The organism is Aquimarina mycalae, from assembly GCF_029906345.1.
Taxonomy (GTDB): domain Bacteria; phylum Bacteroidota; class Bacteroidia; order Flavobacteriales; family Flavobacteriaceae; genus Aquimarina.
Genome location: NZ_JARYGY010000002.1, coordinates 508587 through 566257 on the forward strand (window position 1 = coordinate 508587; position 57671 = coordinate 566257).

The window sequence follows — 57671 nt, forward strand, 5'->3', positions numbered from 1 at the left end:
AAAAAACATCGATGCTAACCCGTCACGAAGTCTTTTAAGTAATAGGGCTCAAAATAACTAACATCCTCGTAATCCCTATTCAAAAATTTATCATACCCCACAATTACCATCTCCATTGCAGATGGTAATTTTTTTGTAATAAACTCTGCGTTTGAGTGAGTACAAATTTCAGAAAATTTAGCAACACCGTTTCCTATAAAATATACTTTGTTCTGTTGCAAATACTCCTCGAAAGAAGTTTCTGATAGAATTTCTGCTTCTGTTGCTCTAATCTGTATATGATCATTAGAGAAAACTGCAGAATACACTTCCATTCTTCTGGCATCGATCATTGGTACTATATAACCATCCGTAGATCTTACCTGCAACGCTAGTGCATGTAAAGTAGGCACAGAAATTAACGGGATATCTAGACCATAACACAATCCCTTAGCTGCAGAAACGCCAATTCTTAATCCTGTATAAGAACCAGGGCCTTTACTTACAGCAATGGCACTAAGATCCTTAAAACTTATCCCTGCTTCATTGATAACATTATCTATAAACTGATGTAAACGTTCTGCGTGGGAGTATTTTGTATCATAATCTTCTTTGGATACAACGATCTGGTTATCCTTAGCCAATGCAACTGAACAATTGGTTGTTGAAGTTTCTATACAAAGAATATAGGCCATCCTTTAAAAAAATTTAGGCAAAGATAACCCAATTTAAGTAATTATTCTTCTGTCTTTTTTGGAGTTTTAGTAGTTATCTTATCTCCAGTTTTCAATGTTTTAGTAACAATATTATATGGCCCAGTAATTACCTCTTCACCCTCAGCCAAACCTTGAGTGATTTCGATATTACTATCGTCCTGAATTCCACTTTTAACCACTCTTAATCGAGCAACTCCTCCATCTTTAATATATACACATTCGAATTTCTCATCAGACTCCTTCAGTTTTTCTTTTGTGTACGATCTTTTAACAGTACTAGAAGTATCACTCTTAATCACAATAGCACTTATAGGGATTCCTACAACATCTACTCGTTTATTTGTAATAACATCAACCGTAGCCGTCATTCCTGGTCTAAAAGGAGAATAATTCTGCGGTTTATCTTTTACCAAGTCCTGATAAGACTCTTCAAGAATACGAACTTTAACTCTAAAATTTGTTACTTGATCTGCACTCAATGTATTTTCTGCAGAGTTCGCAATTTCGGTCACTAATCCTTTAAATTCTTTTTTAAGATATGCATCAACTTCAACAATTGTAGAATCTCCTAGAGATATTTTTACAATATCATTCTCATTGACATCAACTTCAACCTCCATATTGCTAAGATTAGCAACTCTCATAATCTCTGTCCCTGCCATCTGCTGGGTTCCCACTACTCTTTCTCCTAATTCTACCGATAGTTTAGAAATCGTACCGCTCATTGGAGCATAAATTGTAGTTCTATTGAGGTTATCTTTTGCTTCATTGACAGAAGCTTGTGCACTTCTTACATTATAAAAAGCCGATTGTTTAGAGGCTTCTGCTACTTCAAAAGCCGATACTGCTCTATCCCAATCTGCTTTAGAAATTACACCTTTATCAAACAACCCTTTGTTACGTTCATAGCTTAATTTTGCTTCTTTTAAACTTGCTTCTGCCTGTTGCAATCCAGCTCTTACATTTTCTAACGCAGCTTGTGACCTATTTAACCCTGATTGTATAATATCTGGATTAATACGAACTAAAAGATCTCCTTTATTTACCTGTTGCCCTTCTTTAACAGGAAGCTCTATGATTTCTCCAGATACTTCAGAAGAAAGCTTAACTTCTACTTCAGGTTGAATTTTTCCTGTGGCAGACACAGTTTCAATGATATCTATTTTTTCAATTTTAGATATTTCAACTTCTCTTATATTTCCATCTTTACCAAACCATCCTGCCTTCTTCCCGAAGACCAGTCCAATAACTAAAATAACAACAATGATTAAAATGATTAGTAAAGTTTTTCTACTCATGACTTATATAAAAAAATTAGTTCTATTGTATGAAATTACAATCTTTTTGCTTAGTAGCCTCAACAGAACGCTACTTATTTATAGTTTAATATCTGCTAGTTTTATACCAAAATAAAGTTCTAATACTTTTATTTTAAATATATAATCAAATTTTGCTTGCACCAAATTACTCTGCGCATTCTCTAATCTAAACTTGGATTGACTAAAATCAAATGCATTGGTTAATCCTACATCATATCTATCCTTTGCGTATTCATAAGCTCTCTCTTGGGCTTTCACTGCTACTTGAGAAGCTTCATAAGCTTCTGCAGAACCTTTGGCATCTACGTAAGCCTGATATACATTACTATCTAAATCTAGCTCTGCTTGTTCCAATTGAAAAGCAGTACGCTTTACATTGATTTTACTTCTTTTTACGTTATTTCTTGTTGCAAAACCATTAAAAATTGGCACTGAAAGCGATAAGCCGTAAGAAAGTGCATCATTATTATACAATTGCTCAATAAATGGTGTTGGTCCTGCTTCTTGTAAAAGCAAATTAGGTCTATTAGAAAACACGGTTGCTCCCGTACCATCCACAGTACCTATAGGATTAAATGGAGTAACAGGATCAATTCCTATTACTTCAAATGTATTTGTCCCAACTTCACTTGTATTATAACCAAAAGAACCACTTAATGTTGGATAATAAGCACCTCTTGCTATTTGTAAATCTTTTTCTGCAATTAATTTATTCTGTTCTGCAATTTGCACCTCATATCTCGATTCTCTTGCTGTAGATCTTATTTCTTCTATAGATTTGTTTAATATAGATGCAGATGGCACCAAATATTCCTGCTCTGCAATATCAAACTTTTCATAATCTTTAATCAATAATGTTTGTGCCAAACTAACACGTGCAATTAAAACTGCATTTTCTGCTTGTACAATACGAGTTAATTCATCTGCAGAAGTGGCTTCAATTTCAAAAATATCTCCTTCTGGCAATACTCCAGCTTCGACAAGGTCTCTGGTTCTTTTTAATTGCTCTAATGTAATATCATGTTGCTTTTCTATTACAGTGAGCGCCTCTTTATTTAATAAAACCTGTAAATAGCTATTGGCTACAAAAAGGGCAATATCATCTTTGGACTTACCAAGATTATACTGACTAAGTAATTTATTTAATTTTGCTCTTTGATATTGCTTCACGTTTCTTAAACCATCGAACAAAGTTATTCCAACACTTACATTATAAGAAGAACTTCTAAAAGTTTGTGTACTATTCGTATTTGTAATCGGATCCGTAGCTAGACCTGACCTCCAAAAATTTGAAGCTTGGGCATTCAATGAAGGTAGAAAATTACCTAATGCATCACTTTTATCAATTGCTGCATTATCTACATTAAGTGCTGATTGTTTGATCGCTATATTATTTTCTAAAGCATATTCTACACATTCTCTTAATGTCCACTTTTTTTCTTGTGCCTGAATAGCCAATATCCCAAAGAGGGCACAGCATATAATCGAAATTTTAATTTTCATCTGTTTTTCTCTATTTTTTTAAAAGGTCAGATGGAATTCACCAAAAAAAAGCCTTTGCAAATTATAGCAAACTGTTCTTGGTTCATTTCATAATACCTATATGTATATTATTGATTGATGTTGTTACACTTATTTTTAAAAAAAATTGTGATTTTATTAATATGCCTATGCTGAGGGCAAAAATAGACATTAAAATTTTAGTAGTTTATTTAGTTTTGATTTCCTTCAGGGTCCTTTTTAATTGGCTCCGTTTTATTCCACACTTTTATATCATCATTTTCAGTAACTCCTGATAATATCTCCACGTTAATCCCATCAGACAAACCAATTTCTACATCTTTTCTTTCAAACTCCTGATCTCCTGTTTTTATTTCTACATAAGGATCTTCGGTTTTTTTATCAAACTGTAATAATGCTTCTTTAATAGCCAGAATGTCTTCTTTAATATCTAGAACAATGGAAGCATTGGCACTATAACCCGCTCTCACAAAATACGCATCATCTAAAAATACTTCTCCTTCAATTTTAAATTGTACTGCTCCTTGTTCTTCATTTCCTTTAGGTGCAATAAACTTAAGTTTTGCATCAAACTCTTTATCTCTAATAGCTCCTAAGCTAACTTTAAGCGGCATATCGATTTTAAGTTTACTTACTTCTGCTTCATCCACTTTACCTTCAAAAATCATCTTATTAAGATCTGCAATAGTTGCAATTGAAGTTCCTGCATTGAAATTATTACTTTCGATAACCTGATCTCCTTCTTTTACTGGGATTTCAAGAATAGTACCTGATACTGTTGCTCTGATATTGGTATTTGCAGAAGAAGATCCTCCTGCAGACCCCAAACGTATTATTTGAAGATCGCTTTGCGCATTAGAAACGTCTTGCTTGGCTTGATTATATCGTAATTCTATCGCATTAAAATCCTGACTGGAGATCACACCTTTATCAAAAAGTGCTTTATTTCTATCATATTCTGTCTTAGAATTATTTAGTACTATTTGCGTGTTTTTAACGCGTCCTCTTGCACTATTTAAAGATTGTTCATTTGGCACTACCTTTACTTTGGCAATTAAATCTCCCGTTTTTATCGCGTCTCCTTCTTCCACGAATATTTTTTCAATAATTCCAGATATTTGTGGTTTAATTTCTACTTCATCTTCAGGGATTACTTTTCCAGTAGCTACTGTCTTTTCTTCAATGGATGTTTTAAAAGCTTTTTCGGTCGTAAACACTATAGGTGATTTACTATTTGAATCTATAAGATACTTACCTGAAAAACCTAGTAAGGCTATAAAAACTACGATTAATAAAATTTTAAAAAACTTCTTCATTTTGATTGATTAGATTATTTTGATTGTTATTTTATTCTTCTCTTAATGCTTCAATTGGTCTTATACTTACTGCTTTTTGAGCTGGAATTAACCCTATCAAAGTTCCTAAAAGAACAATAGAGAGTAGTGCTCCTAAAACCGCAAAGAAATCAACTGTAGGGTTTAATATTGGTATATCTTCATTATTTCCAATTGCACTATTTACTCCCCAAAGAACAAGAGTTCCAAACACAAAACCTATAAGACCAGCCATAAAAGTCAGCATAATAGATTCTAACATAATTTGTCCTCTTACTTCGGATGGAGTTGCTCCTAATGCTCTTCTTACTCCAATCTCTCGGGTACGTTCCTTTACAGTTATAAGTAGTACATTACCTATGGCAATTACTCCTGCAATAAGTGTTGCAATACCAACAATGTATGTGATTAATCTCATCCCCGATAAAAACCCATTTACTTTAGCTACTTCTTCTCCTAGATTAAAACTCCCAAATGCCTGATCATCATCAGGGTGTACATCATGCATTCTTTTAAGGGTAGTTTTTATAGTTGCTTCAGTATTTACTATATTCTTATCAGCTTTAGCTGTAATCACCATCCAGGAAATATTTCTTCCTTGATTAAAAATAGTTTGAAATGTAGTAAAAGGTAAAAAAATAGAATCATCCCCTTCAAAGCCCATTTGAGTTGGCTTATATACACCTATTACCTTAAAATAAATCCCGTTAATCTTAACAAAGTCACCAACTGCTTCTTCTCCTTTATCATAAAACTGCTTATAAATATCTTCTCCTATCACACAAACTTTACGCTCATATTTAATATCTTCTTCATTGATAAATCTACCTCCATCAAACATTTTTTTCTTAGACACTTTATCTATTGTAGGATAATCCCCAAAAACTTTAAAAGCTCCAGATTTAGAGCCTCTAACAAATTGACCTGGTGGTGTCCCCCATTGACCAGTAACATTACGAGGCGCTATATATTCGATATCACTTACTTGAGACTCCAATGCTTCTACATCATCCAATGTAAGTTGCATGCCTCTTCCTCTTTTAAATCCGTTATTAGGTATACTCGTCTGCTGTCCCCAAAGAAACATGGTGTTGGTAGCAAAATCATTAAATTGACTTCTGAAACTATTATCCAAACCTTTTGCCATTCCTAAAAGCACTACAAACAAAAATACACCCCAAGTTACACCAATAACTGTAATTATAGTTCTAATTTTATTCTTACGAATTGCTCCATATATTTCTTGCCAGGTATCTTTTTCGAATATAAATTTCATGTCAAGTTATTTTTATTTATTCGTCTCTAAGCGCAATGATCGGTTTGATTTTTGCAGCTCTTCTTGCTGGGATATATCCAGCTAACAATCCTGAAAGCACCAAAGTAATAGTAGCTATTACAATAACACCTGTTTCTACTCTTGGGTTAAGGATAAAAAAGTCTTCTAAATTATTACCTATTAATTTTAGAATTAGAATTCCTAATATCAAACCTATATATCCTGCTATAGCGGTAATCAAAACTGATTCTTGAAGTACCATAGCAATAATGGATCTAGGTGAAGCTCCTAAAGCTTTTCTAATACCCAATTCTTTTGTTCTTTCCTTTATACTAAAGGTCATAATATTACCAATACCAATTACTCCAGAAATTAATGTCCCGATCCCTACTACGAATATCAGTGCATAAATCCCTCCAAGAATTACCATGGTTTCCTTAATATCTTCTGCAAAACTTCGTACTCTTATTGCACTTTGATCATCTGGTGCTACTTTAAATTTTTTCTTGAAGTCTTCTTCTATTTTTTCAGAAAAAGCGATTGCTTGTTCTGTATCCATAGCCATATTATAGGATATATTTATTTGATCCAGATGCTCGTTATTTCCAAAAAGTAGTTGAACTGTTTTATAAGACATATAAAGTATTCGCTCTTCATTATCACCTCCACTATCTTGAAAAACCCCAACAACTTTATATGCTATACCATCTACATCTAATGTTTTTCCGATGGCATCTTCATCTTTAAAAAGATCTTTTTCTATTAGTCTTCCAATAACGATATTTTTAGTCCGTTCTTCAATATCTGCTTCATTAAGGTATCGACCTTTCATCATAATGGTTTTTTCGAGATACTGATGATCTGGATGAACTGCTCGTATACTATAACTACCAGATTCTTTTTTATACTTGGCTAATCCATTGCGATAAATTCTTGGTGTTGAATGTTCTACTTTACCTATATAGTTGGAATTAATAAACTCAAAATCTTCATTTTCAAATTGAATTCTTCTATTCTCCTGAAAACCTTTATAAGCTTTGGATGTTCTCCCTCCTCTAATAAATATTATATTCTGAGCATCATCCACAAAACTGCTAAGAAAACTATTCAATAAACCATTACCTAGTCCTAATAGAATTGTAAAAATTAGGATCCCTAAGGCAACGGTAAATCCAGATAGAAAAGTACGTAACTTGTTTTTCCCTATCGCTTCAAATATTTCTTGCCATCTATCTCTATCAAACATATTGTGATGCTCTTACTTGTTCTACAGGCTTATCTTCTACAATCACACCATCTTTAAGGTGCACGATCCGTTTACACATATTAGCAATATCCTCTTCGTGAGTTACTACTAATATTGTTTTTCCTTCATCATTAATTCCTTGGATTATATCCATTACCTCATAAGATGTTGTACTATCCAAAGCTCCAGTAGGTTCATCGGCTAATAACACCTTAGGGTCAGCTGCTAATGCTCGAGCAATAGCAACTCTTTGTTTTTGACCTCCAGAAAGTTCACTAGGCAAATGGGTTGCCCAATCAGCTAGTCCAACTTTTCCTAGATAACTCATAGCTTTCTCGGTTCTTTCTTTTCTACTCTTACGTTGATAGTATAGTGGTAACGCAACATTTTCTAATGCTGTCTTATAATTAATAAGATTGAAAGATTGAAATACGAAACCTAAAAACTTATTACGATACTGTGCCGCCTTTGTCTCATTCAAACCTCTAATCGGAACTTCATCAAGGAAATAGCTTCCGTTATCTGCTTCATCCAGCATACCTAAAATATTAAGTAAGGTAGATTTTCCAGAACCTGAAGATCCCATGATGGCCACCAATTCTCCTTCTTTCACATTAAAATTGATTCCTTTAAGTACGTGAAGCGAATTGCTTCCCATTTGGTAAGATTTATGTAAGTCTTTAATTTCAATCATAATACAAGGTTAAGATTCTTAAGGTATAATACATACCTATTCCCTTTTAATGAAGACTCACCGACTTTAAAGAATAATAGATTCTAGTAGATCAATATTATAGTTTTTCCCTCTAGACTTATTGATTGGTTAGTGTAGTCTTATTAGATAAGACTTATCTTACATTAATTTTGTTACAGTCTAGTGTGTTATCAAAATGTTAAAGATTTTTATCGAAGAAAAGTTATGAATCTGAAGCGGGAGTTTTTTTCTTATTTCTATAAATGAAATATCCCACAAGTCCAATAAGAACATATGGAATTATCATTAAGTATACTATCCCGTTATTAATTCCTTTTGCAGTCTTTTGACCTTCTTCACTTTCAAGTACTGCACGACACATAGCACACTGTGCTTCTACAGGAATCGTAAAGAGCATTAACAACAGCATGATATATACAATTCTTCTTTTCATATAATAGATTATGACTAAATCACAGCTCAGAAATTTAATAATATGGAGATATCATTAAATACACAATTACTCCAGATATTGCAACATACAACCAAATCGGAAATGTAATTCTGGCAATTTTTTTATGTCTATCAAATCGTTTTGCTAACGCTCTCACATAGGTAACTAACACAAATGGAATTACAACTATGGAAAGTATAATATGAGTAATTAAAATAAAATAATATACATAACGAATTGTTCCTTCGCCTCCAAATTTTGTAGAGTCGCTGGTCATATGATACGCAACATACATGATCAAAAACAATATTGAACATACAATGGCAGACTTCATCAAATTTTCATGAAGTTTAATTTTCTTATTCTTAATTGCTAGAAATGCTGCCACCAATAATATTACTGTCAATCCATTGATAGCGGCATAAATTGGCGGTAAAAAAGTAAGAGGTTTAACATCAAATCCCATTTTCCGCAGATTCACTCCAAATAATGCAGCTACTGCCAATGGAATAACAATTGATAAAATAACAATCCACTTGTTATATTTATGCTCTACATCTGATTTATTATCACTCATCTTTTTTCAATAATTTTTTAATATCCTCAAGTAAAATCGTGATTTGCTCTTCCTCTCCATTCTCATCCTTTCCTTCTTCCAATCCTATAGTACCTCTATAATATATTATCGGATTCCCAGATGCATCATAACGCGATCTAATATACCCTTCTTGGTCTATTAATGCGAAATAACCATTATGCTCAAATCCACCAGGAACTTCAGGGTTTTCTGCAGCATAAATATTAAATCCTGCGTTTGCCAAATCATATAAATCCTCTCTTTCTCCTGTTAGCAAATGCCAATCTGGATCAGTGATTTCATAATTCTCTGCATATTTCTTTAAGATTCTTGGAGTATCTCTTTTTGGATTAATAGTAAAAGATGCCACGCCAAAATCATCGTATTCTTTCAGTTCATTCTGTAAATACACCAAATTACGGTTCATTTTAGGGCATATGGTTGGACAACTTGTAAAGAAAAACTCTACAACATACACTTTGCCCTTATAATCATGATTAGTAATCAATAAACTATCTTGATTTAAAAATGCAAACTCTGGGACTCTTCTTGGTTTTCCATTAATCTTTATATACGATAGTTTTTCATTAGCCACTGGATTATCTGCACTCATTCTATCGTTTTTCACAATAGAAGTATCTTTTATCCTATTAATAATTTTAGGGATAAAAATGATCCCGAAAACTAATATAACAAATGATATACCTACATATGAATATTTCTTCATGGTCTATTTCTATTTTTCTTTACGATCTGCCTTATACTTCTTTAACGCCAAGCGGTACTCTGCAAGGATGACTTTTACATCATCTACCATTACGTTGGTTATATCAGCTACCAAACTAGCATTATATCCGTATACTTTTTCTTCATTTTTTTCAAGATCCTCGTCTCGACCTCTTAGATTTCTTTTTTTATCTACAATAAAAACATAATCTGTAGCCATCTTTTCATCCAAAGCAAACGGAGTCTTCAGGCTCTTAAAAAAAGACTGGATACTTTCTGGAGTTGCGAAAACAAAATTCCATCCTGAAACATCTGTTATGTTATCTAATTCATCTAAAAGCGCTCTTGCAGCATCTTCGCTTCCTAATGGTAAAACCATTACAAATTGAAAATCTCTAAACTCATAATTCTTTTTGTAAATCTTTTGATTAAGACTGAATACGTTTCCTTTTTTATTATAAGCACCTTCTCCTAAAAACCCTAGTATTGTAATTTTATCGTTTAGGGTAATTTGTTTCCCTGTTAAACTTTCGAAACTTTCTAAGTTACCAACAGACTCTTCTAGTATTGGTAGTTTAGAAAAATTATCAACTGCCGAAGCGAAAAACAAATACATCACTATAGGTAGTATAAACAGTATCCCAAGAACTAAAAATTTCTTCATCAAATAGTATGACTTTATTTTGTTTGCAAAAATAAAAAAGACGGTTGAAAACAACCGTCTTTTACTATCTTTTATTATGTTTTTAACTTAATCAAATATTGATTAAAAATCCCAGCTTTTATGTCCGGCTTTAAAAACTTCATAGATATAATCACCTTCTGTAAGTAATATAAACATCAAATAACATATCAGAAATATTGCTGTCCAAACTACTGATCTTCTTAATCCTTTGGTTTCTCCCTCCATATGCATAAAGGCCCAAGTGATATAATAAGCTTTATAGACAGTTAAAATAATAAAGATCCAGTTTAGCAGTTTCATACTAATTACTGTTGTCTCTATTAAAAAAGCAGGTTTTATAATACCTAAAATCACTTCTACTATTGTAACTACAGATAGTAAAATAAATACTTTCCAGATTCTTGCTGTATTTGATTCGTGATGTGCTGTATCGTGTGCCATATTATACTATATTCTTTATTATTAAACCAGGTAGAAGAATGTAAATACAAATACCCAAACTAAATCTACAAAGTGCCAGTAAAGTCCAACCTTTTCTACCATTTCATAGTTTTTTCTTCGCTCGTATGTTCCTAATATCACATTAAAAAATATGATGATATTAATCACAACTCCCGAGAATACGTGAAATCCGTGAAATCCAGTAATGAAGAAAAAGAAATTAGCAAATAGCGGAGTTCCATATTCATTATGAACGAGATTAGCTCCCTCTACAATACCAACAGCATCTGTATTTAGCCTTCGTAAAGACTCTTCTCTCGACAATATTGTCTTCTCTCCTTTTTCAGTAAGGATCTGAGTTCTAATTAAAAGATCACTTCGCTTTGCAAATCCAGCTCTAATTTCATCTACAGTATATGTAGGAAGTGTTCCTTCTTTATCATACCAGACTCCCAGTTTGCTTTCGTGCTGTAATCTATCTTTATGAGTATCTACAACAACGATATCATGCAAAGGTACTCTATGTCCTTCTGTATCCACAAATTGTAATATTTGACCTCCTTTTGTTTCTACAGCTCCATATTCTCCTTTAATAAAGTTTTTCCATTCCCAAGCTTGTGAACCAACGAATATCGCTCCTCCAATAATTGTAAGGAACATATAAATAATCACTTTATTCTTTTTCATATGATGTCCTGCATCTACTGCAAGTACCATAGTTACTGAAGAAAAAATCAAAATAAATGTCATCAATGCCACATAGTACATTGGTGCATCTACCCCATGAAGAAACGGAAAGTGATTAAACACTTCATCGGCAATCGGCCATGAATCAATAAACTTAAATCTTGAAAAACCGTAAGCAGCAAGAAAACCAGAGAATGTAAGCGCATCAGACAGGATAAAAAACCACATCATCATCTTACCATAACTCACCTTGAGCGGTTGATTGCCTCCTCCCCAAGTTTTACCTTCTGTACCTGTATTAGTAACAGTTGTTTCCATATAAAGAATTTGGTATTGTTAAATTTTCCACAAAAGTAATCAATTTTATTATCTAACGAAATATAAAAATAAAAAGAGATAAACCCACAAAACATCTACAAAATGCCAGTACATACCACCAAGTTCTAAACCAAGGGTTTGCCCTCTTTTATACTTTTGTTTAAAATGATTATAAATTACGACTAAAAGCACTATTAACCCTACAATTACGTGGACTATATGCAATACTACTATGATATATAAAAAAGTAGGAACAATATTAGCGGATGGCCCAGTGAAATAATATCCCTGTTTCATGATATCGGCAAAACCCTGAAATTGCATAAACACAAATAATACACCTAGACTAAATGTAGTTAAAAGCAAAAGAGTCGCTAAGCTCCTATTTTCATTTTCAATTGCTTTTTTAACAAAGTAAAAAGCAATACTACTTGCAATTATGATCAACACACTTGTAATAAACGAATCAGGAAAAACAAGATCTGTTAACCAATCTTCTCTGGACTTGCTAACAACATAAGCACTTGTAAGACCCGCAAAAGTCATAGTCATACTTATCATTGCAAACCACATCATGGTTTTTTTTGCTCTTTTTTGCTTTTCGCTTGTTGTACCTTGCGTTAAATCCATGCACGAATAAATTTATCTGCCACATAAATAATTTGTAGCAATGTAATATATGATACACTAGCCAACATGAGTTGTTTTGCCGTTTTAGCATCCCTAACCTTGTATAGCCTTATCGCATATCTTAATAAGAAGCCTCCTAGAATCAATATTAAAATTCCCGAAATCGGAGTAATATATAACCTACCTGTAACTCCAAAAATTGGTATTAGAGAAGTAACCACTGTCCAGATTGTATAAATTATAACTTGATTAGCGGTTCCTTTATCTCTTTTACCTGTAGGTAACATAAAGAAGCCTCCTTTTTTATAATCTTCAAAAAGAAACCATCCAATTGCCCAAAAATGTGGAAATTGCCAAAAAAACTGAATCATAAACAGTGTCCCTGGTTCAATACCGAAATCATTTGTGGCCGCAACCCATCCAAGCATAAAAGGAATTGCACCTGGAATTGCACCTACAAATACAGCCAAAGGAGTTTTGGTTTTTAAAGGTGTATATAAACTAACGTATATAAAAATTGAAATAGCCCCAAACATTGCGGTTTGAGGGTTAATAACATATAGAACAGAAATCCCTAAAATCGTAAATATCGCTGCAATAGCAAAAGCAGTATTTACCGACATCCTACCTGAAGGAATTGGTCTATTTTTAGTTCGATCCATTAACACATCAAGATCGCGTTCAATAATCTGATTAAAAGCATTAGACGCTCCAACCATAAAATATCCTCCTATAGACAATAGCACTAATGTGCTCCAGGAAACAGTTTCAACTCCTAATAAATAACCTGCAACAGAAGAGAACACAACACTCAATGCCAATCGCATTTTAGTAATCTCTTTAAAATCCTGAATTACAGAAACTTTAGCAGTATTAACTTGGGTTACACTCAAATTTTGCACTTTATCTAGATTGCTTTTTTTAAAAAGTGGTGCAAAGATATATCTTAAAAGCATTTTAGGCAACTTATAACTGCTTATAATTCACCTTTTAACAACTACACTAATTAAATGGAGGATTTTCCAGATATTATAAGGCAAGTTTTTAAATTACTAAACTAAAAACCCAGCTAGATTCGCTGGGTTTTATATTTTATTCGTGTATTTTAAATGTTATTGGCAAAATATACTTTACTCGTACAGCTTCATCTCCAATTTTTGCAGGTTGCATATCTGAGAACTTCCCCACTACTCTTCTAGTTTCCTTCTCTAATACAGGATGTGGCGCTCTTACTTTTACTTCTTTTATAACTCCATCTTTACCCACTTCAAACTGTACATCGATGCGTTGCAATCCTTTGAGACCATACTCTTCTCCTAAACTAGCATTAAATTTCTTAGAAACTAACCTTCTAATTTTACTTGAAAAACACGCTATTCTATCATCATTGTTATCATACCTCTCACAACCAGGATAAATCGGTGCTATAGCTACTTTATTAATTGGATACACTATATCTTCTGTGCCACCAACATCAATTATCGAATCAATTGAGATTGGTTCTGATCGAGTTTTTTGGTTTTCTCCACTTAATTCCTTTTTTAGGTTTTTCAAAGCAGTATTATCATCAACTACTTTCGGCTTCGTCCAATCTGGTTTTTTAATCTTTTTAGATTTAGCAGCTACTTCTTTTTTAGGCTCTATTTCAACCTTAAATGCATCCATTGTATATTCAGTATCATCTGCTTCTACAGATACTATTTCTGAAGGTTTAACCGAAGAAACAGCGGTATACATCTCGAACATCACATACGTGAATAAAAGGCTTGCAATAAGCCCAACCTGAAAGTTAACCAATGTACTTTTTCGTACATTAGCATCATGCTTGTTACTCATACTATTTAGTTTTAACGTTACAATTAAAATCTGAATCAACAAGCATACCAAAAAGGAATCCCGTTTACGATTAACGTAACGGGATTCTGATATTTTAAAAATGTTTTTTTACTAATCCTGAACTTTAAACACTATTGGTAATTGGTATTTTACGGTCACAGGTATCTTACGTTGTTTGCCTGGTGTCATTTTAGGAAACAAGCCTATAACTCTTTCTGCTTCTTTTTTAAGCTTTGGATGTGGTGCTCTAACTTGTATGTTCTGAATAGTACCATCTGCCGACACATCAAACAACGTATATATTCGTTGCACTCCATTTAGTCCATACTCACTTCCAATATCTGTATTAAACTTCCGAGAAATTATTTTACTAATCTTCTCAGAGAAGCAAGCTGCCCTTTCTTTGTTTGATTTTAATTTCTCACAACCAGGAAAGATCGGAACATCTTCTACTACAGAAAAAGGAACATTTTCAGGCACTTCTTCATCTTCTTTATCATGTATAGCATCAGGATTAAAAGGAGTAGATTCTACAGGTTCTTCACTTTTAAATTCATCTGTTACCTCATCAATCACGGCATCATCCTCAACCACATCAAATTCTTCAGGATCTGGAACTGGTTCTGGTTTTTTTTGTGCAATTACTTTTTGTTCTGGTTCTTGATAAACTTCGAACTCTCCATTCCAAATAAATGATTCATCTTCTACAACAAATGAATCTTCATCTGGTTTTTCTACAGGTTTTGAAGTATACACCTCAAACATCACATAGGTAAATAAAAGGCTAGCGATAAGCCCAATCTGAAAGTTGACCAATGTGCCTTTACGCACATTAGCCTCATGCTTGTTACTCATATCATTTAGTTTTAACGTTACAGTTAATTCTAGACACAACAAGCATACCAAAAAAAGAATCCCATCTACGAATATCGCAGATGGGATTCAAATATTATTTAAATTATTTTGCCTAGTCCTGTACTTGGAAAACAATTGGTAAAGAATACAGTACACCTACTGCTTTTCCTCTTTGTTTACCAGGTGTCATCTTAGGAAGAAGTTGTACTACACGCTTAGCTTCTTTTTCTAATCTTGGGTGTGGTCCTCTTGCTTGAACACCTACAATATTTCCGTTTCTATCAATTTTAAAACGAACATATATTCTATTCACCCCAGAAAGTCCTAGTTCACTTCCTAGTTCTGTATTAAACTTACGGTTAACAAATTTCTTAACCTTATCACTCATACATTTCTTTTTAGCTGCATTTCCAGACATTTTCTCACATCCTGGGAAAACTGGAACATTTTCGATTACAGCAAAAGGTACATCTGCAATCTCTTCTTCTTCTTCTACATCTTCTACTTCTTCTACTTCTACAATCTCCTCTTCTTGATTAGTTTCAGTAGATTCTATAATTGTTTCCTCTACTTCTTCCTCATCTTCAACAACATCAATAATTTCTGGTGCTGGTGGTGGAGGTGGAGGTGGTGGAGGTGTATTTAAATTCTGCGTAATAGGAACTTCTTCCTCTTCTAATTCATCAAGATTAACCTGACCAATATCTATATTACTACGATCATACGTTTTCCACTCAATAGCTTGCCATGTTACAAAAAGAACTAAAATAAGGCCAAGTTGTAAAAACAAGGCGCTTCTCTTACTTAAATCTGCTTTGGGATTTTTCTTCGGTTCCATATTACGATATTATTATAGGATTGCTAAAATAGCTAATTTCTTTTGTAATTTCCAATTAAAGATAAAAATGTAAAACAAAAAATACAATTTTTAACTTTTATAGTATCAATCTTTTTACATTTCAATTCAACTTATACTCATGCAAACATTAAAATTCACATTATGCTCTCTTGAATCTAACTAGTTTATTCTGAAGCATTTTCAAAACAATTGCAGCAAAAATAATGCCACTAGTGTTTGCAAGAACATCATACCATTCTGAACTACGATAGCTCGTCAATATTGCCTGAAAAAATTCCATTAATATTCCAAACAAAAAAGCTAATATTCCTGCCCACATCAAACTCTGAGCAAAACTCCTATTCTGTTTTTCAGAAAAAAAGAAAAACAAAAACCAGACAATTGTAAAAACAAAATACGCTAACAAATGCCCTACTTTATCAGAACCTTGAATACTAGAGTCTATTGGTATGTGAACTTTAGCCAATGATAACCAGCCAATCAAAGTGGTATAAGCCAATACTAGTACTAATAGATTTTTATGCGCCAATAAGCTCTTTATACCCATCTGCTGACAAAAGATCTTCTATTTCCGACGTATCTGTTATTTTAATTTTCACCATCCATCCTTCGCCATACGGATCACTATTTACCAATTCAGGATCGCTTTCTAGCGCTTCATTAAACTCTGAAATCTCTCCAGTTAATGGGAGAAACAAATCTGAAACAGTTTTCACTGCCTCAACTGTTCCAAAAACCTCTTCTCTCTCAAGGTCTTCTCCAACTGTTTCAACTTCTACATAAACGATATCACCTAATTCACTTTGTGCAAAATCAGTGATTCCAACGGTTGCGATGTCTCCATCTATTTTGATCCATTCGTGATCTTTTGTGTATTTTAATTCTGAAGGAATATTCATCCGAAAAAAGTATTTTTAAATTGTTACTATACTGATGACGAAAATAAATCTATTTTGTCAAATTATAGAAAAACAGTCATAAAAATTATCAAAAATTAACTACCATAGTCTTTTTTAAAAAAGAACTAATAGAATTTTATCCAAAGTCAATACTATTAATTCCCAAAATTATATCGCAATGTAAACCCACCACGAATTGTAGTCTGAGGAAAAGCGGTAGAAATTGAATATTTAGAAAATGTATGATCATAAAACAACAATGCTGTTAAGTTTTTACTTAATGCATAGTCTGTAGTAAACTTAATTCCATAAATATCTTGTCCAGCGGTTACTTGTGTATTTTCTATATCCAGATATCTAATAACAGTCTCATTTTGACGAAGTGATAGATCTGCTCTAAAATTAAGATCACTCTTAAGCGTAGTCTTTTTACCAGCTATTCTTGTTACAAATGTCAAATCTTGTACTCTATACCCAAGCCCTATGATATATTCATTCCCTCTTATTTCTGTAAGCAAATTATTATCAAAACTCAGTGATAACGCTCTATCTTTTTTCCATTCTGCAAGAATCTTAATGGAATTCTTCATTTCCATATCTAATCGTATCAATGGACTGAACTGTTCTGTAAGATTAATATTAGCATACAATTCAGGATTTTTAAAATTCCCTCCTTGATCTAATTCATCAGGATTATTAGCATTAAAATCAAGATTCGTTTGGAATTGATTGATTGTATAATTAGCTCGATATCCGTGAGCCATTGAGAATCGTTTAAATCGCTTTTTAAACCATTTTAGATTCATTAATCCCGTATATTTAATATCCCAGTTAGGCATCGGAACATCCCTAAAAGCACCTTTCTGCACACTTTCTGGATCAGCTCCAGTATATGCAGCAAGAAACGCTGGTAGCAGTACTGCTTGATTTGTTCCTCCTAAGCCATCAGGAAAACCATCACCATCTGAATCCAAATTGGGGTCAATTCCTCGCTCTAAAGCAAGTCTTCTTGCAATAACAAATCTGTTCTCTCTAAACTCCTCAAAAGTCTCTGAAGTAAATTCATCACTTTTCTTAAAGGCTGTCTTGATCAATAATGTCGAAATAGTATAGTTCCCAAAAGTATTTGGTGTCAACGATTGATATTCTAAATCACTATCTACTCTATAATTTTCAGTAAAAGTTTCAGAGTAATTTCTACTTGCACTAATATCAATTTTAAGATCTTTCAGTAAATCAACAGAGGCCTGTATATTAAGTTGTCTTCCTTCTACTTCTCTATATTGCTGGTTAAAATCTTGAAATAATGTTAGCCAACCATTTCTTGCTGCTATATCTCTTATTTCAGATTGGCTACCAAAAGTAAATCCAACTGTAGGTTTTAGTGTTCCTACAAATCCAGGTTCTCTCAAATATCCTGGCAAGAAAATACCATTATCCTGCTGGTAATTGACATTGACCTTTTTTATTGCAGTAACCAAACCAATTAATGTATTATACGCTTTATCACCAACAGTTAGTTTACTGGATCTCTTTTTTGTTCTTTTATTCGCAGCAACAGGTTTAGCAGTATCTTTTTCTTCTCCTTCTTTTGATGTTTTCTTTTTCTTAGTCTTTTTCCTTCCTGGTTTTTTCTTAGTAAGTCCAACATACTTATACAAGGTACCCATATCTAAGGAACCATTTACCGTATGTATGTTAGCATTCTGAACGGTATTACCTAAATCAACTATTCCTTCTACATTCCTAAGAGCTTCACTACTTTTGGTCCATTGAAAATCCGCAGAATAAGAGTACGTTGCTCTCATGAACTTAAACAAAGGAATCTTATTAAAAGGAATTTCGTAGTTTACTTGCAATTGTTGACTATGAAAATTAGGGTCTCCTACATCAAAAAGACCGCTCCATACACCAATGCTATCATCCACAATACCTTCCTCATCAATAAAATTCTTTACAATTCTATTGTTTGCTGATGCAAAACTAAAATTAAGAGATTTTGTTAGATTATAATTGATACCATATTGCCAATCAAATAAGAAGTTACGTTGCTTTAATGTAGGTGTTGGTATATCACCTACATTTCTAGTTATATCTCTAAATACCTGCTCATTATATTGTCTACTAATATTAGAGTTTACTGAAATACTTGTTGGTAATAGATTAAAATTAAAGTCTTTAATCAGATCAAAATATTTACTTTTTCCTAAGAATTTAATTTTTTTGAAAGGCTCAACTTCTTTAGGCTGAAAGCTAAAATCATAAGTCCCACCAACACGTACACTTTGATCCAGAGAATTTTCTATCTCAAAATCATGATGATCTGTTTGATTATAAGTCCCTGAAAAGGTAAAGTTTTCTACATCATAAGGCATAGGTTTAGCATCACCTGTTCTATCTTTTCGCAATCCAATAACATTAAAACTTTGTCTTTTTGTATAATTAACTGATTGTCTTCTAATTCTTTCTTTTTCCTCTGGATCAGTTTCATTATCCAATCTATCCTGTAATTCTAAATCTAAAAATTCTGGATCATATTGCGGAGTTATAAGTTCTTCTCCACGACTATAATTAAAAGGAACTTGCACTCCCCACTTCTTAGGTAGTAATTGACCTAGATTTACATTCGTTGTTAAATCATATTGCTTAAGGTCTTCATTACTTCTTTCGTTAGGTCCTTGCTCTATTCCTCCAAAACCGATGGTACTAATTCTACCTGAAGCACTTATTGTAGCAAAATCAGCAATGTTAGCATCTAAACTACCTACAGCTGCCCAACCTCCTTGATTCTTAAGATCGCTCAAACGCATTTCGTTAAACCAAACCGTCCCTGATTCTGTAGAACCGCTTGGATTTTTAACTCCAACCATCATTACACGTACATCTCCAAAATTAGGATTTCCTTTTATACCTACTCTCAGGTCATTTGGCCCATTAAAAAAGTTAAGTTCTGTGCTATTTAATGCACCATCACCTATAACAGTAGATTTTATTTCTTGAAGAAATTCCAGCGGAAGATTTAACCTATTTGCGGTCGGCCATACATCCTCTGGGTCTCTATCCGACAAATCAGAAACTTTTAACGGTAGCTCTATCTGATAAAAGTTATTTGTAAAATCGTTACCCATTCTAACAAAAGCAACTAACTCATCATCCAACAAACTATTTTGAGCAGGAAGGTTTTCTGCGTGCAAGAACATTTCTAAGTTCTCATATTGACGCATATCCACATTGAAATTCTTATATACACCACGCGAATCACCCGCTTGAAGTTCATTTACTGTTAAAGCCAAAGATCTTTCATCTTCTCTTATCGTGGTATTATTATTAATCAACTCTTCTCTTCTTACTCCTGGAGGTGTCACATAATTAAAAGTTTCTTCCTCACTAACAGAAGTAACGATTACCTCATTATCTCCAAAAATATTCAATCCACTGGTTGGATCATTTGTAGTATTACCAATCTGAATATATCTTCTATAATCTCCACGTACTAGATCAAGCGTTGCAAATCTTAATACTACTGGCTGATCAAAACCAGTAACTACCATCCTCATAAAACGAATGGATCTAAAATCACTAATGTTTCGGGCATTTGTTGGCTCATAGATAGGCACTTTAAATCGAATCCATCTTGTTGACCTGTTAACTCCATTCAAAATCGTAGTAGTTATCGGTTCAGGTGAATCAGAAATAAATCCCGTACCACCATCATTCCCTACAGACATTCCTGGAAAAATAGGGACTTCATATTCAAAATAACTATCTATAGTATTCATTGTATTATCACGGTTCACATCCTCTGCTGTAGGAAAAGTTGTGTTACCACGATCTTCATCAGACACACTTGTTGGAGAGTTTCCTTGCGTTCCGTTATAATCATTATATCGCTGTACAATACCTCCTTCTCCTTGAAGGAAATATGTATAATTATCATTTGCTGGATCTTCTGTCCCAAAATCAGGAGAAAAGACAGTAGCTTCCTGAGCGTCATTCAATCCATCATATCCAGCATCTTGGTTCACTCTAGCTTGCCCTTCAGAATCAAACGCATAAATTAATGACTGATTTACTGGAACTTGACCAATAGTTCCTGAAGTTGGCGTAAAACCGAGATCAATTTCAGTAGGAAGTCCATTTTCATATTGTTTTCTTCCATCTTTTAATACATCCTCACTAATATTTCCTAAATGAAAAACAATCGTTCCACTTGTAGCTTCTGTAAGCGGTTCTTGTCCATCACCTGGATCAAAAAACGGATCCATCAACCAAAACTCAATAAACTCTACATTAGATTGTTCAAAATTTGTAGATGTTAGTTGTCTGGTGATTCCTGCAAAATTCGTTGCTGGATCGGGTTCAGCCAATCCACTACCTGGAACATATGCTGGGTTGAAATTATAAGGACCACGTTCTGAGGGCCTATAACTTAAATCTAATGGAAATAATGACAGTGTTTGTCCTGGAGGCCTGTCTGTAACTGGAAAAATCTCATCAATAAAAACTCTTCTTGCAGGGTTAAAATTTATATCTTCATCACTGATTCCGCTTGGTCTGCTGCTACTATAGAAGATTGGATCCACTGTATACCATGATAAATCAGCTCTTCTGTATCCAGATTCTATTCCCGTAAGAACAGCATTAGGATCACGATCATCAAAACCAATAGGCACACTAGACAGTTCCCAAGACAAAGCTGAACTTACATCAATCTGTGTTTGCGCTCCTTCAAAATCATCAATATAGGTTGTAACTCTACCTCCAAAATCAGCTCCTTTTGGTGCACCAGCAATCAGATATGCCCCTTCTGTTCTTACAGAAACATTAGACGGAACATCTGTGTCAATATTTGGTAATTTATTCACCATTCTTGTTAAGAATGGAACTTCTGTAGAATAATTAAGATTAAAACCTAATAATGTATTATTAATTGGTTCAAAATTATAACTTGATTTTTGAGTAATGGGTCTTTCATTTAGATTTAAATAAGTACCACCGACAATAAAATTATCACTGAATTTATGTTCTATATTTAATCCTGTAAAACGTTTAGTTTGCTGACCGAACACCGCATTATTCTCTGTCGACACTTGAATTGGAGTGTTTGATGCTAATAAGGCTTCATCCAGAATATTTACTCTACCTAATGAATAATTCACCGTATAATCAACCCCTTCTTGCAGCGTTCTTCCTCCTGCAGTAACGGTAACAGATCCTTGTGGTACATTAAAAGCTCCTAAAGGAATTCCATCCTGACCAGAAGATTTATATCTTCCTTTCAACTGGAAATAATTTTTATTAGCTGCCTCTTGCTCAGCTACAATTTTTGTTTGTGTATATAATTCCCTGAATACATACTCTGTTTGATTTTCATTATAGTTTAGAGGGTTATTATAATCTGCAGGATTTGCGATTCCATCATTATCTAATTTATTAAAAAGATGTTGCCCAAATGGTTCTACAGTAGTAAAAATAATTCTTCCATTTTCTGGATCAATTGTCAATCCAGGCACATAATCAAAGAAACCATCACCTGAGCCATCTGCTCCTTGTACTGGGTCATTATTTGGATTCAAACGGTCCATATTGAAAACACTCAATAATCTTGTTTCGTTTACATCATCTGGTAATGGTGTTGCTGAGCCTTCTGCTGCTACAATATAATTAACTGGAGAAGGGTTTGAGTATACAATATTTAATCTAAAATCATTAGAATCCAATCTAAAAGCACCTGTGTTATAGATATTTTTCATCATAAGATCCCACATTGGTAGATCTACACTGGTAATTGGGCTCTTTAGCATTTTTACTACCAAACTCTGACTAGAACCTATCTCTACACCACTTCCAGAATTATCCCCAATTGTAGCATCTACACCATCATTGGCAAATTCTCCTACTTGATACACTTGTCCACCTACGGTATATTGAAACGCTACCGCTAGGACCTCATCATTATTTAATCGTTGGTTTAAAGAGATATATCCCAATTGGGTATTTAGCGTATACTCGTTGACATTTAATTGCCTGGCATTTTCTAACACCGCATAATCGAAGCCTTCATTAAACCCAGCGATAGGTCCTACAAAACCTTGTTGTACCGTTGATATTTGACGTACTGCATCTGTAACAGGTCCTGTGGGTCCAATATCAAAAGGATCCAGATCATTATTCCCATTATCAGGGAATGATCCAGCGGGAGAATTAAATAATGACGCAGGAATTGTAAAATTACCTGCAATAGGTGACTCTCCTAAATCCTGAATAGCAACTATGTTTCTAGCATCTGTTAATGTCTGAGCACTAGTAGCTCTGTTTGTTATCCATACTTCTATTCTTGTAATCTGTATGTTGTTATTAATAAAGGGATAATTTAATAAAGCTTCATCATAATTATCTCTAAAGTAATGTGCTAAAAAGTAGTGTCTGTTTTCGTCATATTTTGATGCATAAATCTCAAAGTCCTCTACCGTTCCTCCGCCTTCTACATTTACCGATCTGGTTTCTGATCTTTGTTCTGAATATACAGCGGTAACACTAGTTTTACCAAACTGCAATCCTAACTTAGCACCAAAAAGACTTTGTGATCCCTGAATTAAAGAATTATTAATCGGCATTGTTACATTACCAATCTCTATACTTCGAATAATATCATCTTCTGTTGGGGTATATTCTAATTTTATTTGGTTTTGAAAATCAAAAGTAGATTCTGTATCATAATTAGCTGTTATCTGAAGTCTTTTACCAACTTTCCCTAACAAACTTAAACTGATTCTTTGATCAAAATCAAAGGTAAAATTACTTCTGTTTCTAGGAGAAAATGCGGGGTTATCTTGTTTTGTATACAAGATCCCTAAATCCATTTCTACAGATCCTTGTGGGATTATTTCAATCGCATCCCCACCAAATATAGATTCGAAAAATTCAGAACGCACGTAAAAAATAGGAAGAAGATTTTTACGTTTTTCTTCGCTACCATCAGTTTTTCCGCTAAAAGCGCTAATTTTTTCTTTAAAATAATTTCTTCTTTGTTCTTCTTCAACCAGCGTTTCAAATTCTTCTGGAGTTAAAAAAAGAGGGTATCGCACATTAAACTGCCCTAACATTTCTCGATAAATATATCGATTCGTTACTGGGTCATATTCGTATTTTGAGACAATACTATTGGGATCTGGCAAGGAAATCTCACCCAGTGAAAATGTTGTACTCGTAGAATCTCTAACGGTTTCATTTTCCTGACCGAAAAGCACTCCACCATAAAGTGCGATTAAACAAACTATTCTTTTTAAAAATTTAGAATGTAACGGATGTAATGAGCTCAATGCTTTTATAAATTTTTTAGTGCTTGTTTAATAATATTTTCTACAGTTTCGGTGGGGCTATCTCTTAGAATTTTATCGACAACTTTTTCAGCTTGTTTTCTATTAAATCCAAGGGTTTCTAATGCAGATAACGCTTCATCTTTATTAGTATTGTTTTGGGATACAGAAAGTTCATCAATATTATAAACTTTAAGAATTTTATCTTTTAAATCAATAATTACTCTTTGTGCTGTTTTTGCACCAATTCCCTTAATCGATTGTATCGTTGCCACATCACTGGAAGCAATAGCATCTTTAACCTGATCTGGGTGCAAAGATGATAACATTGTTCTTGCAGTGCTTGCGCCGATTCCTGAAACAGAAATTAAAAGTCTAAAAATTTCTCGTTCTAATTTTTCAGCAAAACCAAATAAAGTATGAGAGTCCTCTTTTACTTGAAGGTGTGTATAAAGCTTTAAAACTTCTTGATCAGGAATAAGAGAAAAGGTATGTAATGAAATGTGTAAAAAATACCCAACTCCATTGCAATCTATTATTACATCAGTAGGATTTTTTTCTACCAGTCGCCCCTTGATTTGTGTAATCATCTGTTAATTGGATATTAAGCATCCAAAAGTAATAAAATTATACTACAATATGACTTAAAAAAATAAGCTTCAAAAACTGCTCATTTTTGAAGCTTATTATATCATTAATATTTGGATGTAAAATCCTATATTTCATCTCTATATCTCATTGGAAACCAACGAAAACATTTCTTTTTCTCTTTTTTCCTTTTCTTGCGCATCAATAACTGCAACTGCTGCAACGTTTACCATTTCTTCAACACTTGCACCTAATTGAAGAATATGAACTGGTTTTTTCATTCCCATCATAATTGGACCAATAGACTCAGAATTATTTAATTCTTTCAACATTTTATAGGTACTGTTTGCAGAATCCAAATTAGGAAAAACCAAGGTGTTTACTTTACGTCCATTTAGTTTAGAAAATGGAAACTTATCCTTACGCATTTCTCTATTTAATGCAAAATCCATCTGTAATTCTCCATCAACAATTAGATTCGGATAATAACGATGTAGATATGAAACTGCATCTTTTACTTTAGAAGCATTAGGATGCTTAGATGACCCAAAATTAGCATATGATATCATAGCAATTACTGGATCTACTCCAAACATTTCTACTGTTCTGGCTGTCATCTGTGCTATCTTTGCCAATTCTTTTGACGAAGGATCTATGTTAATAGAAGTATCACTAATAAACAAAGGTCCTTTATTAGTCATCATTACGTTCATAGTCGCAATACGAGTTGCTCCTTTTGCTAATCCAATAAGTTCAAATATTGGTTTCAACACTGTTGGATAACTACGTGAATATCCTGAAAGCAACGCGTCTGCATCTCCTTCATTAACCATCATCGCTGCAAAATAATTACGTTCGCGCATTAATCGTTGCGCGCCATACTTAGTTATTCCCTTTCTACTATTATCTTTCCAATATTTTTCTGCGTATCTATTTTTTCGTTCAATTTCTTCATCTGCTTTAGGGTCAATAATAGTAACACCTTTCGAGTCAAAATCAAGCTCTTTCATCAACTCAATTATAACATCTTTTCGCCCTAATAATACTGGAAAAGCAATCCCTTCTTCTTTAACAGTTTGTGCTGCTTTCAATACATCTAAATGATCTCCTTCGGCAAAAACAACCCTCTTAGGGCTTCGTTTTGCTCTATCCATCAATAGTCTTACCAACTTATTGTCATTACCCATTCTTTCGAGTAACTCATCTTCATACTTATCCCAATCTTCAATTGGCTCTGTAGCAATACCGCTTTCTATAGCTGCTTTTGCTACTGCAGGCGGCACTTTAGCAATTAGTCTTGGGTCAAAAGGTTTTGGTATAATATATTCTCTTCCAAAATTAAGTCTGGTTTCACCATACGCTATATTCACTTGTTCTGGAACTGGTTCTTTAGCTAAATCTGCCAATGCTTTTACAGCTGCCATTTTCATGGCTTCATTAATACCTGTTGCTCTAACATCCAAAGCTCCTCTAAAAATAAATGGAAATCCTAATACATTATTAACTTGATTAGGATGATCACTTCTTCCTGTAGCCATTATAATATCCTTTCTCGTTTTTATAGCGAGATCATATTTTATTTCGGGATCAGGATTTGCCATAGCAAATACAATTGGATCATCAGCCATGGTAAGCAGCATTTCTGGCTCTACCAAATTGGCCATAGACAAACCAATAAATACATCCGCATCTTTCATTGCATCTTCTAATGTATCCAGATCACGATCCGTTGCAAACTCAGCTTTTTCTTGAGTAAGGTTTTCTCTATCCTTTCGGATTACACCCTTACTATCTGTCATTACTATGTTTTCGGCTTTTGCTCCAAAGGCTTTATACAATCTTGTACAAGAAACCGCTGCTGCTCCTGCACCACTGACTACTATTTTTACTTTATCGATATCTTTTTTAGCTATTTCTAAAGCATTTAACAGAGCCGCCGCAGAAATAATAGCAGTTCCGTGTTGATCATCATGCATCACGGGAATATCTAATTCTTCTTTTAGACGTCTTTCGATTTCAAAGGCTTCTGGTGCTTTGATATCCTCAAGATTAATTCCTCCAAATGTTGGTGCTATATTCTTTACTGTTTCAATAAAGGCATCAACATCTTTAGTATCCACCTCAATATCGAATACATCTATATCAGCAAAAATTTTAAACAATAATCCTTTACCTTCCATTACAGGCTTGGATGCTTCTGGGCCGATATCACCTAATCCTAAAACCGCTGTACCATTAGATATTACAGCTACTAAGTTACCTTTGGCAGTATACTTATATGCATTTGAAATATCTTTTTCAATTTCTAAACAAGGTTCTGCTACTCCAGGAGAATATGCCAATGACAAATCTCTTTGTGTAGCATATTTTTTGGTAGGTACTACTTTGATTTTACCGGGAGTAGGTTTTGCGTGATAAATTAACGCTTCTCTTCGTTTGCTTTCGATACTCATACTAAATCAATAAATTGTGTGCAATACAAAGGTACAAGTCTGTTCGAGATGCAAAAGGCAAAACACAGTAATCTTCAAAAAAATTGAAACTTCAGAAAAGTTATTGTCTTTTTAAGAAATGTATTGTGAATTTATCAATTATTTCGTCTTTCTATTAAAAATATCATCAGGTTCTATAAGCTTATCGAGTTCATTCCTTAGTTTTTCGCTTAAAAAGCTTAATCCTAATTGATATGATGCATTCATCCACCCAAAACCTCCATCTGGAACATACTTGAAATCCGAGCCTACATTACCATATTCTACATCAATTTTATAGGATCCTTTGTCTACATCATATTTTTCGGGAATGACTCCATTAAAATCTACAGCATTTTTTGTAATCATCCATAACCAGCGATAAATCAGTTCTTGTGCTAAATCATCATATCCATAGTTTAATAACCCTTTCCAAATTAACATTTGATGCGGAGCCCATCCATAAGGATAATCCCACTGTCGTTTTGGGGCATCTTTAGGAACATTTCGTAATGAAAACTTAGAACTACCCGAAATCCCGTAGGAACACTTTATCACTGGTAATAAACTTTCTACTAGCTTCTCTGCCTGCTCCTTTGAACATAATTTAGCCCATAATGGATATAACGAAGTTGCAGAGTCAAAATCTATTTGTTTTTTATTTTTAATATCATAATCGAAATAGCTTCCTTTTTTTTCATCCCATAGATATGAATTCATTTTCACAACTCTTTCCTGAGCTTTGTTATCCCAATATTCAGAGTTGTATTTTCTTTTATTATATAAAAACTCATTCTTGAAGTATTTCTTTATACAATATGCTAAATCTTTTTCATATTTAAATAAAAGAGAGTTTAGATCTACAGATGTAATATTAGCACAGATTCCTTCTAATCTATAGGTTGTATCATGACCACTTTCACGTACGCTTCTATCATGCAAAAAGTATTCATCTAATTCTAAATTGATCGTTTCTCTATTAAGGTACTTTTTTCCATATTGATGTACGGATAGATTAGAATTCATTGCATATTCCTGAAGAATATAATCAAAATGCCCTTGTTCTGTCTCTGGAGGAATCCCTATTCCTTCTGCATAAAATCTATTCAAACCATTATTAGCTAACCTTTGTTCAGGTTGCATCCATACAGTTTCATATTCCTGAATAGCAATCTTCACACAATCCTTTAACCATGCTATAGGTGTTTCATCTTGATACTTTTCATAATACTCTAAAATCATCGAAGTATAAAACGGAGGTTGTGTTCTGGTTAAGAAATAACTTCTATTTGCATTGAGGATTTTACCATAGTGAGTAATCTGATAATTAAAATTATCTATCATCCCTTTTGCTAGGTCTTTTTTGCTATCTAATAACAAGCCTACGTTAATAAAATAGCTGTCCCAACCATACATTTCGTTAAACCTTCCTCCAGGCACCACAAAAGGTGCAGCTTCATTTTTTTTATTGTCGAATGATAATGCTAGTATTCCAGGTTTGTCATTAATAGATAATACATATTCTGGAGTAATCTTTTCAGGAAGTATTACTATTGAAATGTCTTTTCTGTTTTCACAAATTTTATTGTAGTATTTCTGAGCTTCAATATCTGCAAACGGAATATAGAGACGTTGCTCACTAACTATGGTCTTCTCATCTTTTATTATTTTTTCGAGCCCATTATTATCCAATCTTCTGGTAAGTTTATTCCAATAATGCGTACTAATCATTTTTGAAATCCTATCGCTTGGTTTTTTGTAAACATTGTTTAAATAGATATAAATTTCACCTTTATCATCAGGTTTTTCCAGAGCTATTTCCTGAAGTAAATTAGCCAGATAATATGTTCCTTCTACTATATGCTCTCTACCAGTAGTAGCAATAAGTTTAAATTTTCGTGGGCCTTGATCATCAATTGTAATCTTATTGTCGTGATCTGTATCTTCTTGAGTTAACAATAGATTTAAAACCGTTGCTTTATGAACTTTAATTCGCATGTGTAGTGGTTATTCTTTTTAAAACCCATAATGATATTGATAACAATACCATAGGAATTAATGTATAATAAAAAGCTTTTTGAGCACCTGTATTTTTAAACAACCAACCTATTAACGTTGATCCCGTAGTACCTCCTAATGCAGAAAAAATGACAATCAAACCAGTCATTGGGCTATGCATTTTTTTAGGTAACGAGCTTAATACAGCTGAGTTAAGTAATGGATATATTGGGGCAATAAATATCCCGATCATCGGAAACGCAAATCCTAATATAGGAATATCAAATATAGATTCTATAACACCTGTCTCTACATCAATGGTTTTAGGCAAAATAAAAATAACCATAAGCATAGCTATTAGTATGCAACTAATTAAAATATAAAACCAGGAAATGTATTTTGACAGCACACCTGCTCCTATTCTTCCTGCTGCCAATGATAAAGCAAAAATACTAGACATCATTATACTCACATTGGAAGGAAGCTCTAGAACTCTGTTATAAAAAGTAGGTAGCCAAGTCATAATCCCTTGTTCTACCATTACAAATAAAAACGCACTACAGACAAATACAATCACAGATAATTTAACACACAACATAATCATTTGCCTCACATCATCTTTTAGGTTTATTCCAGGTATTTCTTCACCTTCATCAAACTTCGTAACATACAAAAACAAAAAAGAAATTAATGCTAATCCAGAAAGCAACCAATAGACTCTTAACCAAGCATCAGGATCATTAGCGTCGTTAAATGCAGGAAACAGAAAATAGGCAAGAGCGATCCCAATCATAAAAACCCCTTCTATACTGCTCATAAGACTATTATGCTCCTTGGCAGAATTAGTGACCAAACCAATTACCGAATATACTGACACTTTAATGAGAGCAAAAGAAGCTCCAATAGCAGCAAACAAAAACTTTGCCGACCAAAACGAATTGCCATAGTACATTATTACACACGCTATCATAGAGATTAAAAGCCCTGTTAATATTGCCTTTTTATAACCAATTCTGGGAAGAAAAGATGCAATTATAAAAGAAACTAATGCTATAGGAAGATCTTTGAACCATTCTAAAGCACTTGCTTGTACCTCATCTACTTTGTAATTTTCCAAAGATTTTAAAATTACTATTCCTACACTATTGAGCAGTATCGCAAATATGAAATAGTTAAGAAATAAGGAGATTTTGATAGTAAGGTTTTTCATCATAAAAATATTTCAATTCTGTATCCTATCTTATGTAAACAGCATAAGTTAGTAAAATATATTGTAACAAGTTTTGACATATGTTTGGTCTATTTTGAACATGCTGGATCATAAAGGCTGCTACATGCTCAGAATGTAGCAGCCAAAAACTAATATGAAAACAAACAAAAAAACATCATTAAAAATCCAAGGCTACAGATAGCCTGAATGCTCTTCCCAGAATTGGTCTTGCTAAAAACACATCATCATTAGCACTTGTAGTACCTCTCGGATTACCTTCTGTTAATCCTATTTCATTGAATAAATTAGTACCATCTAAGGCAAATCTTAGGTTATCATATTTGTATGATAATCCTGCATTAAACACATTAAATGCTGGTAATTCTACTGTATTTGACTCATTCTGAAATTTCTTGCCAAAATAAGACCATTGTGTATACAACTCTAAATTCTTAACAATCTCTATTTGTGGTCTCAGTGTAAAATAGAACTTTGGTATCCTTCTGGCTGTGTTACCATCAAAATCAAAAGAAGTACCATCGGCATTAGAGCCTGTATAATTATTATATTTTGGGTTTTGAATTGTAGTGGTTGCTGCTAAGGAGAATATTCCAAATCTTGCATTTGCTTCTATCTCCAACCCTAAATTGTTGATATCTGCAAATCTATTCTCTGAACTTCCATCGGCTAAAATATCGGCAAATGCAATATTATCCATGCTCATATAAAATAAATTAGCGTATACTCCGATGTTAGAATTAGAATACTTAAACCCTAATTCTGTTTGGTCTATTTCTGTAATTTCTAAACCGCTAAGATCCGCGGCATTATTATAGTAAGATTCTTCAATTGGAGTTCTAAAGCCATGACTATATCTTGCATACATTGCCATTCTATCATTAAACTTGTAGTTCAATGCTGTCGTATAAGACAATTCTTTTACATCATAATTCCAGTATGTATATGGATTACCATCTACAACTGTGATAGCATCATCTGCAGTATTATTATCTAACAAACCTAAATCTGTAGAAAAGAAGCGCGCATTATCTCTATATCCAGCATACTTATCGTTATCGTGTCTCAATCCAAAATTGGCAGTCAATTTTTCGGTTAAATCAACTTCTGCATCTAGGTACAAAGCATTTAGTTTTCCTTTGGTTTGTGCATCTCTCTCTAACCAGGTAATTCGTTCTATTCCATTATAGGTTCTAGATATTCCTGTATTGGTATCTATTAAATTAACAAGCCTAGGGTTATCAGACACATCTACAAGATAGTTACTCCAATTCCAATATTGATTAGATTTCCAATTAGAATAATAATAGCCTAATGTGATATTTATCTTTTCGAAATCAAATGCAAAGGTGAGATTGTTTGCGAAATTTGACATATCCTTGTCAATCGCCCAATGATCTGCTCTCATCACCAAAGAATTAGGGTTTAGCAATTCACCGTTATCAACGTATGTGTATTCTGCATTAGCTGCATCATCTAGTGGAAATTGAGTTGTTTGTGTGGCAAAATCAGCCTGAGTATTGGGTCCTCCTGTACTAAAAATAGCATTATAATTAAGATCAATATCCGTATTCCTGAAGCTGTTTTTTAATGTCAAAAATTCTGTAATTCTATATTTAAATTCTCCTCCAATAGCATCAACATTTGGATTTACTCCATCCTCAAGGTCTCTTTCAAAAAAACCTCCTCCTACTTGCGGAACTCTTAATCTACTGAAGTTTCTTGATGTTAAAGTTCCATAATTAGCATCAAATCCTGTGAACTCTTCTGGATTTCCATCACTATCTCCTCGAAGTGGAATCGGTAATAAGAAAATATTACGATCATTGAGTTTTTTATAATGTATTCTAGCATACCCTTTTTCAAACTTATATGTTAAATTTAATTTCATTTGCCCTCCTTTGTTTGCTTCAAAACCAGGATCTCGAATTCCATCATCTACTCGATAAAAACCGCCAATATTGAAAAACAACTTGTCTTCTACTATAGAACCTCCAATGTTTAAATCTGTTCTAAACAGTCCATAATCTCCAACTGTCATTTTTGCACGTCCTCTTAGTTCATTCTGACCAGTTTTAGAAATAAAATTTATAATTCCTCCAGGTGCATTGGTAGCAAAAACAGAAGCCGATCCACCTCTTACAGCTTCCATCCGTTTAATGTTTTCATCTATTCTATACCAATTATCCACATTCCCAAATTGCAATGCTCCATCTTCAAAAACTGGTAATCCATCTTCTTGTATTTGTACAAACTCATATGCTCCTGCCGCAGGTATTCCTCTGGCGAACAAATTATTCCCCACTTCTCCACCTGATGATTCTACCACAAACCCTGGAATTGATTGTAACAAATCTGCCGAAGTTTGAGGAGCTATTTTTTCAATATCTCTATAGCCAATTGTAGTAATCGCAACACTCGATTCTAGTTTTGATTTTGGATTAGATGAACCCGTCACAACAATTTCATCAAGTGATAATAAATCCTCTTTTAAAACTATATCTTTCTGAAGATCATTTGTTAGAATAATTTCTTCTCGGATTGTCTTAAAACCTACAGAAGAAATTACCAGTACGTAATTTACATTACTGTCAAGTTTGCTAATAACATATTGTCCATCAAAATCAGAAGTAGCTCCTTTTGTTGTGCCTTCAAGAAAAATGTTTACTCCAATAACGGGCACTCCTCTTTCATCTGTAATAGTTCCTGAGATATTTACTTTTTCCTGTGCATTGGTTGCTGATATCCCAAAAAAAAGAAATACGGTAAAAATAATTAGTAATTGTTTCATTGTATTTTGTTATTTAATTCTTCAGCAATTTCCTAATTGGTTGTCAACCAACAATCAACAAATGTGTTTGAAAATGCCTCGAAATCGTTTTCGAAAAAATCGAAATCGTTTTCGATTTATCTTTTTCTTTTACAATTTATACTCCTTCAACTAATATTAGTATTTAACAGAATACACCTTCTTTCATACTGTATTTATTGAAGTTTTGAGATATCACTATACAGTCAACAATAGATCATTTATTCAAAGTATTGGAATGTTATAGTTTTAATTCTTTGATATTTCTAATCAATTAAGAATTGCATCTTAACTGGTAGTTCTTGCCTAATAATTGTATCTTAGAAATGAAAAGTTGTATGAATGGAGGTTACCACACTTAAAGATATTGCTACAAAACTTGGAATTTCGGTTGCTACGGTTTCTAAGGCGCTTAAGGATTATCCAGATGTAAATAAAGAAACTAAAAAGAAGGTAATTCATATGGCACATAAACTGAATTACACTCCAAATCAATTAGCCGTTAATCTTAGAACTAAACAAACACGAACCATTGGCGTAATCATCCCTACTACGGTTCATCATTTTTTTTCTAATGTGATTGATGGAATTATTGCCGAGGCTGAAAAAAAAGGTTATCTAGTCATTATATTACAATCTAACGAAAAATTATCTTTAGAAAAACTTCATGTTAACCTACTGATTGACAAACGTGTTGATGGAATTTTAATGTCTCTATCAAATAAAACCAATGAGTTTGTACATCTAAAAAAAATAATTAGCAGAGCAATTCCCTTAGTACTTTTTGATAAAATAGAACCTAGCATCAAATGTTCTAAAGTAAGGATTGATGATAGAAAAGCGGCTTTTGACGCTGTCTCTCATCTTATACAAAAAGGACATCAAAAAATTGCTCATTTTAGGGGAGATTTAAATCCAAAAATATCGAATGATCGTTTTGAAGGATACAAAGATGCTTTAATAGCAAATGGCATTTCTTACGATCCCTCTTTAGTATATATATGTGATAACAACACTGATTTTGATGATGGTTATAATAATGCAAAAAAGCTTCTCAAGGAACATTTAGATATAGATGCAATTTTTGCAATTACTGATCTTGTTGCTATTGGTATCATTAAATACTTTAACGAAATATCTGTAAAAATCCCCGATGATATTGCTGTAGTTGGTTTCAGCAACTGGTTCATGTCGTCAGTTGTCTCTCCTACATTAACAACAATTAATCAACCTGCTTTCAAGATTGGAAGTAAAGCAACCGAAATTTTACTACAAGAAATAGAGTGTTATCAGGATAATAGAGTCATCGAATATCGAGAGGTTATTCTTCCTACTAATCTTATTAAACGAGAATCAAGTTAAGAATCTATTACCAGAAAAAACCAACTACAATAGAAGTAACTACCAATAAGATTACAGATAGTATTCTATAATTTTTATACCAAGGCAATCCTATAAGTTCTTTAGACTCTTCACTAAACATTTTTCTTTTATAGGTATATTCTTTTATTTGTTCTTCTGATTGTGGTTCTGTTGTTAAACTTACTGCCGCATGAATAATTATACAGATAACAAATAACCAAGTAGCTTTTGCTAAGAAATGTAACTCATTTACTTCAGGGATCCAATCAAAAGTTTGAGAAAGAATCATGAAAATCGCTAGAGAGAACCCCAACAATAAACTTACAATGGATCCATTTCCATTTGCTCGTTTCCAAAACAACCCAAGAATAAAAGTAGAAACAGCTGGAGGACATGTATATGCAATTACTAATTGCAAATACGTCCATAAAGAGTCACTTACACTTTCTATAAAAGGAACCCACGAAATAGCTAATACAACTAGAATAACGGTAGTAATTTGACCTACTCTCACTAATTGTTTACTTGTAAGTTCTGGTTTTAGCTGTTTTACAAAATCCATAGTCACTAAGGTAGATGCAGAATTAAATGTTGCAGAAACAGACGACATCATTGCAGCCATTAAGCCTGCAACTACTAATCCTAATACTCCTACTGGTAATAATTGAAATAACAATACTGGATATGTTAGATTAGGGCAATCTGCAAGGTTATCACATATGGATCCATCTGTGAGTGCATAATTAAGACTTGTAATATCCAGTGTACTAAACAACAATAAAGCCAGTACTCCAGGAACTACCATAATAAAAATCACAGGCAACTTAAGTAGTCCTGCAAACAATGCTCCCCAACGCCCGTGATTGAGGTCTTTAGCTCCCAAAACACGTTGTACCATAAACTGATTATTAGCCCAAAAATAAAACCCAAGTAGTGGTACTCCTGTCAATAATCCCCACCAAGGCATAAATTCATCATTATCTGGTCTTACCAAACTAAATACTTCATCTGAATTAGCAGGTATATATTTTCCTTCTGCTAAGCGATCTCCAAAGTTTACTTCTCCAGCTGATAACATAGTGTCTAGTTTAGCCATCATACCTGACCATCCTCCTCCTAATTGTTCAAAAGCGAAATACGTAAGTAAACAAGATCCTACTATCAATAAAATTGCCTGAATTACTTCGGTTTGGATTACAGAATTTAACCCTCCTGGAATTGTATAAGCTGCGGCTGCAACTGCTAATATTACTAAAATAAGTGTAGAATCCATAGAAGGAAACAACAATGTTAGCACGATCTTACCAACATATAATCCTGCTGCGGTATCCACTAAAATATTACCAACTACAGTAATAAACGAAAAATAATATCGTGATCGTTTATCGTATCGTCTTTCCAAAAACTCGGGCATTGTATATACACCTGATCGTAAATAAAATGGAAGAAAGAAAATAGCAAAGAAAATCAAGACCACTACCGCAAACCATTCATAATTATACACATTGATATTGGTTTGATATGCATCTGAAGCTAATCCTACCAAGGTAGAACTAGAAATATTAGCAGAAAACAATGCAATACCAACAATAGGCCAAGTCATGGTTCTACCTCCTAAAAAATAATCTTCTGAGCTTCCTCTTTTTGATTTTGAAATTCCATAGATAATGATTCCTATGAGATATACTACAATTACCGTGATGTCTATATAAGATAATTCATTCATGTGTGAAATGTTTACTACTTTATATCCTTTTTAAGCCTTTTATAACTTTTGAACCAAAAATTATTTAGTTTTTTAACCAAAAACCTTATGAATATACAAGATTATCCTAAAATTAATGTGATTTCACAGATGTAAATCACTAATATGATTTGTGCAAACGTTTGTATTATGAAATTCATAAAAATTCTGTCTAATCAAATCATTATCCGTTACACCTATAAACCAAAATATCCAGAAGCATCACTACTCCTGGATATTATATTCAAAAAAATTATTTTTATTTAGTTACACGTATTCGCAAAAGGACATGGTGTATTAATATTCTCTACCCACCCATTACATGTACCATCTCGGCACCATTCACAACAAAAAGGCTGTGCTGAAAACACTCCTCCTTTAATCGATTGTTGCTCTAACTTGTTTAGTTTTTGAGCTCCTTTTAGATTTAATAAATTTTTCATCTTAAAAAAGTTTAGAAATTAAAATTATAGTGACCTTTTAAAGACGTTCACCGATACGTCTGATATTGTTATAAGAATATTATTATTACGATACCAAAGCAACACTTTGTGTATGTTGAGATGTTATAAAATCATCAATGAAGTATATAAGATCTGTTCGATCATATTCTTGTGGAAATAGTCTATTATTTAGGTATAATGCTGGTGTGAAATTAATTGCATTTATTTTACACCATTGGTGTTGATCATTCAATAGATCATCAAAAGAATTTGATGTTTTATTGGTTTGTTTATCTAACCATTTTTGAAGATCAACATTTTCGGTATATACTTCTCTCAATGCTTTTAAGGTATTACTTTCTCCTTCTGTGTTATAGATCTCTAGTAAACTTGCAACTATCTGATATAACAAGCTATCTTGGTTAGATGTATTAACGTTGAATCGTATCACTACCTTTATGTTATTTCTTAACTTATCAAGTAAATATTCGATATCGCTATGTGCCTTTTTACAAAAAAAACATAAAGGACTTGTAACCATTACTAATTCTACATCAGCGTTTTTATTACCAAACACCAACTCTTTAGAAAAATGATTAACTTCTGAAAGATTCTCGCTTTCATCATAAAGAGCTTTAAACAGTGAAAACTTACGTTTGAATGTATAATGAGTTATTTCTGTTTTTTGCAAGGATTCCTTTTTTTCTATCAAAGGTTTTAAAAGGTTCCAAGCACCAATTACAGAAGTCAGACTCAATACAAGTATAAGCACCTCTTGTGAATCAAAAATCAAAGTAATACTAGAAAAATTATCCGCTGCAACCACCATAAACTGAAACACTAGAACAATGGCAATACCAAGACATAAAGGACACCATTTTTTTATGACCTGATATTGATAGTATACCGAATACACTACAAAAGGAAACGCCATTAATGTAACTATTGATAATATCTCCAATCCATTTGCTTCACTAATAAAGAATAACATCCAGGATAAACAATAGGTCGCAAATGTTACTATACTCGCATCACTTAGCTTAAAAAGTTTGAATATAGTAGCTCCTTTTGAGTTTAAGACTGTATCACAATTTGTATTTTCTGAGAGATTACAAAACTGATTTGCAGCACTAGATTGCAATCCTAACTCATGCTTAACAATAAATACACTTATTATTAAACCCATGGCACTAAGCACAAAATGAGTCTGTGCGAAAAAATTGGGTTGCATGATCAAAAAATACCCAACACATATCCCAACAAGAACCACTAATATCCTATTTATGGTCGCAGTAGCATAGATACTTGTTTTGGTTTCTTTAATATTTTCGTTTTTTTCTATTGCCAGTATGACTCCATTCCATCGAGATAAAAAATCTTTTTCTTCAATTAATTCTACATTATTTGCCGTGGTAGTAATCTTAATTTTTCCATTTCTCTTTTGTACGAGAACCAACTCTTCAGCAGCATCCAATGTCATATTAGCAATAAAACAAGTAGGTAGGTTTCTAAGTATTTCGGGATTTACAGATACTCGTAAAGCTAAATTTGGAATATTAAAATGATCTAATACACCAGTAAGTGCGTGTAAACTAGGATAAGAAGGGTGACTTGATAATTGAAGTTGTAATTCTTCTTTATGTATACGAATATTATTCTTTATGATTAATTTTTTGAGGATCGTATGCAATTGTTCTTTCATGACTGTTAACCTTTATAAGACTACGTTTATCTTATTACTTGGTTAAAATTGGAGGTAATCAAAAAAGTTTACAATAGCAATTTCATAAGTGTGCAGAATTATTTCAAATTCGTAATACCATAAAAGTGATGATAAAGCAAAAAGAGATTGCCTTAAAAGGACAATCTCTTTTTATTTATGCAATTTAAAAAAGGGGTTACTTATCTCTGTAACTATTTTAAAATAAGGATATTACCTCGGTCATTCGAATTAATGGTTATTTCTTCTACTTTACATCGATCGAAATGATTATACCCTTGTAAATCTCCTAACATACGATCCACTCGTGCAGACGATTTAACGTTATCCAAACTTTGATTATATCCATTAGGGAGATAAAATTCAAAATCATAATCATTTAGTAACATATGTGTATACAAAAACCCTATAGTACCTGAACCTGCCCCGTCAGTAGGTCTCGGACCACCAGAAGGTGTTATGTCTCTACAAACAGATCCAATATGATAATAATAAAACTCCTCTAAGAATGCATCTCTAAAAACATTATCGTTATCTAATAAACTTTCCAAGGTTATTGTATTTTCTACAGATCCATTTACTAATGTATTCACAAAAAAACTTTCAGCTGATTCATTCCTTACCAAAGCTTGAGCTGTAAGATAAGACACCCACTGCATTATATTTTCAAGACTTTCTTCTTCTGTTTCTTCAGAGTAAGTATCAAGTGTAGTTTTATTTACTTTAAAAGTATTTTGATTTTCAATAGAATCTGGAGTAACAAATTCTTCTTTATCACAAGAGTAAAAATTAACAAACAAGAGCAGTAGTAAAAATCTAATGAATGATTTCATGATATTAAATATTTCCGATTTTTTAAATTTAACAAATAATATATTTTTAGAATGGCTATTTCATATTTGAAACAAACTAATTCATTTTAGCCATAATCAATTTCATATTCGTTATTCAGAATATTTTCTCGATTACATAATCCTTACGCCTGCTAGATACAGGAACTTTTATATCTGGGTCAATGATCAAAACACCTTGCTTATTATAACGTGACACATGTGTCTTATTTACAAGATAGGATTGATGACACCGTATAAAAATATCTTCAGACAATAACTCAATCACTTTCTTGATTGGTTTTGAGACTACTATATTTTTGTCTTTTTTTGTATAAAAAGTAGTGTAATTCCCTTCTGATTTGCAGTACAAAATATCATCTTCATATACCACGTATACATTTTCCAATGTTTTTAAAATAATACGTTTCTTTTGTGCACCCTGAAAATACTCACTAGATATTTCCACCAACTTTTCTAGATCATGTTCTTTTTTCGAATTTTCAATAGCCTTTATAACCGCCTCTTTAAATTCTGAGTTTTCTATGGGTTTCAAAATATAATCTAAAGCACCAACTTTAATTGCTTTTAGAGCATGCTCATCAAATGCGGTCACAAATATGATGTCAAAATTTTTATCTTTTATTTTGGCTAGCAAATCAAAGCTTGTTCCGTCTGTTAAATGAATATCCAAAAAAAGTAAATCGGGTTTCTTTTCTTCTATTATTTTTATAGATGCTTCCACACTTTCGGCTTCACCTACCACCTCAATATCTTCACTAAAGTATTGTGTTAGTTTTGCTTTTACATTATCTCTGATATAGACTTCATCATCTACTACTATTGCTTTAATCATCTTCCGAAAATTTATAAGGGATTAAAAACTCAACCAATACACCTGATTTACTTGCATCATTATCTTTTTTATCCAGAATACTAATCTTATGTTTTGTGGCTTTGTAAGTGAATTTAGAAATTAATTTCATGGACACAGAATTTTTATACTCTTTATTTGAGGTTTTTAGACCTACTCCATTATCCTCAATAGTACAATGAATGCATTTATTTTGTAATCGCAAAGTAATATTTATTAGTCCTCTATACGGTATTCCTAAAAAACCGTGTTCTATACTGTTCTCCACAAAAGGCTGAATCAACATCGGTGGAATAAACAATAGATCTTCTTCTTCAAAATTTTCTAAGATAATGTTATAATCAAATTTATTAGGAAAACGCAACAATTGCAGATCCATATATTTGCGTAATAGTTCTAATTCATTTTCTATCTGTACATAGTTATGTATAGAATTTTCTAAAATTAATCTCAACAATCTCGAAAACCTCAGTAAGTAATTCACAGCACTTTCTTGACTTTCTTCTATTTGATTTTGAATAACCGACAGTATATTGAATGTAAAATGCGGATTCATTTGAGCCCTTAACAGGCGTTGTTGCATTTGTATTTCCTGTTTTTGAAATTTATAACGTCTTTGTCTATAAAACAAATATCCAACCAGCATCAATAAGCCCGAAAAACCCAGTAAGACTATTAATTTTAAGTTTTTGAGCTCTGATTCATTCTTAGCTACTATGGCAAGTTTTTCTTTTTCATTAGCTGATTTTAATGCAAAAAGTTCTTCATCTATCTTTTTTTGATGTTCTCTATTATTTTCTTCTATTAAGCTCCTATATTCATTAAGAAGTTCTTCTTCCCTATCTCTTGTTCTATAATTTAATATAAAACGATACTCATTATACTTAGTCACATATGCTGGGAATGAATTGGGAAGAATTATTGCTTTTGTGGAATCTAAATATTTTTCTGCAATCTCATATTCTTCAATTTCAAGATATAAATCAGTTAAGTTATTATAAGATTCTAATACATTAAAGTTCTGGTATAATGGAATTTCTTTAGAAAGTTTTAAAACATCCTTAAAATACTTTGCGGTTTTTTTATAGTTCCTCTCATAATAATTTAATTTTCCATACGTCCTATATAACTGCCTTTTAGCATCTTTACCACATTGCACAGTATTTAAACTATCTAACAACTCAAAAGCTTCCTTTTTTTTTCTTAAACGAAGATATAGTGTTTCTGCTTTTGAATTTGCTGTAACTACATACATATCAACATTCGAAGATTGTTTGGCTGTTTCTAAGGTTTTTGAATTATAGTATAAAGATTTTTCAAAATTCTTCAAATTAATATATACCCGTTCCAGAAAATTATACGCATATACCAAGTCTCTACTATTGTCCTTGTTATTAGAAATCTCAATGAGTTTTTGCGCAGCACTGATACCATTGGCCAAATTGTTATTGTCTTCATCGGTCTCCCAAGTATTTCGAAAATACACGAGATTTCTTTTTCTATCATTTGGCCCTTTTATCAAATCAATGGTCTTATGAAAATAGTACATAGCAGAATCTACTGATCCTATCTGCTTATAGTAGTATCCCTTTCTAAACAGGTTTTCAATTAGGAGTGTATCTGGTAAATTTTTATCTCTATCAATAATGTATCGAGCAGCAGCTATATAAACTAAAGTAGAATCATTTACTGTATTTTTTGCTAACGAATGTAGATCGTTAACATTTTCAATGTTATATAATAAATCACTTTTAGCGCTTTTTTTATTACACGCAAAAAACAATACTGTAATTACAGTTAAAAATATTAGATAAGGTTTTTGCATATATTTCTTGTGGAAAAAAGTCAATTTAAAACGTACTAAAATATGTTTTTTTCCTCAAAAACAGGGATTACTCTTTTAAAAACTGGATGTTGCGTTGTAACCCTGAAAACTTAGTTCGTTTTACAGCAGATTTCTGGAATACTTTAGAAAACACTTCTTGAGTAATTTCTTCCCAATCTTTTTTAGTCATTTCTAACAATTCAGGATTTGGGTTAAAAAGTGGTTCGTTATGTGGTTTAGAAAATCGATTCCAAGGACATACATCCTGACACACATCACATCCAAACATCCAATTATCGAATTTTCCTTTTACATCTAACGGTATCTCTTCTTTAAGTTCTATCGTAAAATAAGAAATACACTTACTACCATCTACTACATAAGGATCTACAATAGCTTGTGTAGGACAAGCATCAATACAGGCGGTACAAGTACCACAATGATCCGTAACAGGTGTATCATATTCTAAATCCAAATCTACTATCAGCTCTGCTATAAAATAATAAGATCCTACTTTTTGAGTAAGCAGGTTACTATTTTTACCAATCCATCCCAATCCACTTTTTGCGGCCCAAGCTTTATCCAAAACTGGTGCTGAATCCACAAAAGCTCGACCATGAACCTCTCCGATCTGTTCGGTTATAAACTCCTGAAGTTTTCTTAATTTATCTTTAATCACATGATGATAATCCTTACCATATGCGTATTTGGATATTTTGGGCGCTTCTGGATCCGCCTGCTCCTCTGAAGGAAAATAATTCAGAAGCAATGAGATTACACTTTTAGACCCTTCAACTAAAAGTGTTGGGTCCAAGCGTTTATCAAAATGATTTTCCATATATGACATCTGGCCATGCATATTTTGTTCTAACCATTTTTCTAAACGAGGAGCTTCTTGCTCTAAAAATTCGGCTTTACTTATACCACAAGACAGAAAACCGAGTCGTTTAGCCTCAGTTTTAATCAATTGGGTATGTTTAGTTTTCGAATTCAATTTAATATCTAATGATTATTCATTTCTTCTTTTGGAAATTCATTCATAATCTGGATTCCTTTTTGAATAACCAAAGAAGTAGGTAAGGTTATATTTTCACCTTGATCAGTAGTCATAAAGACATAGAAACCTGTAATATCAATTACTTTTCCTGTCCAATCAAAATCTTTATCTAAAACCCTAATTCTATCTCCGATTCTAACAGGATGACTAAAAAACAAAATAATACTTGCAGTGAGATTAGACAATATAGACCATTGTGCAAAAAAAGCAATTCCAATGACTGCTAATACAGAAGAAATAAAAACACTAAACTCTTTTAAATCTATACCCCAAATAATCATCAAAATTATTCCTGCTAAAAGGTACTGAAGTAAAAATGATAAATTTAGTATTAACTTTCTTCTATTTGGGTTTATTGATCTTAAAACCGAAAATTTTCTAATCCCTAGTTTTGTTATAAGTAACACAAAAAACAAAATCACAAAGACAATAACAGTTACTAAGATCTCATTTTTATATATAATCATATTTTAAACATTTTAAACAACCCCATAACCTATCGCAATACAAACTTAACAACTGCATCCACAGGTTTTAATGTAATCAAAGGCTTTATCGCTATCGGAGATGAAGAAGTTATATTGTATTTCTTAACTAACTCACTTACTGTATATATCATTTCATACATCGCAAAATTACTCCCTACACACATTCTTGGTCCAGCTCCAAAAGGAAAATACCAATCCGAGTATGCTTTCTTATTATCTGAATGAAATCTGTCTGGATTAAACACTGAAGGTTCTTTCCAAAAATCCTGATGCCTATGTATCTCAAAAAATGATATCAAAACTGTAGTTCCTTTAGGTAAACATATCCCATTATATTCGTCATCTTCTATAGCAATACGATCTGAAAAATAGGCAGGAGGATACAAACGCATAGCCTCTTCAATACATTGTGTAGTGTATTTGCTTTTAGCAAATTGTTCCATCAATGATAATTCATCTTCATAAGACTCCAAAACTTCCTTATATACCTTTTCCTGAATTTCAGGATGTTTTGCTAACAGCATTAGTGAAAAACACAGTGCGTTAGAAGTAGTTTCATGTCCTGCCACAAATAAAATAAGAATCTCATCTATTAATTGATCATTACTCATCGCACTGCCATCTTCATATCTTGATGCTAACAACATATCTAACAGATCATCATAAGTCTCATTTGAATTCCTTCGTTTTTCGATAATCGAATTCAAAATATCTCGAGCTTCATCAGTTAACTTTATAGTCTTCTTAATTTGCCCTGTTAAACGAAACCACCATAGTTTATATGGTTGTCTTATTTCACGAATTAAAGACTCTTGTGCAGCTTCTGTAATATATTGAAGTCTGGCAATTGTTTTACCTGTATCCGTATAACTAAACAACGATTTAGCTACAACCTTAAAGGCCAAATCATTCATTAAAGGGTAAATATCAATAGTTTTACCAGGTTCTATTCTTGATAATTCTTCTTTAATAGTATCTTTTATAGTAGAAGCAATTACATCCAGTTTTTTCTTATAAAAAGCAGGTTGTATTAATCTTCTCTGACGTAACCAATGTTCTCCGTTAGAAGTTAACAAACCGTTTCCAATATATTTCCCTAAGTCTTTTGTCTGGAGTGGTGACTTATGATATTTACGATGTTGATTTTGAAGCATATGTTTGGCAAAACCAGCATTTCTTGTAAAAACAGCTGATTTCCCGAATCCCAAGTTCACTTCAAAAACATCTCCATGTTTCTCAAAATTTTCATGATGAAACGGTAATGGGTTACGAAGAATGCGTTTTGCATTTTTAAGCACCTTGAAAAAAGAAACCTTAGGGATTGTCATATTTTATTTATTTACTTAAAATCCAATTTAAAACAATCCACCTTGAATCCCTCCTTTTACTCTTCCCAAATGTTTATATGCAGCTTCTGTAACCTCTCTTCCTCTTGGCGTTCGCATGATAAAACCTTGCTGAATCAAAAAAGGTTCATACACTTCTTCTATAGTCTCGGCACTCTCACTAACAGCAGTTGCGATAGTAGTCAATCCAACAGGTCCTCCTTTGAATTTGTCTATCATAGTGGTTAGAATCTTATTATCCATCTCATCAAGTCCGTGAGCATCTACATTAAGGGCTTTAAGAGCGAATTTAGAAATCTCTATATCAATATTACCATTCCCCTTAATTTGAGCAAAATCTCGCACTCTACGTAACAAAGCATTAGCTATTCTAGGAGTTCCTCTACTTCGTCCTGCAATTTCTATAGCGGCTTCCATAGAAATCGGAACATTTAATATATGGGCACTTCTTTCTACAATAGTAGCCAATAGTTCTGTAGTATAATATTGTAATCTAGATTGAATCCCAAAACGAGCTCTCATTGGAGCTGTAAGTAATCCTGATCTTGTTGTGGCTCCAACTAAGGTAAAAGGATTTAAGTTAATCTGAACCGTTCGTGCGTTAGGCCCGCTTTCGATCATAATATCGATCTTGTAGTCTTCCATAGCAGAATATAGATATTCTTCTACAATTGGACTCAGCCTATGAATCTCGTCAATAAACAATACATCTCTATCATCCAGATTGGTTAATAATCCCGCTAAATCACCTGGCTTATCTAGCACTGGCCCTGAAGTAACCTTGATTCCAACCCCTAATTCATTAGCTAGAATATGTGCCAAAGTAGTTTTTCCTAATCCTGGAGGTCCATGAAACAGTGTATGATCCAATGCTTCATCTCTTAAATTTGCAGCTTGAACAAAAATCTTTAGATTTTCAAGTACTTGATCCTGTCCAGCAAAATCCTCAAACGCCAGAGGCCTTAATGCTTTTTCAATATCCAGATCCTCATTAGAATAATTTTCACTTGATGGATTAAGGTTTTCGTTCATTATAGGAAATAAATTTTAGTAATTGCTATTACTTGAATACTATATTAGATGGATCAATAACAAATATACTAGAAAAAGAAAAAGCCTTTTCATAAAAATGAAAAGGCTTTATATATTTTAATCAAAAAATGCCGTTAATGATGCATTTCTTCTTCTCCGTCTTGCAATGGTGTGATTTGCGACACATAATCTTGTCCAGCAATCACATACTCTCCGTTTTCATTTGTCTTACTATAATCATAAGGCCATCTGTATACGTGAGGTATATCTCCTGGCCAGTTCCCGTGCATATGCTCTACAGGAGTTGTCCATTCCATAGTATTTGATTTCCAAGGATTCTGCACTGCTTTCTTTCCATAGAAAATAGAGCTTATAAAATTGTACAAGAATACTAATTGACCTGCAGCTGTAATTAATGCAAAGACTGTAATTAACACATTAGTATCTGCTAAATCATCAAAATATGGGAAATTACTATTTGTATAATAACGACGAGGTAATCCAGCCATACCAATAAAGTGCATCGGGAAGAATACTCCATAAGCACCTATTGCTGTTACCCAAAAGTGTACATATCCTAGATTTTTATTCATCATTTTCCCGTACATCTTAGGGAACCAATGATACACTCCTGCAAATAAACCATACAAGGCAGAAATACCCATTACCAAGTGGAAATGCGCTACTACAAAGTATGTATCATGTACATTAATATCTAAAGTACTATCTCCAAGGATAATTCCAGTAAGACCTCCTGTAATAAAAGTAGACACTAATCCAATTGAAAACAACATCGCTGGATTGAGCTGTAAATTACCTTTCCATAGTGTTGTTATATAGTTAAATGCTTTTACCGCAGATGGTATTGCAATTAATAGCGTTGTAAATGTAAATACAGAACCTAAGAATGGATTCATACCAGAGATGAACATGTGATGCCCCCAAACGATTGTAGATAAAAATGCAATAGCTAGAATCGAAGCCACCATCGCTCTATATCCAAATATTGGTTTACGTGCATTTGTTGCAATAATTTCTGAAGTTATCCCTAATGCTGGTAGTAATACAATGTAAACTTCAGGGTGACCTAAGAACCAAAATAAGTGTTCAAAAAGTACTGGTGATCCTCCTTGATTATGAAGTACCTCTCCTGCTATATATATATCACTTAAGTAGAATGAAGTTCCAAACCCTCTATCCATAATCAACAATAATGCTGCTGATAATAATACTGGGAAAGAAACAATACCAATAATAGCTGTTACAAAGAAAGCCCATATAGTTAATGGCATACGTGTCATTGACATACCTTTGGTACGTAGATTAATTACCGTAACTACATAATTCAAAGATCCTAATAATGAAGATGCGATGAAAATAGCCATAGACACTAACCATAATGTCATTCCTGTTCCAGAACCTCCAATAGCCTGCGGAAGTGCACTCAACGGAGGGTAAATTGTCCAACCAGCAGATGCAGGTCCAGCCTCAGCAAAAAGAGACAATACCATGATCACACTACTCAAGAAAAACAACCAGTAGGAAATCATATTTAAAAATCCAGAAGCCATATCTCTAGCTCCAATCTGCAGCGGAATTAAAAGGTTACTAAATGTACCACTCAGACCTGCTGTTAATACAAAGAATACCATAATCGTACCGTGGATCGTTACTAATGCTAAGTACATTCCTGGATCCATCACTCCATCTTCTCCAAATTTACCTAATAATACTTCGAAAATGGTGAATTTATGATCAGGCCATGCTAATTGCATTCTAAACAATATAGACATCGCAATACCAATAATACCCATAATCAAACCAGTAATTAAATACTGCTTAGAGATCATTTTATGATCCTGACTAAAAATATATTTAGTGATAAATATCTCTTTATGATGATGTCCGTGATCGTGATCTTCTTCGTGACCATCTACGTGTGCTATTGCTGACATACAGTTATTCTTTTAATAAAATATATTATATTAATTTTTCTTTCTATTCTCCTTAATTACTTGCTTGTGCAGATAATTGTTCTTTGAACGTTTGTTGCGTTTTTAACCAAGCCTCATAATCTTCTTCAGACTCCACTACAATTTTCATTTGCATATTGTAATGTGAAGTTCCACAAATTTTATTACACAATAAGTAGTACTCAAATTCATATGTTTCCAGTCCTTCTTCTCCTGCTGCAACAAGTTTCTTACTTTTTTCTTTTCTGATCTTATTGATTGTTGCAACCTTCTCTACCATAAACTCGCTATTCTTCATCTCTTCTGAAGTCATAGTAGGAGTATATGAAAATTCGGTAATCATACCTGGTACAACATTCATTTGTGCTCTAAAAAAAGGCATATATGCAGAATGTAAAACATCTTGTGAACGCATTTTAAAGATTACCTTTCTATTCACTGGTAAATGCAATTCATTTGTTATTTTATCATCCATTCCATATGTATCAGAAGCATCAATACCTAAAGTATTAACTCCTTCTATAAAACGAACATTCGCTTTACCTAATTCATTATCTTCTCCAGCATATCTAGCTCTCCAATCAAATTGGTATGCATATAATTCAATAATAAGAGGATCTCCTTCTTCCTCATCGATATTCATTATATCGGTCCAAGTAAATAAACCATAGATTATTAATCCAGCTAAAACAATAACAGGAATAATTGTCCAGATAAATTCTAACTTATCATTATCTGCAAAAAACAGTGCCTTATTATTCTTATTCCCTCTGTATTTATACGAAAAGTAATGTAATAATCCTTGAGTTATGATCTGTACAAACATGATCAATACCATAGAAATTAACATCAATCTATCATATTCTACTCCATGTTCTGAAGCAGATTCTGGAAGGAAAAAGCTATTATATTGCACAAAACAATATATAGTTAAGAGGTAAATAAATATTACAAAAGCAAGCATCAACTTACCTTGTAAGTTATTATCCTTGTCGTTAGCTACTTGAGAATTATCAGCATCTTTAGCTTGAGATAATTTCAATATTTTTGTCATCTGCCAAAGGGAGATTCCAATAAGTGCTAAAACTACTATGGTTAAGAATACAGTCATCTTTTATCTATCTTCTTTTTTACGATCTAATTTTTAATAATGGAAATGTTTACTTTCCTCGATATAAGGATTACCCTTAGCTAATAATGGTGCTTTAGTTAGTGCTTTAAACACTACAAATAAGAATATCCCTAAGAACAATAACACTGCACTTATTTCAGAAACACCAATAAACCAAGATTCTCCTACAGTAGCTGGCATCACCATATTGAATACATCAATATAATGTCCGCATAATATTATTACACCTGCCATAACTACAAACCAGTTTATACGCTTGTAATCACTATTCATCAACACCAATAATGGGAAGATAAAATTCATTGCAACCATACCAAAGAAAGGTAATTTATAATCGTCTATACGTGTTATGAAATATGTTACTTCTTCAGGTATATTAGAATACCAGATTAACATAAATTGCGAGAACCAAAGGTATGTCCAAAATATACTAATACCGAACATAAACTTAGCTAAATCATGAATATGGCTGTCATTCACAAATTCCATATATCCTTTTGACTTAAGGTAAATTGTGATCAATGCAATTGTAGTAATTCCTGAAACAAATAAACTTGCAAACACATACCACCCAAATAACGTACTAAACCAATGTGGGTCAAAACTCATAATCCAATCCCAAGATGCCATAGATTCAGTATAAATAAAGAACACTAAAAATCCAGCGGAAATCTTAAAACTTTTCTTATACCATCTATTACCTGTTGGATCTTCGTCTTGTTTTCTAGAATACTTTACCGCAAAATGACGATATAGCAACCATCCTCCAAGGAAAATCGCAGCTCTGATAATAAATCCTGTTCCGTTTAGCCAGCCAGATTTACCTTGAATCAATTTATCATGAGCTACTACTTCTGGATCTGCCCAAACAAATAAATGATTAATATGAAATCCCGATAATGCAAGGATTACAAACAATATAATTCCTCCAGGAACCAAATATGCAGTAATTGCCTCCATCACTCTAAATAATACTGGAGACCAACCAGCTTGCGCTGCAAATTGTATTGCATAAAATGCTAATACACCAAGCGATATCATAAAGAAGAAAAATGCTGCAATATATAATGCCGCCCAAGGTTTATTCTGCTTTTGATGTAGTAAATGCTCATAATGTTCGTCTCCACCATGTGCATCTTCCTTACCATGAGTTTCCGTACCATGACTTTCATCAGCATGATCACCACTAGTTGCTGTTGCATCACCATGTCCTCCTCCGTGAGCATCGTGGGCTGCCATCTCTTTTTTTACATCTTCAATAGTGCTAGGAGCAGACAAAAAGCCGTAGGTAAGACCTAACGCACCTATAACCACCAGGATGATAGAAAATAATCTTAATTTACTTGATAGCGTATACATATTTATATAATATCGTTATTCTTAACTTTTATTAATGCACTAGTGTGCGTTACTGTGATTTTCCTCAGTTGTTTCGTGAGCAGTTTCCTCAACTTTTACAGGCACTACATCAGCATCAATTCTTGGCGTCTTACCTTCTAAGTCAGCCTTTAATTTTTGAACATATTGTACAATTTGCCAACGTTCATGCTCGCTAGTCTGAGATGCATATGATCCCATAGTGTTTATACCATAGTACATTACATGATATATACTACCTTCTGTAATAGCTCTACCTATATCATCATAACTAGGAACACCTAGAATTTTTTCTCTATCTACTAAAGTTCCTTTACCATCACCTTTGGCTCCGTGACAGATTGCACAGTAAATATCATACAATGCTTTTCCTGATTCTTCATTTGCCTTAGTATAGCGTATTGAATTCTTTAAAGAATCTTTAGCTAATTGATAACCTTCAGTAGAATTCTCATAATCATAAGGCATCCACCCTCTTGGAATCGAACCTTCTACAGGTAACATAGCTTCCTGACCACCAGGAAATACACTATAATTACCGTAAGTTTCATATCCTACTGGCTCATACATATTAGGCATATACTGATAATTAGGCTTTGAATCTTTTTTACAAGAAACAATACTTACCATCATTATTGCTGCTACTATTATATTTATACTATTCTTCATTATTACTAATGGTTATCTTCTTGCTTATCTATTACTTTAATTTCTACAGCACCTGTATTGCTCAAGAAATTGGTCATTGCATCTACATCATGATGACCTGCATCTACTTCCATTAAAAAGTGATCATCGGTAGTTCTTACATCAGGGTTTTCAGCTTCTTTAAATGGCCACAATTTACTTCTCATATAAAAAGTAATTACCATTAAATGCGCAGCAAAAAACACAGTAAGTTCAAACATAATTGGAACAAAGGCGGGCATATTTTCGATATAGCTAAAACTTGGCTTTCCACCAATATTTTGAGGCCAATCTTCAATCATGATATAATTCATCATTGTTATTGCTACTGTAAGTCCAACACATCCGTACATAAACGCTGTGATTGCCAACTTGGTTGGAGCTAATCCCATTGCTTTATCAAGACCGTGAACAGGAAAAGGTGTATATACCTCTTCGATATGATAATGTTCAGCACGAACCTGCTTAACAGCGTCCATTAGGACATCATCATCTGTATATAATGCATGTATAACTTTAGATGCCATACTTCTAGTTGTTTTTTAATTTTTCAGCTTGTCCTGCCCAATCGTCGCGTTGTGCTCTTCCTGGGAAAGATCCTGTAATACTATCTAATAAATTGTACTCTGTTTCGGTCATCTTACTTACCTGATCAAAAGTAAATATTCCGATTTCGTTTAATTTTTTCTCCATTACTGGACCAATACCGTTTACTTTCTTAAGATCATCTGCTGTTTGCGTAGCCGCATCAAAGGTTCCTAAGTTTCCTAATAAATTATTGATATCTTCCTGACTTGCTTCCTTAGCTTGTGCTTTAGACGGTGTCTCTTCAGAAGTAACTTGAGCTTTTACTTTTGGTAATTCATCTCTATGATCTATACCAGCTTCTCTCAGTTTTTTATATTTCTCTCCAGATGATTTCAAAATAGTTTTTACTTCTGCCTGTGCAATCACTGGGAATGTACGAGCATATAGCAAGAACAACACAAAGAAAAACCCGATTGTTCCAATAAATATTCCGATATCTACAAAAGTAGGAGAGAACATTGTCCAAGATGATGGTAAATAATCTCTATGTAATGATGTTACAATAATTACAAAACGCTCAAACCACATTCCAATATTTACAACAATCGATATTATAAATGAGAACATTATACTTCTTCTCAGCTTAGGGAACCACATAAATTGTGGAGAGAACACATTACAAGACATCATCGCCCAATATGCCCACCAATAAGGACCTGTAGCCCTGTTTAAGAATGCATATTGTTCGTACTCAACTCCAGAATACCATGCAACGAATAGTTCGGTTATATATGCTACACCAACTATTGAACCTGTAATCATAATTACAATGTTCATCAATTCGATATGCTGAATAGTAATATAGTTCTCTAGGTTAGATACTTTTCTCATAATAATAAGAAGCGTATTTACCATTGCAAATCCAGAGAAAATTGCTCCTGCAACAAAATATGGAGGGAAGATTGTAGTATGCCATCCAGGAATAACCGAGGTAGCAAAGTCAAAAGATACAATTGTATGTACAGAAAGTACTAATGGTGTTGCCAATCCAGCAAGTACTAAAGATACTTCTTCAAAACGTTGCCAATCTTTTGCTCTACCACTCCATCCAAATGAAAGGATGCCATATATTTTTTTATTAAAAGGCGTAATCGCACGGTCTCTGATCATTGCAAAATCAGGTAATAAACCAGTCCACCAGAACACTAACGATACCGAAAGATATGTTGAGATTGCAAATACATCCCAAAGTAACGGAGAATTAAAGTTTACCCATAGCGATCCAAATTGATTCGGGATAGGCAATACCCAATATGCTAACCAAGGACGTCCCATGTGAATGATTGGGAACAAACCTGCCTGAATAACTGAAAATATAGTCATTGCTTCTGCAGATCTGTTAATTGCCATTCTCCATTTCTGACGGAATAATAATAGTACCGCCGAAATTAATGTTCCTGCGTGACCTATACCTACCCACCAAACGAAGTTGGTAATATCCCAGGCCCATCCTACTGTTTTATTTAATCCCCAGGTACCTATACCTGTTGAAACTGTGTAAATTATACAACCTATTCCCCAAAGGAAAGCAAACAGCGCGATAGAAAACACAATCCACCAAGATTTATTTGCTTTACCTTCAACTGGTGCCGCTACATCCACTGTTACGTCGTGGTACGTTTTATCGCCAGTTACTAAAGGTTTTCTTATAGGTGCTTCGTAATGAGACATAATCCTTTATAATTGAATTGATTCTTTATTTAGTTTAATTAGGCTTCTGTAGTATTTCTTACTTTAGTTTGGTACATCACATTTGGTTTTGTACCTACGTGTTCAAGTAAGTGATACATACGATTATCCTCTTTTAATTTAGCAACTTCACTGTCCTTATCATTGATATCTCCAAACATCATAGCGCCAGAAGAACAGGCTGCAGAACAAGCCGTCTGGAATTCACCATCTTTAATAGCTCTTCCTTCTCTTTTAGCATCTAAAATAGTCTTTTGAGTCATTTGGATACACATAGAACATTTTTCCATAACTCCTCTAGAACGAACAGTAACATCAGGATTCAATACCATACGACCTAAATCATTATTCATATAGTAATCGAACTCATCATTTTCGTTATACAAGAACCAGTTGAATCTACGTACTTTATATGGACAGTTATTTGCACAATATCTTGTACCTACACAACGGTTATACGCCATATGGTTTTGTCCTTGTCTACCATGTGATGTTGCCGCAACAGGACAAACTGTTTCACAAGGTGCATGATTACAATGTTGACACATAACAGGCTGGAATGCTACTTCTGGACTATCAGAAGGTACTTCCATCTCACCAAATTCAGATAATGAACTTCCTAATCCAGCAATAGCGTCTTTTTTATTGTTATCACCTTCAAAACTTTCTTCTGAAGAGTAATAACGATCAATACGCAACCAGTGCATATCGCGAGATCTACGAATCTCAGACTTACCTACTACAGGAACGTTATTCTCTGCGTGACAAGCAATCACACAAGCACCACATCCAGTACAAGCGTTAAGATCTATAGAAAGATTAAAATGATGCCCTATTGAACGATCAAACTCATCCCAAAGATCAACTTCTGGTGAAGTCACTTCGAATTCGATATGATCCTTACTTACTTGAGGAACAGCATTCCACTCTTTCTTATCTTTTGTATTAAATATCTCTAGTGTCGTTTCTTTGATAATATCACCACGACCCATTAATGTATTATGCAATTGTACACAAGCGAACTCATGAGTACCTTCGGCCTTTGCAAGCGTTACAGATTGAACTGCATTTTGATTTTGGTATAATGCATATGCATTAACACCTACTTGCATCTCTTCTTTCAAGCCAGCTTTCTTACCATATCCTAAAGCAAGTCCAACAGAACCTTTAGCTTGTCCTGGTTGAATTATTATTGGTGCAACTACATCAACACCATTAACAGAAACCTTAGCATAACTTCCATTTAAGGCACCATTAGCAACATTTTCATTTATCAATTCAAGTCCTTCAGCATCTGCTCTGGAAATGGTTAGATAGTTATCCCAAGAAGCTCTAGTAATAGGATCAGGCATCTCTTGCAACCAAGGGTTATTAGCCTGTTGCCCATCTCCTAAAGATGTTTTAGTATATAATGTAAGTTCTAATCCATTTGATTTTGCTATTGACAATCTTCTTGCCGCAGCACCAACATTAGGACCTGCAGGAGTTTCAACAACTTCAGCATCTCCTTCTGGAGCAGCAATAGCAGTCTCTAAAGATTCTTTAGCAAGCACTGGTTTCACCAATACTCCATCATGCAATGCCTGATTCCAAGATGTTCCTCCAAGAACTCCTGTCCACGCATTTTTAATGTAATCATTATATGAAGCCGTATTTCCTGTCCATTTTAACAATGTTTCCTGAAACTGACGAGTATCAAATAATGGGCGAATTGTAGGTTGCATTAAACTATAGCTACCTTTCTTCAATTCTACATCACCCCAAGATTCTAAATAATGAGGAGTTGTTGCTACATAATCACATCCTACAGCAGTTTCATCATTGTGCATACTAAACGCAACAGAAACATCTACTTTTTCTAAACCAGATTTAAACTCATCTGCATTAGCAAGAGAATATGCAGGATTAACTCCAGCAACTAACAAGCCACCTACGCGACCTGCATTCATATCTTTAATTAACTGAGCAACTGCCTTTGTATTACCTTGACGGATTTTACGAGGAGTACTTTCGTTAAATGCTTTACTACTTATTGCTTTATTAATTGCTAAAACTAACAATTGCGCATCTACATCCTGAATTCCAGTAACAACAACTGCATTACTACCAGCTTTTTGTATATGCTTAGCCGCTTTTACTACTTCTGCTTCCAGATTTGCTTCTAAAGTACTTTTAGAACCTGATCCTGTTACATATGCATATAAAGCTGCTAATACTTGTTTTTGTTGTGTTGGCGTAGCTTTAACTCTTCTATCCGCATTTGCTCCAGATAAAGACATATTTGCTTCGAACTGTACATGCTTAGACATTTTTCCATTTTTAGGAACACGTCCGATTGCATATCCACTATCGTATCCTCCACCTTGCCAATCTCCTAAGAAATCCGCACCAACACTAACTATAGTATTTACTTTAGAGAAGTCATAATCCGCTAACGCTCTTTCACCATACATCGCTTCATAAGCATCCAATGCTTCACTTGAAGAAACCGCATCATACACTACATGAGAGACATTACCGTATTTCGCTTTAAATTCTGATACTAGCTGAGAGGTAGAAGGACTAGCAAACGTTTGAGTTAACAACACAATTTGTTTACCTCCAAGTCCATTTAACTTAGCAGAAACTTCTTTATCCAAGGTTTCCCAAGTAATATCTTCTTCTCCTTTCTTAGGCCCTTGTAATCTAGAATTATCATATAATGATAAAACCGACGCATGAACCCTTGCATTTGCCTCACCATTAGAAGTAGCTAGGTTATTATTTTCCACCTTAATTGGACGACCTTCTCTTGTTTTAATCAACACACTTGCAAAATCAAAACCATCGGCAATGGTAGTTGCATAATAATTAGCAACACCAGGAACGATTCGATCTGGTTGCACTACATATGGTATTGACTTTATAACTGGTCCTTCACAAGCTGCTAAAGAAGCAGCTGCAGTACTAAAACCTACATATTTAAGAAAATCACGACGCGTAGTCGAAGAATTCTCCAGAGATGATTTATCTCCTAAAAACTCATCGGTAGGAATCTCCTGCACGAATTCGTTTTGTTGTAGCGTCTCAACAATAGAGCTATTTTCGTTTAGCTCTTCAACACTTTTCCAGTATTTCTTGTTTGATGACATATATAATTGATATTAGCTTCTTACTATTTCCAGATAAACTGGATTGACTTTTATATTAATAGTGGCACTTACCACATTCTAGACCGCCCATTTGAGCTGCGGTCAATTTATCTACACCGTATTTTTTAGACAATTCTTCATGAATTTTTTCATAATACTCATTGCCTGCAACATTTACGTTTGTTTCTCTGTGACAGTTAATACACCATCCCATTGTCAATGGCGCATGCTGATACACAACCTCCATCTCCTCTACAGGTCCGTGACATTTCTGACACTCTACACCTGCAACTGTTACGTGCTGAGAATGATTAAAGTATGCAAAATCCGGAAGATTATGAATACGAACCCATTTTACAGGCTCAGTATCTCCAGTATAAGCTTGTGTAGCTTCATCCCATCCAGCTGCTTTGTACAACTTCTTAATCTCTTTATCATAGAAATCCTTAGAATGATCAATAGTAGCGGTAGCATCAGCTACTTCACTAATTGATTTATGACAGTTCATACACACATTAAGTGAAGGGATTCCCGAAGTCTTACTTACTCTCGCAGATGAGTGACAATACTTACACTCTATCTTATTATCACCAGCATGAATCTTATGAGAAAAATGTATTGGTTGTATTGGTTGATACCCTTGATCAACACCTACTTGCATAAAGTAGCCATACACAAAGTAACCACTAGACAACAATAAAAATATCGCTGCTACCAATACTAAAAATTGATTTTGAACAAATGCCTTCCAAATTGGAGTTCTTTCTTCAGATGCTGGTAATTCAATATTATTAGCCTCTGCAAAACTTCTAAGTGTTTTATTCACTAAGAACAACACAACAACCAGCATCAAAAACACTAATGCTAAGGCAGCTAAAATAAGGTTTGTTGAAACTCCTCCTTCAGTC

At 33.4% G+C, this 57671-nt stretch carries 46 protein-coding genes (2 of these 46 cut by a window edge); 2 read left to right on the forward strand and 44 right to left on the reverse strand.

The window, feature by feature from the left end:
* Positions 1-61, forward strand: partial view of a hypothetical protein gene (locus QBK95_RS06935; RefSeq protein ID WP_280931953.1) — the 3' portion only. Its footprint begins 644 nt before the window's first position; the window shows 61 of its 705 coding nt (coding positions 645-705); the start codon falls outside the window, past its left edge; it ends in the stop codon at positions 59-61.
* Here the strand turns inward: QBK95_RS06935 and tsaB are convergent.
* From tsaB to QBK95_RS07065, 26 genes are all read right to left on the reverse strand, one after another.
* Positions 15-674, reverse strand: coding sequence for a tRNA (adenosine(37)-N6)-threonylcarbamoyltransferase complex dimerization subunit type 1 TsaB (gene tsaB, locus QBK95_RS06940; protein WP_280931955.1), 660 nt, complete (start codon positions 672-674; stop codon positions 15-17). The genes QBK95_RS06935 and tsaB overlap by 47 nt on opposite strands.
* Before the next feature lie 41 nt (positions 675-715).
* A complete protein-coding gene (locus tag QBK95_RS06945; protein ID WP_280931956.1) occupies positions 716-1993 on the reverse strand; it encodes an efflux RND transporter periplasmic adaptor subunit in 1278 nt (425 codons plus the stop codon).
* 78 nt (positions 1994-2071) lie between these two features.
* The gene (locus tag QBK95_RS06950; RefSeq protein WP_280931958.1) at positions 2072-3517 is read right to left on the reverse strand and encodes a TolC family protein; all 1446 of its coding nucleotides are present in this window, start codon (positions 3515-3517) and stop codon (positions 2072-2074) included.
* Positions 3518-3726: 209 nt separating this feature from the next.
* Complete coding sequence (locus QBK95_RS06955) at positions 3727-4851, reverse strand: efflux RND transporter periplasmic adaptor subunit (RefSeq protein ID WP_280931960.1); 1125 nt, start codon at positions 4849-4851, stop codon at positions 3727-3729.
* A 31-nt stretch (positions 4852-4882) separates the two neighbouring features.
* Positions 4883-6145 (reverse strand): ABC transporter permease, encoded by a 1263-nt coding sequence (locus QBK95_RS06960; RefSeq protein WP_280931962.1) that lies wholly within the window; start codon positions 6143-6145, stop codon positions 4883-4885.
* Between the two features lie 16 nt (positions 6146-6161).
* On the reverse strand, positions 6162-7391 hold the full coding sequence (locus QBK95_RS06965; protein ID WP_280931963.1) for an ABC transporter permease: 1230 nt from the start codon (positions 7389-7391) through the stop codon (positions 6162-6164).
* On the reverse strand, positions 7384-8085 hold the full coding sequence (locus QBK95_RS06970) for an ABC transporter ATP-binding protein (RefSeq protein WP_280931965.1): 702 nt from the start codon (positions 8083-8085) through the stop codon (positions 7384-7386). Before QBK95_RS06970 ends, QBK95_RS06965 begins: the two co-directional genes overlap by 8 nt.
* 223 nt (positions 8086-8308) lie before the next feature.
* Positions 8309-8539: a CAMCR motif-containing small membrane protein gene (locus QBK95_RS06975; RefSeq protein ID WP_280931966.1), complete on the reverse strand. Its 231-nt coding sequence runs from the start codon at positions 8537-8539 to the stop codon at positions 8309-8311.
* Between the two features lie 34 nt (positions 8540-8573).
* Positions 8574-9116, reverse strand: coding sequence for a DUF420 domain-containing protein (locus QBK95_RS06980; protein ID WP_280931968.1), 543 nt, complete (start codon positions 9114-9116; stop codon positions 8574-8576).
* Positions 9109-9843, reverse strand: coding sequence for an SCO family protein (locus tag QBK95_RS06985; protein WP_280931970.1), 735 nt, complete (start codon positions 9841-9843; stop codon positions 9109-9111). The genes QBK95_RS06980 and QBK95_RS06985 overlap by 8 nt, the downstream gene beginning before the upstream one ends.
* Positions 9844-9852: 9 nt before the next feature.
* Positions 9853-10506 (reverse strand): hypothetical protein, encoded by a 654-nt coding sequence (locus QBK95_RS06990; protein ID WP_280931972.1) that lies wholly within the window; start codon positions 10504-10506, stop codon positions 9853-9855.
* A gap of 102 nt (positions 10507-10608) precedes the next feature.
* The gene (locus tag QBK95_RS06995) at positions 10609-10968 is read right to left on the reverse strand and encodes a cytochrome C oxidase subunit IV family protein (protein WP_280931975.1); all 360 of its coding nucleotides are present in this window, start codon (positions 10966-10968) and stop codon (positions 10609-10611) included.
* Between the two features lie 21 nt (positions 10969-10989).
* Positions 10990-11973, reverse strand: coding sequence for a cytochrome c oxidase subunit 3 (locus QBK95_RS07000; protein ID WP_280931977.1), 984 nt, complete (start codon positions 11971-11973; stop codon positions 10990-10992).
* 48 nt (positions 11974-12021) lie between these two features.
* On the reverse strand, positions 12022-12603 hold the full coding sequence (locus tag QBK95_RS07005; RefSeq protein ID WP_280931979.1) for a cytochrome c oxidase subunit 3: 582 nt from the start codon (positions 12601-12603) through the stop codon (positions 12022-12024).
* A complete protein-coding gene (cyoE, locus tag QBK95_RS07010) occupies positions 12594-13496 on the reverse strand; it encodes a heme o synthase (RefSeq protein ID WP_280931981.1) in 903 nt (300 codons plus the stop codon). The genes QBK95_RS07005 and cyoE overlap by 10 nt, the downstream gene beginning before the upstream one ends.
* 199 nt (positions 13497-13695) lie before the next feature.
* Positions 13696-14439 (reverse strand): energy transducer TonB, encoded by a 744-nt coding sequence (locus QBK95_RS07015; RefSeq protein WP_280931983.1) that lies wholly within the window; start codon positions 14437-14439, stop codon positions 13696-13698.
* 111 nt (positions 14440-14550) lie between these two features.
* On the reverse strand, positions 14551-15294 hold the full coding sequence (locus QBK95_RS07020) for an energy transducer TonB (RefSeq protein ID WP_280931984.1): 744 nt from the start codon (positions 15292-15294) through the stop codon (positions 14551-14553).
* Positions 15295-15406: 112 nt separating this feature from the next.
* Positions 15407-16132, reverse strand: a complete 726-nt coding sequence (locus QBK95_RS07025; RefSeq protein ID WP_280931986.1) for an energy transducer TonB — start codon at positions 16130-16132, stop codon at positions 15407-15409.
* Between the two features lie 160 nt (positions 16133-16292).
* Positions 16293-16682 (reverse strand): VanZ family protein, encoded by a 390-nt coding sequence (locus tag QBK95_RS07030; RefSeq protein WP_280931989.1) that lies wholly within the window; start codon positions 16680-16682, stop codon positions 16293-16295.
* Positions 16672-17052 (reverse strand): glycine cleavage system protein GcvH, encoded by a 381-nt coding sequence (gene gcvH / locus QBK95_RS07035; RefSeq protein ID WP_280931991.1) that lies wholly within the window; start codon positions 17050-17052, stop codon positions 16672-16674. Before gcvH ends, QBK95_RS07030 begins: the two co-directional genes overlap by 11 nt.
* 155 nt (positions 17053-17207) lie before the next feature.
* Positions 17208-24332, reverse strand: coding sequence for a T9SS outer membrane translocon Sov/SprA (gene sov / locus QBK95_RS07040; RefSeq protein ID WP_445012622.1), 7125 nt, complete (start codon positions 24330-24332; stop codon positions 17208-17210).
* A 47-nt stretch (positions 24333-24379) separates the two neighbouring features.
* Positions 24380-24961, reverse strand: coding sequence for a Holliday junction branch migration protein RuvA (gene ruvA, locus QBK95_RS07045; RefSeq protein ID WP_280931993.1), 582 nt, complete (start codon positions 24959-24961; stop codon positions 24380-24382).
* 138 nt (positions 24962-25099) lie between these two features.
* Positions 25100-27412 (reverse strand): NADP-dependent malic enzyme, encoded by a 2313-nt coding sequence (locus QBK95_RS07050; RefSeq protein ID WP_280931996.1) that lies wholly within the window; start codon positions 27410-27412, stop codon positions 25100-25102.
* A 138-nt stretch (positions 27413-27550) separates the two neighbouring features.
* Positions 27551-29428, reverse strand: a complete 1878-nt coding sequence (locus QBK95_RS07055; RefSeq protein ID WP_280931998.1) for a trehalase family glycosidase — start codon at positions 29426-29428, stop codon at positions 27551-27553.
* On the reverse strand, positions 29418-30638 hold the full coding sequence (locus tag QBK95_RS07060) for an MFS transporter (RefSeq protein WP_280932000.1): 1221 nt from the start codon (positions 30636-30638) through the stop codon (positions 29418-29420). The genes QBK95_RS07055 and QBK95_RS07060 overlap by 11 nt, the downstream gene beginning before the upstream one ends.
* A gap of 178 nt (positions 30639-30816) precedes the next feature.
* On the reverse strand, positions 30817-33447 hold the full coding sequence (locus tag QBK95_RS07065) for a TonB-dependent receptor (protein ID WP_280932002.1): 2631 nt from the start codon (positions 33445-33447) through the stop codon (positions 30817-30819).
* Between the two features lie 360 nt (positions 33448-33807).
* Here QBK95_RS07065 and QBK95_RS07070 point away from each other — a divergent pair, with 360 nt between their 5' ends.
* Positions 33808-34827, forward strand: a complete 1020-nt coding sequence (locus QBK95_RS07070; RefSeq protein ID WP_280932004.1) for a LacI family DNA-binding transcriptional regulator — start codon at positions 33808-33810, stop codon at positions 34825-34827.
* Positions 34828-34834: 7 nt separating this feature from the next.
* Here QBK95_RS07070 and QBK95_RS07075 read toward each other — a convergent pair whose 3' ends face one another.
* The 18 genes from QBK95_RS07075 to QBK95_RS07160 form a co-directional block, all read right to left on the reverse strand.
* Positions 34835-36553 carry a sodium:solute symporter gene (locus tag QBK95_RS07075; protein WP_280932006.1) on the reverse strand — a complete coding sequence of 573 codons (1719 nt, stop codon included), beginning with the start codon at positions 36551-36553 and terminating at the stop codon, positions 34835-34837.
* A gap of 281 nt (positions 36554-36834) precedes the next feature.
* On the reverse strand, positions 36835-37014 hold the full coding sequence (locus tag QBK95_RS07080) for a hypothetical protein (protein ID WP_280932008.1): 180 nt from the start codon (positions 37012-37014) through the stop codon (positions 36835-36837).
* Positions 37015-37099: 85 nt separating this feature from the next.
* Entirely contained in the window at positions 37100-38716 is a 1617-nt protein-coding gene (locus tag QBK95_RS07085) for a vitamin K epoxide reductase family protein (RefSeq protein WP_280932009.1), read from the reverse strand.
* A 212-nt stretch (positions 38717-38928) separates the two neighbouring features.
* A complete protein-coding gene (locus QBK95_RS07090) occupies positions 38929-39567 on the reverse strand; it encodes a hypothetical protein (protein WP_280932011.1) in 639 nt (212 codons plus the stop codon).
* 115 nt (positions 39568-39682) lie between these two features.
* The gene (locus tag QBK95_RS07095) at positions 39683-40420 is read right to left on the reverse strand and encodes a LytR/AlgR family response regulator transcription factor (protein ID WP_280932012.1); all 738 of its coding nucleotides are present in this window, start codon (positions 40418-40420) and stop codon (positions 39683-39685) included.
* Entirely contained in the window at positions 40413-42263 is a 1851-nt protein-coding gene (locus QBK95_RS07100; RefSeq protein ID WP_280932013.1) for a sensor histidine kinase, read from the reverse strand. The genes QBK95_RS07095 and QBK95_RS07100 overlap by 8 nt, the downstream gene beginning before the upstream one ends.
* 67 nt (positions 42264-42330) lie before the next feature.
* A complete protein-coding gene (gene queG / locus QBK95_RS07105; RefSeq protein ID WP_280932015.1) occupies positions 42331-43257 on the reverse strand; it encodes a tRNA epoxyqueuosine(34) reductase QueG in 927 nt (308 codons plus the stop codon).
* Positions 43258-43265: 8 nt separating this feature from the next.
* A complete protein-coding gene (locus QBK95_RS07110) occupies positions 43266-43787 on the reverse strand; it encodes a mechanosensitive ion channel domain-containing protein (protein WP_280932017.1) in 522 nt (173 codons plus the stop codon).
* 29 nt (positions 43788-43816) lie between these two features.
* A complete protein-coding gene (locus tag QBK95_RS07115; RefSeq protein ID WP_280932019.1) occupies positions 43817-45136 on the reverse strand; it encodes a cytochrome P450 in 1320 nt (439 codons plus the stop codon).
* A 27-nt stretch (positions 45137-45163) separates the two neighbouring features.
* A complete protein-coding gene (gene ruvB, locus QBK95_RS07120; protein ID WP_280932021.1) occupies positions 45164-46186 on the reverse strand; it encodes a Holliday junction branch migration DNA helicase RuvB in 1023 nt (340 codons plus the stop codon).
* A gap of 134 nt (positions 46187-46320) precedes the next feature.
* Complete coding sequence (locus QBK95_RS07125) at positions 46321-48141, reverse strand: cytochrome c oxidase subunit I (RefSeq protein ID WP_280932023.1); 1821 nt, start codon at positions 48139-48141, stop codon at positions 46321-46323.
* A 52-nt stretch (positions 48142-48193) separates the two neighbouring features.
* Positions 48194-49270 (reverse strand): cytochrome c oxidase subunit II, encoded by a 1077-nt coding sequence (locus tag QBK95_RS07130; protein ID WP_280932025.1) that lies wholly within the window; start codon positions 49268-49270, stop codon positions 48194-48196.
* Between the two features lie 33 nt (positions 49271-49303).
* On the reverse strand, positions 49304-50650 hold the full coding sequence (locus QBK95_RS07135; RefSeq protein WP_280932026.1) for a quinol:cytochrome C oxidoreductase: 1347 nt from the start codon (positions 50648-50650) through the stop codon (positions 49304-49306).
* A 39-nt stretch (positions 50651-50689) separates the two neighbouring features.
* Complete coding sequence (locus QBK95_RS07140; protein ID WP_280932029.1) at positions 50690-51337, reverse strand: c-type cytochrome; 648 nt, start codon at positions 51335-51337, stop codon at positions 50690-50692.
* A gap of 5 nt (positions 51338-51342) precedes the next feature.
* Positions 51343-51882 carry a DUF3341 domain-containing protein gene (locus QBK95_RS07145; protein WP_280932031.1) on the reverse strand — a complete coding sequence of 180 codons (540 nt, stop codon included), beginning with the start codon at positions 51880-51882 and terminating at the stop codon, positions 51343-51345.
* A 4-nt stretch (positions 51883-51886) separates the two neighbouring features.
* Positions 51887-53617 (reverse strand): helix-hairpin-helix domain-containing protein, encoded by a 1731-nt coding sequence (locus QBK95_RS07150; protein ID WP_280932299.1) that lies wholly within the window; start codon positions 53615-53617, stop codon positions 51887-51889.
* Between the two features lie 35 nt (positions 53618-53652).
* The gene (locus QBK95_RS07155; protein ID WP_280932034.1) at positions 53653-56763 is read right to left on the reverse strand and encodes a TAT-variant-translocated molybdopterin oxidoreductase; all 3111 of its coding nucleotides are present in this window, start codon (positions 56761-56763) and stop codon (positions 53653-53655) included.
* Positions 56764-56818: 55 nt separating this feature from the next.
* A protein-coding gene (locus QBK95_RS07160; protein ID WP_280932036.1) for a c-type cytochrome crosses the window boundary here: on the reverse strand, positions 56819-57671 show its 3' portion. The gene runs 461 nt beyond the window's last position; the window shows 853 of its 1314 coding nt (coding positions 462-1314); the start codon falls outside the window, past its right edge; it ends in the stop codon at positions 56819-56821.

Coding starts and splice junctions, on each gene's coding strand:
- QBK95_RS07100 (WP_280932013.1), bottom strand. CDS start 42,263: ATGCAAAAACCTTATCTAATATTTTTAACTGTAATTACAGTATTGTTT.
- QBK95_RS06945 (WP_280931956.1), bottom strand. CDS start 1,993: ATGAGTAGAAAAACTTTACTAATCATTTTAATCATTGTTGTTATTTTA.
- QBK95_RS07065 (WP_280932002.1), bottom strand. CDS start 33,447: ATGAAACAATTACTAATTATTTTTACCGTATTTCTTTTTTTTGGGATA.
- QBK95_RS07055 (WP_280931998.1), bottom strand. CDS start 29,428: ATGCGAATTAAAGTTCATAAAGCAACGGTTTTAAATCTATTGTTAACT.
- gcvH (WP_280931991.1), bottom strand. CDS start 17,052: ATGAATATTCCTTCAGAATTAAAATACACAAAAGATCACGAATGGATC.
- QBK95_RS07080 (WP_280932008.1), bottom strand. CDS start 37,014: ATGAAAAATTTATTAAATCTAAAAGGAGCTCAAAAACTAAACAAGTTA.
- QBK95_RS06995 (WP_280931975.1), bottom strand. CDS start 10,968: ATGGCACACGATACAGCACATCACGAATCAAATACAGCAAGAATCTGG.
- tsaB (WP_280931955.1), bottom strand. CDS start 674: ATGGCCTATATTCTTTGTATAGAAACTTCAACAACCAATTGTTCAGTT.
- QBK95_RS07110 (WP_280932017.1), bottom strand. CDS start 43,787: ATGATTATATATAAAAATGAGATCTTAGTAACTGTTATTGTCTTTGTG.
- QBK95_RS06985 (WP_280931970.1), bottom strand. CDS start 9,843: ATGAAGAAATATTCATATGTAGGTATATCATTTGTTATATTAGTTTTC.
- QBK95_RS06975 (WP_280931966.1), bottom strand. CDS start 8,539: ATGAAAAGAAGAATTGTATATATCATGCTGTTGTTAATGCTCTTTACG.
- QBK95_RS06960 (WP_280931962.1), bottom strand. CDS start 6,145: ATGAAATTTATATTCGAAAAAGATACCTGGCAAGAAATATATGGAGCA.
- QBK95_RS07070 (WP_280932004.1), top strand. CDS start 33,808: ATGGAGGTTACCACACTTAAAGATATTGCTACAAAACTTGGAATTTCG.
- QBK95_RS06965 (WP_280931963.1), bottom strand. CDS start 7,391: ATGTTTGATAGAGATAGATGGCAAGAAATATTTGAAGCGATAGGGAAA.
- QBK95_RS07005 (WP_280931979.1), bottom strand. CDS start 12,603: ATGGATTTAACGCAAGGTACAACAAGCGAAAAGCAAAAAAGAGCAAAA.
- QBK95_RS07085 (WP_280932009.1), bottom strand. CDS start 38,716: ATGAAAGAACAATTGCATACGATCCTCAAAAAATTAATCATAAAGAAT.
- QBK95_RS06980 (WP_280931968.1), bottom strand. CDS start 9,116: ATGAGTGATAATAAATCAGATGTAGAGCATAAATATAACAAGTGGATT.
- QBK95_RS07140 (WP_280932029.1), bottom strand. CDS start 51,337: ATGAAGAATAGTATAAATATAATAGTAGCAGCAATAATGATGGTAAGT.
- QBK95_RS07155 (WP_280932034.1), bottom strand. CDS start 56,763: ATGTCATCAAACAAGAAATACTGGAAAAGTGTTGAAGAGCTAAACGAA.
- ruvB (WP_280932021.1), bottom strand. CDS start 46,186: ATGAACGAAAACCTTAATCCATCAAGTGAAAATTATTCTAATGAGGAT.
- QBK95_RS06950 (WP_280931958.1), bottom strand. CDS start 3,517: ATGAAAATTAAAATTTCGATTATATGCTGTGCCCTCTTTGGGATATTG.
- QBK95_RS07135 (WP_280932026.1), bottom strand. CDS start 50,650: ATGTATACGCTATCAAGTAAATTAAGATTATTTTCTATCATCCTGGTG.
- QBK95_RS07090 (WP_280932011.1), bottom strand. CDS start 39,567: ATGAAATCATTCATTAGATTTTTACTACTGCTCTTGTTTGTTAATTTT.
- QBK95_RS07145 (WP_280932031.1), bottom strand. CDS start 51,882: ATGGCATCTAAAGTTATACATGCATTATATACAGATGATGATGTCCTA.
- QBK95_RS07125 (WP_280932023.1), bottom strand. CDS start 48,141: ATGTCAGCAATAGCACACGTAGATGGTCACGAAGAAGATCACGATCAC.
- QBK95_RS07015 (WP_280931983.1), bottom strand. CDS start 14,439: ATGAGTAACAAGCATGATGCTAATGTACGAAAAAGTACATTGGTTAAC.
- QBK95_RS07095 (WP_280932012.1), bottom strand. CDS start 40,420: ATGATTAAAGCAATAGTAGTAGATGATGAAGTCTATATCAGAGATAAT.
- QBK95_RS06970 (WP_280931965.1), bottom strand. CDS start 8,085: ATGATTGAAATTAAAGACTTACATAAATCTTACCAAATGGGAAGCAAT.
- QBK95_RS07130 (WP_280932025.1), bottom strand. CDS start 49,270: ATGACTGTATTCTTAACCATAGTAGTTTTAGCACTTATTGGAATCTCC.
- QBK95_RS07115 (WP_280932019.1), bottom strand. CDS start 45,136: ATGACAATCCCTAAGGTTTCTTTTTTCAAGGTGCTTAAAAATGCAAAA.
- QBK95_RS07025 (WP_280931986.1), bottom strand. CDS start 16,132: ATGGAACCGAAGAAAAATCCCAAAGCAGATTTAAGTAAGAGAAGCGCC.
- QBK95_RS07050 (WP_280931996.1), bottom strand. CDS start 27,412: ATGAGTATCGAAAGCAAACGAAGAGAAGCGTTAATTTATCACGCAAAA.
- QBK95_RS06990 (WP_280931972.1), bottom strand. CDS start 10,506: ATGAAGAAATTTTTAGTTCTTGGGATACTGTTTATACTACCTATAGTG.
- QBK95_RS06955 (WP_280931960.1), bottom strand. CDS start 4,851: ATGAAGAAGTTTTTTAAAATTTTATTAATCGTAGTTTTTATAGCCTTA.
- QBK95_RS07060 (WP_280932000.1), bottom strand. CDS start 30,638: ATGAAAAACCTTACTATCAAAATCTCCTTATTTCTTAACTATTTCATA.
- ruvA (WP_280931993.1), bottom strand. CDS start 24,961: ATGATTACACAAATCAAGGGGCGACTGGTAGAAAAAAATCCTACTGAT.
- QBK95_RS07075 (WP_280932006.1), bottom strand. CDS start 36,553: ATGAATGAATTATCTTATATAGACATCACGGTAATTGTAGTATATCTC.
- QBK95_RS07020 (WP_280931984.1), bottom strand. CDS start 15,294: ATGAGTAACAAGCATGAGGCTAATGTGCGTAAAGGCACATTGGTCAAC.
- QBK95_RS07000 (WP_280931977.1), bottom strand. CDS start 11,973: ATGGAAACAACTGTTACTAATACAGGTACAGAAGGTAAAACTTGGGGA.